The organism is uncultured Sphingomonas sp., from assembly GCF_964237155.1.
Taxonomy (GTDB): domain Bacteria; phylum Pseudomonadota; class Alphaproteobacteria; order Sphingomonadales; family Sphingomonadaceae; genus Sphingomonas.
The window spans coordinates 1-44,722 of record NZ_CAXSHH010000018.1; the positions used below are offsets into that span (position 1 = coordinate 1).

Annotated in this window: 43 protein-coding genes and 1 pseudogene; 30 read left to right on the plus strand and 14 right to left on the minus strand. The window is 69.8% G+C overall.

Annotated features, from left to right (window positions below; translation table 11 throughout):
* Nucleotides 1–338: 338 nt before the first annotated feature.
* From ACFE71_RS06150 to ACFE71_RS06175, 6 genes are all read left to right on the plus strand, one after another.
* Nucleotides 339–806, plus strand: a complete 468-nt coding sequence (locus ACFE71_RS06150; protein WP_375427929.1) for a Uma2 family endonuclease — start codon at nt 339–341, stop codon at nt 804–806.
* Nucleotides 807–956: 150 nt separating this feature from the next.
* Nucleotides 957–1,541, plus strand: a complete 585-nt coding sequence (locus tag ACFE71_RS06155) for a glutathione binding-like protein (RefSeq protein WP_375427930.1) — start codon at nt 957–959, stop codon at nt 1,539–1,541.
* A 67-nt stretch (nt 1,542–1,608) separates the two neighbouring features.
* Nucleotides 1,609–1,980: a DUF6311 domain-containing protein gene (locus ACFE71_RS06160; RefSeq protein WP_375427931.1), complete on the plus strand. Its 372-nt coding sequence runs from the start codon at nt 1,609–1,611 to the stop codon at nt 1,978–1,980.
* A 9-nt stretch (nt 1,981–1,989) separates the two neighbouring features.
* Nucleotides 1,990–2,313, plus strand: a complete 324-nt coding sequence (locus ACFE71_RS06165) for a hypothetical protein (protein WP_375427932.1) — start codon at nt 1,990–1,992, stop codon at nt 2,311–2,313.
* A 2-nt stretch (nt 2,314–2,315) separates the two neighbouring features.
* Nucleotides 2,316–2,603, plus strand: a complete 288-nt coding sequence (locus ACFE71_RS06170; RefSeq protein ID WP_375427933.1) for a hypothetical protein — start codon at nt 2,316–2,318, stop codon at nt 2,601–2,603.
* Nucleotides 2,600–2,941 (plus strand): hypothetical protein, encoded by a 342-nt coding sequence (locus ACFE71_RS06175; RefSeq protein WP_375427934.1) that lies wholly within the window; start codon nt 2,600–2,602, stop codon nt 2,939–2,941. The genes ACFE71_RS06170 and ACFE71_RS06175 overlap by 4 nt, the downstream gene beginning before the upstream one ends.
* A gap of 20 nt (nt 2,942–2,961) precedes the next feature.
* On the opposite strand, the gene ACFE71_RS06180 is transcribed toward ACFE71_RS06175, so the two are convergent.
* Complete coding sequence (locus ACFE71_RS06180; RefSeq protein ID WP_375427969.1) at nt 2,962–4,008, minus strand: mannose-1-phosphate guanylyltransferase/mannose-6-phosphate isomerase; 1,047 nt, start codon at nt 4,006–4,008, stop codon at nt 2,962–2,964.
* Nucleotides 4,009–4,161: 153 nt separating this feature from the next.
* Between ACFE71_RS06180 and ACFE71_RS06185 the strand changes: the two genes are divergently transcribed.
* From ACFE71_RS06185 to prsR, 3 genes are read left to right on the plus strand one after another with little or no spacing between them, the layout of a single operon-like run.
* A complete protein-coding gene (locus ACFE71_RS06185) occupies nt 4,162–4,482 on the plus strand; it encodes a sugar transferase (protein WP_375427935.1) in 321 nt (106 codons plus the stop codon).
* A complete protein-coding gene (gene prsK, locus ACFE71_RS06190) occupies nt 4,479–6,473 on the plus strand; it encodes an XrtA/PEP-CTERM system histidine kinase PrsK (protein ID WP_375427936.1) in 1,995 nt (664 codons plus the stop codon). The genes ACFE71_RS06185 and prsK overlap by 4 nt, the downstream gene beginning before the upstream one ends.
* Nucleotides 6,470–7,822 carry a PEP-CTERM-box response regulator transcription factor gene (prsR, locus tag ACFE71_RS06195; RefSeq protein ID WP_375427937.1) on the plus strand — a complete coding sequence of 451 codons (1,353 nt, stop codon included), beginning with the start codon at nt 6,470–6,472 and terminating at the stop codon, nt 7,820–7,822. The genes prsK and prsR overlap by 4 nt, the downstream gene beginning before the upstream one ends.
* Nucleotides 7,823–7,875: 53 nt before the next feature.
* Here prsR and ACFE71_RS06200 read toward each other — a convergent pair whose 3' ends face one another.
* Entirely contained in the window at nt 7,876–9,654 is a 1,779-nt protein-coding gene (locus tag ACFE71_RS06200) for an ABC-F family ATP-binding cassette domain-containing protein (protein WP_375427938.1), read from the minus strand.
* Between the two features lie 99 nt (nt 9,655–9,753).
* On the opposite strand from ACFE71_RS06200, the gene ACFE71_RS06205 reads away from it, so the two are divergent.
* The 3 genes from ACFE71_RS06205 to ACFE71_RS06215 all read left to right on the plus strand — a co-directional run bounded on the left by ACFE71_RS06205 (nt 9,754) and on the right by ACFE71_RS06215 (nt 12,270).
* Nucleotides 9,754–10,053: a hypothetical protein gene (locus ACFE71_RS06205; protein WP_375427939.1), complete on the plus strand. Its 300-nt coding sequence runs from the start codon at nt 9,754–9,756 to the stop codon at nt 10,051–10,053.
* Between the two features lie 15 nt (nt 10,054–10,068).
* Nucleotides 10,069–10,731, plus strand: a complete 663-nt coding sequence (locus tag ACFE71_RS06210) for a response regulator transcription factor (RefSeq protein ID WP_375427940.1) — start codon at nt 10,069–10,071, stop codon at nt 10,729–10,731.
* 156 nt (nt 10,732–10,887) lie between these two features.
* Nucleotides 10,888–12,270 (plus strand): ATP-binding protein, encoded by a 1,383-nt coding sequence (locus tag ACFE71_RS06215; RefSeq protein ID WP_375427941.1) that lies wholly within the window; start codon nt 10,888–10,890, stop codon nt 12,268–12,270.
* Between the two features lie 150 nt (nt 12,271–12,420).
* On the opposite strand, the gene ACFE71_RS06220 is transcribed toward ACFE71_RS06215, so the two are convergent.
* Nucleotides 12,421–13,419, minus strand: coding sequence for an LLM class flavin-dependent oxidoreductase (locus tag ACFE71_RS06220; protein WP_375427942.1), 999 nt, complete (start codon nt 13,417–13,419; stop codon nt 12,421–12,423).
* 24 nt (nt 13,420–13,443) lie between these two features.
* A complete protein-coding gene (locus tag ACFE71_RS06225; protein ID WP_375427943.1) occupies nt 13,444–15,792 on the minus strand; it encodes a S8 family serine peptidase in 2,349 nt (782 codons plus the stop codon).
* A gap of 118 nt (nt 15,793–15,910) precedes the next feature.
* On the opposite strand from ACFE71_RS06225, the gene ACFE71_RS06230 reads away from it, so the two are divergent.
* Together ACFE71_RS06230 and dapD are read left to right on the plus strand one after the other, a co-directional pair.
* Nucleotides 15,911–16,576 carry a pyrimidine 5'-nucleotidase gene (locus ACFE71_RS06230; protein ID WP_375427944.1) on the plus strand — a complete coding sequence of 222 codons (666 nt, stop codon included), beginning with the start codon at nt 15,911–15,913 and terminating at the stop codon, nt 16,574–16,576.
* Nucleotides 16,573–17,388, plus strand: a complete 816-nt coding sequence (gene dapD, locus ACFE71_RS06235) for a 2,3,4,5-tetrahydropyridine-2,6-dicarboxylate N-succinyltransferase (RefSeq protein ID WP_375427945.1) — start codon at nt 16,573–16,575, stop codon at nt 17,386–17,388. The genes ACFE71_RS06230 and dapD overlap by 4 nt, the downstream gene beginning before the upstream one ends.
* 21 nt (nt 17,389–17,409) lie before the next feature.
* Here dapD and ACFE71_RS06240 read toward each other — a convergent pair whose 3' ends face one another.
* Nucleotides 17,410–18,135 (minus strand): Crp/Fnr family transcriptional regulator, encoded by a 726-nt coding sequence (locus ACFE71_RS06240; RefSeq protein ID WP_375427946.1) that lies wholly within the window; start codon nt 18,133–18,135, stop codon nt 17,410–17,412.
* Between the two features lie 62 nt (nt 18,136–18,197).
* A complete protein-coding gene (locus ACFE71_RS06245) occupies nt 18,198–18,362 on the minus strand; it encodes a hypothetical protein (protein ID WP_375427947.1) in 165 nt (54 codons plus the stop codon).
* A 731-nt stretch (nt 18,363–19,093) separates the two neighbouring features.
* Here ACFE71_RS06245 and ACFE71_RS06250 point away from each other — a divergent pair.
* From ACFE71_RS06250 to ACFE71_RS06265, 4 genes and pseudogenes are all read left to right on the plus strand, one after another.
* Nucleotides 19,094–19,363: pseudogene (locus ACFE71_RS06250) on the plus strand (Crp/Fnr family transcriptional regulator); the annotation flags it as partial.
* A 993-nt stretch (nt 19,364–20,356) separates the two neighbouring features.
* Nucleotides 20,357–21,331 (plus strand): class II fructose-bisphosphatase, encoded by a 975-nt coding sequence (glpX, locus tag ACFE71_RS06255; RefSeq protein ID WP_375427970.1) that lies wholly within the window; start codon nt 20,357–20,359, stop codon nt 21,329–21,331.
* Nucleotides 21,331–22,047: a CPBP family intramembrane glutamic endopeptidase gene (locus tag ACFE71_RS06260; RefSeq protein ID WP_375427948.1), complete on the plus strand. Its 717-nt coding sequence runs from the start codon at nt 21,331–21,333 to the stop codon at nt 22,045–22,047. Before glpX ends, ACFE71_RS06260 begins: the two co-directional genes overlap by 1 nt.
* A gap of 54 nt (nt 22,048–22,101) precedes the next feature.
* Complete coding sequence (locus ACFE71_RS06265; RefSeq protein ID WP_375427949.1) at nt 22,102–24,006, plus strand: CocE/NonD family hydrolase; 1,905 nt, start codon at nt 22,102–22,104, stop codon at nt 24,004–24,006.
* Here the strand turns inward: ACFE71_RS06265 and ACFE71_RS06270 are convergent.
* The 5 genes from ACFE71_RS06270 to ACFE71_RS06290 all read right to left on the minus strand — a co-directional run bounded on the left by ACFE71_RS06270 (nt 23,918) and on the right by ACFE71_RS06290 (nt 30,828).
* Nucleotides 23,918–24,682: an ABC transporter permease gene (locus tag ACFE71_RS06270; RefSeq protein ID WP_375427950.1), complete on the minus strand. Its 765-nt coding sequence runs from the start codon at nt 24,680–24,682 to the stop codon at nt 23,918–23,920. The genes ACFE71_RS06265 and ACFE71_RS06270 overlap by 89 nt on opposite strands.
* A 127-nt stretch (nt 24,683–24,809) precedes the next feature.
* Nucleotides 24,810–25,751, minus strand: a complete 942-nt coding sequence (locus ACFE71_RS06275; RefSeq protein WP_375427951.1) for an ABC transporter ATP-binding protein — start codon at nt 25,749–25,751, stop codon at nt 24,810–24,812.
* A complete protein-coding gene (locus ACFE71_RS06280; RefSeq protein WP_375427952.1) occupies nt 25,748–26,449 on the minus strand; it encodes a DsbA family protein in 702 nt (233 codons plus the stop codon). The genes ACFE71_RS06275 and ACFE71_RS06280 overlap by 4 nt, the downstream gene beginning before the upstream one ends.
* Nucleotides 26,446–27,807 carry a M48 family metalloprotease gene (locus tag ACFE71_RS06285; protein ID WP_375427953.1) on the minus strand — a complete coding sequence of 454 codons (1,362 nt, stop codon included), beginning with the start codon at nt 27,805–27,807 and terminating at the stop codon, nt 26,446–26,448. The genes ACFE71_RS06280 and ACFE71_RS06285 overlap by 4 nt, the downstream gene beginning before the upstream one ends.
* Nucleotides 27,808–27,966: 159 nt before the next feature.
* Nucleotides 27,967–30,828, minus strand: a complete 2,862-nt coding sequence (locus tag ACFE71_RS06290; protein ID WP_375427954.1) for a ribonuclease E/G — start codon at nt 30,826–30,828, stop codon at nt 27,967–27,969.
* A 458-nt stretch (nt 30,829–31,286) separates the two neighbouring features.
* Between ACFE71_RS06290 and ACFE71_RS06295 the strand changes: the two genes are divergently transcribed.
* The 4 genes from ACFE71_RS06295 (at nt 31,287) to ACFE71_RS06310 (ending at nt 36,805) form a co-directional block, all read left to right on the plus strand.
* Entirely contained in the window at nt 31,287–32,114 is an 828-nt protein-coding gene (locus ACFE71_RS06295) for an N-acetylmuramoyl-L-alanine amidase (protein ID WP_375427955.1), read from the plus strand.
* Between the two features lie 80 nt (nt 32,115–32,194).
* Entirely contained in the window at nt 32,195–34,711 is a 2,517-nt protein-coding gene (locus tag ACFE71_RS06300) for a penicillin-binding protein 1A (protein WP_375427956.1), read from the plus strand.
* A 127-nt stretch (nt 34,712–34,838) separates the two neighbouring features.
* Nucleotides 34,839–35,966: a peptide chain release factor 2 gene (gene prfB, locus ACFE71_RS06305; protein ID WP_375427957.1), complete on the plus strand. Its 1,128-nt coding sequence runs from the start codon at nt 34,839–34,841 to the stop codon at nt 35,964–35,966.
* Between the two features lie 140 nt (nt 35,967–36,106).
* Nucleotides 36,107–36,805, plus strand: coding sequence for a class I SAM-dependent methyltransferase (locus tag ACFE71_RS06310; RefSeq protein ID WP_375427958.1), 699 nt, complete (start codon nt 36,107–36,109; stop codon nt 36,803–36,805).
* Here ACFE71_RS06310 and ACFE71_RS06315 read toward each other — a convergent pair.
* Entirely contained in the window at nt 36,780–37,133 is a 354-nt protein-coding gene (locus tag ACFE71_RS06315) for a GIY-YIG nuclease family protein (protein WP_375427959.1), read from the minus strand. The genes ACFE71_RS06310 and ACFE71_RS06315 overlap by 26 nt on opposite strands.
* Before the next feature lie 228 nt (nt 37,134–37,361).
* Between ACFE71_RS06315 and argB the strand changes: the two genes are divergently transcribed.
* Genes argB through ACFE71_RS06335 form a run of 4 tightly spaced genes read left to right on the plus strand, consistent with a single transcriptional unit; the run spans nt 37,362 to nt 40,128 of the window.
* Nucleotides 37,362–38,279 (plus strand): acetylglutamate kinase, encoded by a 918-nt coding sequence (gene argB / locus ACFE71_RS06320; RefSeq protein ID WP_375427960.1) that lies wholly within the window; start codon nt 37,362–37,364, stop codon nt 38,277–38,279.
* Nucleotides 38,280–38,323: 44 nt separating this feature from the next.
* Nucleotides 38,324–38,626 carry a YggT family protein gene (locus ACFE71_RS06325; protein ID WP_375427961.1) on the plus strand — a complete coding sequence of 101 codons (303 nt, stop codon included), beginning with the start codon at nt 38,324–38,326 and terminating at the stop codon, nt 38,624–38,626.
* Between the two features lies 1 nt (nt 38,627).
* The gene (folD, locus tag ACFE71_RS06330) at nt 38,628–39,503 is read left to right on the plus strand and encodes a bifunctional methylenetetrahydrofolate dehydrogenase/methenyltetrahydrofolate cyclohydrolase FolD (protein WP_375427962.1); all 876 of its coding nucleotides are present in this window, start codon (nt 38,628–38,630) and stop codon (nt 39,501–39,503) included.
* Nucleotides 39,504–39,510: 7 nt separating this feature from the next.
* A complete protein-coding gene (locus ACFE71_RS06335) occupies nt 39,511–40,128 on the plus strand; it encodes a MarC family protein (protein ID WP_375427963.1) in 618 nt (205 codons plus the stop codon).
* Here the strand turns inward: ACFE71_RS06335 and ACFE71_RS06340 are convergent.
* Nucleotides 40,125–41,891, minus strand: coding sequence for an AcrB/AcrD/AcrF family protein (locus ACFE71_RS06340; protein WP_375427971.1), 1,767 nt, complete (start codon nt 41,889–41,891; stop codon nt 40,125–40,127). The two genes, ACFE71_RS06335 and ACFE71_RS06340, sit on opposite strands and share 4 nt — an antisense overlap.
* 91 nt (nt 41,892–41,982) lie before the next feature.
* On the opposite strand from ACFE71_RS06340, the gene ACFE71_RS06345 reads away from it, so the two are divergent.
* Nucleotides 41,983–42,402, plus strand: a complete 420-nt coding sequence (locus tag ACFE71_RS06345; protein WP_375427964.1) for a GtrA family protein — start codon at nt 41,983–41,985, stop codon at nt 42,400–42,402.
* Nucleotides 42,403–42,413: 11 nt separating this feature from the next.
* Nucleotides 42,414–43,157, plus strand: a complete 744-nt coding sequence (locus tag ACFE71_RS06350; RefSeq protein ID WP_375427965.1) for a class I SAM-dependent methyltransferase — start codon at nt 42,414–42,416, stop codon at nt 43,155–43,157.
* On the opposite strand, the gene ACFE71_RS06355 is transcribed toward ACFE71_RS06350, so the two are convergent.
* A complete protein-coding gene (locus tag ACFE71_RS06355; RefSeq protein ID WP_375427966.1) occupies nt 43,076–44,113 on the minus strand; it encodes a glycosyltransferase family 2 protein in 1,038 nt (345 codons plus the stop codon). The genes ACFE71_RS06350 and ACFE71_RS06355 overlap by 82 nt on opposite strands.
* A 60-nt stretch (nt 44,114–44,173) precedes the next feature.
* Between ACFE71_RS06355 and ACFE71_RS06360 the strand changes: the two genes are divergently transcribed.
* Nucleotides 44,174–44,419: a type II toxin-antitoxin system Phd/YefM family antitoxin gene (locus tag ACFE71_RS06360; protein ID WP_375427967.1), complete on the plus strand. Its 246-nt coding sequence runs from the start codon at nt 44,174–44,176 to the stop codon at nt 44,417–44,419.
* Nucleotides 44,420–44,423: 4 nt separating this feature from the next.
* On the plus strand, nt 44,424–44,722 hold a 299-nt coding region (locus ACFE71_RS06365; protein WP_375427968.1), incomplete at its 3' end, for a type II toxin-antitoxin system VapC family toxin.

Consider the following 44,722-nt stretch of genomic DNA (forward strand, 5'->3'; position numbering starts at 1 on the left):
TCGTCCGCACCGCGCTCCAGGACGCGGCCTCGGTCGCGGGCCTGCTCATCACCACGGAAGCGGCGGTGTCCGAGCTTCCCGAGGACAAACCGGCGATGCCCATGGGCGGCGGCGGCATGGGCGGCGGCATGGGCGGCATGGACTTCTGATTTTCGACCGGGGCGGCGTCGCCGCCCCGGACAAAAATCAGAACGGCCGGCGTGCCAGAGGCTACGCCTCCGGACACATCCGACGAAAGCGCGGGCTTTGCCCGCGCCTACCTAGTGACCCTGAGAAGAAGGGCCGGAGCACCCGCTTCGGCCCTTCTTTCGTTGCCGGGATAATGGTACGACCCACCCATGGCCGCCCGCGCTCGAGACCGCCTGCTCAACGCGGACCAGTTCCTTCAAATCGAGTTCGGCCCGGACTTGAAGGCCGAACTCGACTGCGGCGTAATCCGCATGATGGCCGGCGGCACCTTCACTCATTCGCGGGTTCAGATAAACCTGTGGAGCTTCCTACGCGCGGCTCTGCGCGGGTCGGGATGCCGGCCCCACGGCTCCGACATGGCGATCCGCGTCAACGACGAGTCGGTCCGTTATCCCGACCTGACGATCGATTGCGCGAACAGCTCGGCCGAGCCGAAGGACCGGGTGCTCCGCGACCCTCGCGTCGTCATCGAGGTGCTCTCGCCCTCGACCCGCGACCTGGACCTCGGGGTCAAGTTGTCCGAATATCGCGTCCTGGCCGGTATCGTCGCGATCGGCTTCATCGATCCCGACGAGGAGGTGATCGCCGTCACCCACCGGACGAGCGGGGGCGGCTAGACCGATGTCGCTTTCACCCGCGACGACCTGGCCCTGCCTTCGCTGGACATTATCATCTCCCGCGATGAGCTGTTCGCGCGAGATTAATGGGCAACCCGTGCGCCCGGAGGGCGTTCTCGATGACTGTGCCATGCCAACGGAGCCCTGCTCATGAAACTCTACTACGCACCCGGCGCCTGCAGCCTCGCCGACCATATCGCGCTTCATGAAGCCGGGCTCGAATTCGGGCATGAGCGCGTGGACCTGAAGACCAAAAAGACCGAGCACGGCCAGGATTTCACCGAGGTGACGCCCAAGAGCTACGTTCCCGTGCTGGTCCTCGACTCGGGCGAGACCCTGACCGAGAACGTCGCGATCCTCGACTGGATCTCCGACCAGTCGGCGGAGCTCAAGCCCACCGGACCGCTCGGCCGCGCGCGCCAGCTTGAGGCGCTCACCTACGTTTCCAGCGAGGTCCACAAGAGCTTCGCCCCGTTGTTCAAGGGCGGCACCGACGAGGAGAAGGGCAGCGCCAAGCAGGCCGTCGCCAAGCATTTCACGCATCTCGCAGGAACGATGAAGGGTGACTATCTCCTGGGCGACAAGCCGAGCGTCGCCGATTTCTACCTGTTCGTGATGCTGACCTGGGCGACCAAGTTCGGGATCGACATGCCGGACACGCTGATCGCTTTCCGCAACCGTCTGATGACGCGCCCGTCGGTTGCCAAGGCGATGGCGCATGAGGGGCTGCACTGACGCGCTCGATCCTTTCGGCGCGTCAATCAATTGGATGCCGGGGAGCGGACGGGCATAGCTTCAGGCGGTGCGCCGCCGGCCCGCGATCCTCCGGACCCGTCCGGGTCCACGCTTCGCGGCATTCATCTCGATCCTGGTGGTCGCGGCCGTGCTGTTCACCGGTTGGCTGCGTCCGCACGCATCCGACGATGTCGCCGCCGCGCTGGGTACGCTGCTCCTGGCCGCCGCACCGGTGCTGATCAACCGCGTCGGACACCCCAATCTCTGCGCGCACTGGCCAATCCTGTGGACGTTGTGGATTTATGTCGATCCGGTGCGGGCGCGCCGCCCCGTGCCCTCGGGGGCGGTGGTCGGACTCGCGGCGCTGGTCCGCAGCTATCCATTGCTCATGACGGCGGCGATCTGGGCCACCGCGATACTGCGCGCGGCCGTCGGCTAACCCGACCGGGTGCGCCTGCTCGGCGGCGCGGCGCTGGTCATGGGGATCACCGCGGCGCTGCTGTCGCTGCACGGCCTGTCCGGCGAGCGGTTCGAATCGACCGGCACCTTCGGCCAGTTCGCGATGACGCTCGATAGATGGTGGAATCCGTCGAACGGTAATTTCGAGGGGCTGCAATATCTGGGCGCGGGGGTGCTGACGCTTTGCATGGTGGCGGCGTTGGCGGCATGGCGCGACCTGACCGACCCCGATGCGCGCTCGATGCTCGGCCGGCTCGCTTGGCTGCTGCCCGCCTTCGCAGTGCTCGGCCTACTCGCGCTCGGGAACGAATAGGTGTGGCGGGGCGGGTGGTCGCGTCAGTTCCGCTGCCGCGAGGCCTGATCGACGCACTCAACCCCATCCGCGCGGCCGGCCGCCTTTTCTGGCCCGCCACCCATGCGCTGAGCTACGTCGCGATCGCGCTGATGCTTCGGCTGCCGCGCGCTCGCTTCCTGCTGGCGGCGGCATGCGCGATCCAGCTCGCGAACCTCGCCCCATTCATCGCGACCGTCCGTGCGGGCACCGCCGGGGCCGCGGACCCGCGCGGCTTCCGCCGCACCGCCGACCCGCGCTGGCGTCGATGATCGCCCGCGCCGGATCGGTCGGCTTCCACCCGGCCCGACCGTACTTGGATCTGGCGCTCGTCGAGGAGGTGCAATGGCGCGCGATCGTCGCCTACCGTCCGACCGCAACGACCGCAACGACCGCAACGACCGACACCGCCCGCCGCGCCAAGGCGACGAGCGACTGCCTCGCGCGTGAGAAGAGCGCCTTCCGGGAGGGACGGATCGACCAGACACGCCTGTATGCCTTGCTGGATCCCGGTCCCGCTTGGGCGCGGGCGCGCGTCCGTACGCTGGACGGCGTGCGCTTCGTCCCGCCAACCCGTCCCGCACCGCCGCCGCGCTGCGCGCCAGCCTAGCCGCCCCGCTGAACGCGACTCTAGCCGCTCCGCCTCATCGCCTCCGTTAGTTTCTTGACCTCCTGGCTGCGGCCGCGCGGCAAGATCAGCACGTCGTTCCCGCTCGCCACCACGATCAGGTCCTCCACCCCGACCAGCGCGACGCGCACGCCGTCGGTGCGCACCAGGCAGCCCCGCGTGTCGATCGCCGACACGTCGCCTTGATGCGCGTTTCCGTCCGCGTCGACATCGCTGATCGCATGCAGCGCGTCCCAGCTGCCCAAGTCGCTCCAGTCCATCGACACGGGTACGACCGCGACCCGGTCGGCGTGCTCCATGACGGCGTAATCGATCGATTCGGAAGGCGAGGTCGCGAACGCCGCCTCGCCCGGGTGGATGCGCCCGCCCTCGGCATGGGCGGCGACCATCGCGTCCTGGGCCGCGACCAATATGCCCGGCGCATGCGCGGCCAAGGCCGCGAGATAGGCGTCCGCGCGGAACAGGAAGATGCCGCCGTTCCACACATGGTCGCCCGCCGCCAGCATCGCCTCGGCCTGCTCGCGCGGCGGCTTCTCGAAGAAGCGCGCGACGCGGTGGACGCCCGGGCCGATCTCGTCGCCGACCTGCATCCAGCCGTAACCCTCCTCGGGCTTGTCGGGAGTGATCCCGAAGGTGACGAGCCACCCCCGGTCCACGAACGGTGCCGCGGCCTCGATCGCCCGGTGGAACGCGTCGACATCGCCGATCACATGGTCTGACGGCATCACCAGCAGGGCCTTCGCGCCCCCCCCCGCCGCCAGCGCGGCGAGCGCGATCGCGGGTGCGGTGTTGCGCGCCACCGGCTCCAGGATCACCGCTCCGGGCGATGCTCCCACCGCCGCCAGCTGTTCGTCGACCATGTCGGCGTGAGCGGCGTTGGCCACCACGATCGGGGGTCCGTACCGGTCACCACCCGTCCGCTTGACGGTCAGCTGAAGCATCGTCTCCTCGGCGGTCAGCGCCAATAGCTGTTTGGGCCGCTCGGGTCGCGACATCGGCCAAAGCCGCGTTCCCGATCCCCCCGACAGGATCACCGGAATGATGGCGATGCTCACGGGTATTCTTCTCCTTTTTCATCCGGGTCCGGCCTTACCGGGCGCGCGCGCTGAAAGCGATTGATTCACCATTCGTTAGCCGGACGATGCCAGGACAAAATGCGAGGTGTCGGGATCGCTTACACGCGACCTGTCGGAGGTGCGGGCGTGATCAGGCCGTTCAAGCATTATGTACCGCATGCGACGATGCTCCCGGAGCTTGTCGGCGCGGTGTGTTTAATGCTCGCGTGCGGATCGGGATGGGTGGCACGCTCCCGGCGGATCGGCATCGACGCCGGGTCGATCGCCGCGCGTGTGACCCGCATTGGGCGCTTCATCCGGCGCGTCCAGATCAACGAACCGCTCCGGACCCGGACCGTGCCGAAGGGTGGGATGAGCTTCCTCAGCCCCCGGCCGGACGCGCGGAGTGCCCTGCTGACCCTTTTCCGGACGCGGCGCGTCAGGCTGTGGCCTGAGGACGTCCGTTGACGCTCACCTTGATCCTGTGGGCGCATGCGCTCGCCAGCCTAATCTTTGCTATGCTGGCGTTTTACCATCGGCGGCGCGGCGCGGTACGGGGTGTGGTGGCGGCGCTCGCGCTCACCGCGCTCTGGGCGCTGACGGTCGCGGGCATCGGGGTGGGTGACGTCGCGGCATTGCTGACGGAGGCGGCGCGCGACCTCGCTTGGCTCTGGGTCGCGGCGGTGCTTGGACGACGCGGCGACACCCTCGGCATGGCCCGGAGCGCGGCGTTCGCGGCGGCTACCTGCCTGCCGATCGCGCTGGCGGCGGTCGTGCTGGCGCGCGCGGTTGACGCCGCCGCGCAAGCCCCGTCGATCGCGTTCTCCATCTGGTCGCTACGCCTGCTGATCGCGCTGGCGGGGCTGATCCTGCTGTTCGGCGCGACCCCTGCCCAGGGTCCCGCGCGGATCGCGGCGGCGCTGGCGATGCTTTGGGGCGTTGACCTGTTCGTCCTCGCCGCCGCGCCCGCCGCGGGCTCACCGGACACGCTGATCCTGGCGCGCGGCGTCGGCACGGTCGCGGCCGGCGCGGCTTTTGCGTTAGCCAACGCGCCGCGCGCCGACCGCGGCTTCCGCGTTTCGCCCGCGCTCCGCCTCCGCATGCTCGCGGGCGGGGCGCTCCTCGCCTATCTCGCGGCGGTCGTCGCGGCGACCGACCTCGCCGACGCATTCGTGGGCGCGCACGCCCGCGCCGTCCAGACCGCGATCGTCGTCGTCGCCGCCGCGACGCTGGCGATGCTCGCATTCACTTCTTGGCTGCGCGCCTGGACGCGCGTGGTGGTGGAGAAGCACCTGTTCCGCCATCGCTACGATTATCGCACCGCCTGGCGGCGCTTCACCGACACGCTCAGGCGTCCCGGCGAGGACAGGCCGCTTGGCAGCCGGATCGTTCAGGCGACCGCCGACCTAGTCGATGCGCCCGCAGGACTGCTCCTTGCCACCGACGACCACCGGTTGCTCGCCGCAGAGGAGTGGCGCTGGCACGGCGACATCGGCGACGCGAGTGAGACGCTCGCGCGCCACCTCGCCGCGACCGGCCGCATCATCGAGCTCGACCGGGTGCGCGACGGGTCCGCACCCGAATGCGACCGGGCAGGCGTTCCGGCGTGGATGATCGACGATTCGCGCAGCTGGGCGCTGGTGCCGCTGGTCCATGTCGGCTCGCTCGTGGGCGCGATCCTGCTCGCGCGACCGCCCGTCGCGCGCTCGCTCGATTGGGAGGACATCGACCTGCTCCGCGTGTGCGGCGCGCAGGCGGCGAGCTACCTGGCCGAGGAGCGCGCGCATGCCGCGCTGGCCGACGCCGAACGCTTCGACGAGTTCAACCGCCGGTTCGCCTTCATCCTCCACGATATCAAGAACCTGGGAAGCCAGCTGACCCTGGTCGCGCGCAACGCCGAGCGGCATGCGGATAACCCCGCTTTTCGCGTCGACATGGTCGCCACGCTCACCGAATCCGCCGACCGCATGACTGCGCTCATCGCCCGCCTATTGTGTGATCCCGCACCGGCCGAGCGGGGCGCCCTTGTCGATCTTGCGGTGCTTGCCGCGCGCGCGGTCGAACAGGGCCGGGGAGGGCATGCGGTCGAAGTCGCGACCGACGGCCCGGTCCTCGCTATGGCGGATGCGGCTGGCCTCCTCCAGGCGCTCGCCCATCTCGTGCGCAACGCGGTCGAGGCCGGCCCCGCCGACGCGCCGGTGCTCGTGTCGGTCGCGAGCGCCGGCAACGACGCGGTGATCGAGGTCGCCGACCGGGGTTGCGGCATGTCGCCGGGCTTCGTGCGCGATCACCTGTTCCGCCCCTTTAGCTCGTCGAAGCCTCGCGGCTTCGGCCTCGGCGCGCATGAGGCGCGCCGGCTGGTGCGCGCGATGGGCGGGATGCTCGACGTCGACAGCCGCGAAGGCGCAGGCACGCGTTTTCGCATTACGCTTCCCGCCGCCCTGGAGCGCGCCGCATGACCGACAAGCCCGTGCTCCTCGTCGTCGAGGACGATCCCGGCCTCGTTCGCCAGCTCCGATGGGCCTACGAGGGCTACGAGGTGGTCGTCGTCCCCGACCGCCGGACCGCGATCGATGCGGTGCGCTTGCACGAACCCGCCGTGGTCACGCTCGATCTGGGTCTCCCGCCTGATCCCGACGGCACCGCCGAGGGCTTCGCCTGCCTGGCCGAGATCCTGGCCGCCAAGCCCGACGCCAAGGTGATCGTCGTGACCGGCCACGGCGCGCGCGAGAGCGCGGTCCGCGCGATCGCCGACGGGGCATGGGACTATTACGGCAAGCCAATTGATATCGACCGGCTCGGGTTGATCGTCGCGCGCGCGTTCCACGTCCATGCGCTGGAGGCGGAGAACCGCCAGCTCGCCACGCGCGGTGGCGGTGACGGGTTCGGCGGGCTCGTCTATGCCTCGCCCGAGATGGCCGCGGTCACACGCACCCTCGAACGCGTCGCGCCCGCTGACGTGTCGGTGATGCTATTGGGCGCGAGCGGGACGGGCAAGGAGCTGCTCGCGCGTGGTGTCCACGACGCCTCGTCCAGGCGGGGCGGCGCATTCGTCGCGATCAACTGCGCAGCCATCCCCGAGACGCTGTTGGAGGCGGAGTTGTTTGGGCATGAGAGGGGGGCGTTTACCGGCGCCATCCGGGCGGTGGAGGGCAAGATCGAGCAGGCGGCCGGAGGCACGTTGTTCCTCGACGAGATCGGCGACGTGCCGTTGGCGGTGCAGGTGAAGCTGCTGCGCTTCCTCCAGGAGCGTGTGATCGAGCGGGTGGGCGGTCGCAAGGCGATACCGGTCGACACGCGGGTGGTCTGCGCGACGCACCAGGACGTCGATGCGATGGTCGCCGCCGGGCGTTTTCGCGACGACCTGTATTACCGCCTGGCCGAGATCGTGGTGCGGATCCCGCCGTTGCGCGAGCGATCGGGTGATGCGGCGCTGCTCGCGCGGCACTTCATCGCTCGTCACGCCGGGTCCCCGCGCGTGGGCGTGACCGGCCTGTCCGCCGCCGCCGCCGCCGCGATCGACGCGCATCCCTGGCCGGGCAACGTCCGCGAGCTGGAGAACCGGATCAAGCGCGCGGTGATCATGGCGGAGGGCAAGCGCGTCACCGCCGCGGACCTGGACCTTGGTCAGGGCCGGACCGACGATGCGCCCCTCAACCTGCGCGCCGTGCGCGAGGGGGCGGACCGCCGCGCGATCGCGCGCGCTCTGGCCCGTGCCGAAGGCAACATCTCCGCTGCGTCGCGGCTGCTCGGGATCAGCCGACCGACCTTGTACGATCTCCTGAAGAGCTACGGCCTTCAGGGCTGACGCCGTCCATCCGCTCCTCCGGCGGCGCCGCCGCCGCTTCACGATGCCATGCGTCAGCCCAGCGCCTCGACCCGCTCCGCGAGTTCGAGCCAGCGGACCTCGGCGGCCTCCTTTTCGGCGCGGGCCTGGGCGATCGCGGCTATGACCCGGTCGAACCCGGCGGGGTCGCGGACATAGAGGCCGGGGTCGGCGAGCTTGCGCTCGTCGCGAGCGACCGCGGCGTCGATCTCCTCGATGCGCTTGGGAAGCAGCTCGTAGTCGCGCTGATCCTTGAAGGTCAGCTTGCGCGCGGATGTTGGCGAAGGTGCCGCCGTTCGTGCCTTCGAAGCGGCCGGGCGGGAGGGGGCGCGATCGTTACGCTTGCGTATCCAATCCTCGTATCCGCCCGCGACGACGTCGACCGTCCCCGACCCGTCGAGACCCAGCGTGACCGTCACCGTCCGGTCGAGGAAGTCGCGGTCGTGGCTGACGATCAGCACCGTGCCGTCATAATCGGCGATCACCTCCTGCAGCAGGTCGAGCGTTTCGAGATCGAGGTCGTTCGTGGGCTCGTCGAGCACGAGGAGGTTCGACGGCCGCGCGAACTCGCGCGCCAGCAGTAGGCGCGACCGCTCGCCGCCCGATAGCGAACCGACCTTGGCGTCGATCATGTTCGGGTCGAACAGGAACTCCTTCAGGTAGCCGTGGACGTGCTTCCTGACTCCTTGCGCCTCGATCCAGTCGCCGCCGTCCGCCAGCACGTCGCGCACCGTCTTTTCGGGCGCCATGAGCGAGCGTTGCTGGTCGATGACGATGCCGTCGAGCGTCTTGGCGAGCTTCACCTCGCCCGTGTCGGGCTGGAGCTCGCCCGTCAGCAGCTTCAGGAGCGTCGTCTTGCCCGCGCCGTTACGGCCGACGATGCCGATCCGGTCGCCGCGCGTGACCCGTAAATTCAAGTCGCGGATGATCGGGCGGTCGCCGTACGCCTTGGTCGCGGCACGCGCGTCGATCACCACCTTGGTGCGCACGTCGTCCGAGCCGATGGAGAGCGACGCCGTGCCTTGCGGCCCCATCATCGCGGCGCGTTCGGCGCGCATGTCGTGGAGCTTGGAAAGCCGCCCCTGGTTGCGCCGCCGTCGCCCGGTGACGCCGCGCTGGAGCCAATGCTCCTCCAGCTTCAGCCGCGCGTCGAGCCGCTCGGCCTGGCGCGCCTCGTCGGCATAGACGGTCTCCGTCCACGCCTCGAACCCGCCGAAGCCCAGCTCGGCTCGGCGCAGGCCGCCCCGGTCGAGCCACAGCGTCTGTTTGGTCAGGCGCGTCAGGAACGTGCGGTCGTGGCTGATCACGACGAACGCGCCGCGAAAGCGTTGCAGCCAATCCTCCAGCCATTCGATCGCGCCGACATCGAGATGATTGGTTGGCTCGTCCAGCAACAGCACGTCGGGTTCCCGCGCCAGCGCGCGGACGATCGCGGCGCGGCGGCGCTCTCCACCGCTCGCCGAGGCGGCGTCGCGGTCCAAATCGATGCCGAGCTGGTCGGCGATCGCCGCCGCCGCATGCGGCTCGGGCGCGTCCGCCCCGGAGGATACGTAATCCTGGAGCGTCGCGTGCCCGCGCAGGTCGGGCTCCTGCTCCAGCAGCACGACGCGCGTGCCCGGCACGATCGTCCGCCGCCCCTCGTCGCTGTCGATCGCGTTCCCGATCAGCTTCAGGAGCGTCGTCTTCCCCGCGCCGTTGCGCCCGATCAGCGCCAGCCGGTCACGCGCGCCGATATAAAGGTCGAGATGGCGGAACAGCCATCCCGATCCCTGGACAAGTCCCAAACCCTCGTACGACAATATCGGTGCGGCCATGCGCGTGCAGCTAAGGGCCACGGGCCCTAGCGGCAAGTTGCGGGTTGCTGCATGGGCCATTCACAACATGTTCAAAGCGTTGCGTCCAAATCACACCCCATGATCAAGTCCGTCATCCTGCTTGCGATCATATCGGCCGCCGCCCCGACGGCGACCGTGCCAGCGCAGCACCATAGCGATCAGAAGCGCGCGTTCGAGGCGCGGCGCGAGGGGCGCGTCCTGCCCGTGCGCGAGATCGAACGGCGCGTGGTGCCGATCATGCCCGGCGCGCGGTATCTGGGCTTCGACTTCGATGACGGCCCCGCGGTTTACACGTTGAAGTTCCTGCGCGATGGACAGGTGATCTGGGTCGAGGTCGACGGCCGCACGGGCAATGTGCTCGGCCGCACCGGCCACTGAGAGGGGGTTACCGCTTTGCGCGTATTGATCGTCGAGGACGAGCCCACGCTGGGCACGCAACTCAAGAACACGTTGGAGGGAGCGGGCTACGCCGTCGACCTCGCCACCGACGGCGAGGAAGGGCACTTCCTGGGCTCGACCGAGAATTACGACGCGATCGTGCTCGATCTGGGGCTGCCGGAGATCGACGGGCTGACCGTGCTCGATCGGTGGCGCAAGGAGGGGCGGGTCGTCCCCGTGCTGGTGCTCACCGCGCGCGACAGCTGGTCGGACAAGGTCGCGGGGCTCGATGCGGGCGCGGACGATTACGTCGCCAAGCCGTTCCAGACCGAGGAGCTGATCGCCCGCCTGCGCGCGCTGATCCGCCGCGCGTCGGGCAACGCGTCTTCCGAGCTGAATGCGGGCGACATCCGCCTCGACACGCGCAGCGGCAAGGTGACGCGCGCGGGCGAGCCGATCAAATTGACGGCGCAGGAATACAAGTTGCTGTCCTACCTGCTCCATCACAAGGGCAAGGTGGTCAGCCGAACCGAGCTGATCGAGCATATATACGACCAGGATTTCGACCGTGATTCGAACACGATCGAGGTGTTCGTGACACGGATCCGCAAGAAGCTGGGGCAGGACGTGATCACCACGATCCGCGGGCTGGGATACAGCCTCGAGGAGCCTGCGTGAGGGCGGGGCCGGTCATATCCTCGTCACCCCGGACTTGATCCGGGGGGGTCCCGCTTCCTCGGTGGGCGTGGTGCGGCGGCAAGAAAAAGCGGGACCCCGGGTCGAACCCGGGGTGACGGGTGGGGGTAGTTCTGATCCTCGCCGAGGTGACGGATGATGGTTGACGTTCCAATCGGCGCGAAGCCCTCCCCAACCACCGGCTCGCTATCCCGCCGGATGATCTTCACCGCGGCGGCGTGGATCGCGCTGCTGCTGATCGGGGGCGGGTTCGCGCTCGACCGGGTGCTGACGACCGCGATCACGCAGAATTTCGACGACCAGCTCGAATATGTCCTCCAGTCGCTCCTCCTCACCTCGGAGGTCGCGTCGGGCGACGAGGTGGTGTTCAACCGCGAGCCCGCCGATCAGCGTTTCCTGGAGCCCGGGTCGGGCGCGTATTGGCAGGTGTCCGCGCGTGGGCGCGATGTGTTCCCGTCGCGGTCGTTGTGGGACCGCCAGCTCGCCTATGGCCGGGTCCATGACGATCGCGACGTTCACGTCTACGACAGCGCGCAATTCGCCGAGGAGAAGCTGCGCATCGCCGAGCGCGACGTGATGCTGCCAGGCTCTCCGACCAAATGGCGGTTCCAGGTGGCGCAGAGCCGCGAGGCGCTGGACGAGCAGATCGCGGTGCTCAGGCGAACGCTGATGCGTTCGTTCGCGTTGCTCGCGCTGGGACTGATCATCCTGTCCGCGATCCAGACGCTCTATGGGCTGTGGCCGCTTCGGAAGGTGCGCGACGAGATCGCCCGGATGCGTGCCGGCACGTCGAACCGCATCGGATCGGCGATGCCCGACGAGGTCGCGCCGATGGTCGACGAGCTGAACGCGCTGATCGAGCATAACGAGCGCCAGGCGGAGGAGGCGAGGCGGCATGCCGGCAACCTGGCGCATGCGTTGAAGACGCCGCTGACGGTCATCATGAACGCCGCGACCGCCGACGCGGACGATCTGGCGGAGACCGTGGTGCGCGAGGCCAGGACGATGCGCCGTCAGGTCGATCACCACCTCGCCCGCGCCCGCGCGGTCGGCCGGCGGGGTTCCGCGCACAGCCGGGCGGATGTGTGGCCGTCGCTCGAATCGGTCGAGCGCGCGGTCGGGCGGCTCTACCGCCATGTCCGCATCGACGTGGACGGGCCCAGGAAAGGAACTTCCGGCGACCTGCAGGTGCATGTCGAGCGGCAGGACCTGGACGAGATGCTCGGCAACCTGATCGAGAACGCGGCCAAGTACGGCGGCGGCAGCGTGTTCACGACGGTCGGCGCGCAGGCGGGGTTCGTCGAGTTCCTGGTCGAGGATGACGGCCCGGGAATACCCGCGGAGGAGCGCGGGCGCATCTTCGACCGGGGCGTCAGGCTGGATACGGGGAAGCCGGGGACGGGGCTGGGGCTGGCGATCGTGCGCGACGTGGCGGAGATATACGGGGGGACGGTGGCGCTGGAGGAGAGCGAGGACCTGGGCGGGTTGCTGGTGCGGTTGCGGCTGCCGGCGGCGAATTGAGACCTCTAACCCTCTCCCGCTTTTGCGGGAGAGGGACAGGCGCGAAGCGCCAGGGTGAGGGCCGGACCTTACCCGCAGAGGTCCGGCCCTCACCCTCGCCGCGGCTTCGCCACGTCTTTCCCTCTCCCGCGAAAGCGGGAGAGGGTTGGGTCAGGCGGCTTGGGCCATTTCGCCCATCACCCCCGCCGTGATCGCCAGGCTGCGCTTCCTCGCCTCGTGATCGAACATCGCGCTGGCGACGAGCACCTCGTCCGCCCCGGTTCGCGCCGTGAACGCCGCGATCCCGCGCGCCACCGTCGCGAGTGAGCCCACGGCCGAGCATTGCAGCACATGGCCCAGCATCGCCGCGCCCTGCTCGCCCAGGGTCTCGCGGTATCCCTCGACCGGCGGCGGCAGTTTGCCGGGGGTTCCGGTGCGGAGCGCCACGAACGCCTGCTGCTGCGAGCTGGCGAGATACTCGCCTTCCGCGTCGGTATCGGCCGCGAACACGTTGATCGCCGCCATCGCGTAGGGCCGCGCCATCGTCGGCGAAGGGCGGAAATCGCGGCGATAGATGGCCATCGCCATGTCGAGCGAGTCCGGCGCGAAATGCGACGCGAAGGCGAAGGGCAGGCCGAGCGCGGCGGCGAGCTGCGCGCCGAAGGTGCTCGAGCCGAGGATCCACAGGTCCGGCCGCGCGCCCGCGCCGGGCGTGGCGCGGATGCCGGTTTGGCCGTCGTCCGCAAGATAACCCTGCAGTTCGATAACATCGCGCGGGAAGTCGTTCGCGTCGCTGGCCAGCGTCCGCCGCATCGCGCGCGCCACGCGCTGGTCGGAGCCAGGAGCGCGGCCGAGCCCGAGGTCGATGCGGCCGGGGAACAGCGCGTCGAGCGTCCCGAACTGCTCCGCGATGACGAGCGGGGCGTGGTTGGGCAGCATGATCCCGCCCGCCCCGACCCGGATCGAGCGCGTCGCGCCCGCGACATGCGCGACGACGACCGAGGTCGCGGCCGACGCGATCCCCTCCATCCCGTGATGCTCCGCCACCCAATATCGGTGGAAGCCCAGCGCCTCGGCGTGACGCGCGAGGTCGGCGGCGTTCGCCAGCGCGCCGGCGACGGTGCCGCCCTGGGTGACGGGGACGAGATCGAGGAATGAATATGGGGTCATACGATCCGACATGGGCGCTCCGTTCTAGAATGCGAACCCGTACCGCACCGCCATGCCGCGATCGTCCGGTCCGCGCGAGATGTGCCCCGGATCGCGCCGCCAGAACAGGTTCCCCTCCAGCGTCCCGGCCCCGAGCGGGAAGGCGTAGCGGGCCTCGACATCGAGCTCGCGGCCGGTCGGGGCGAGGCCGAGCGATTGCCGCGTCCAGGCATCGACGCGCCGCTCGGCGTAGCTCCAGTTCGTGGGGAGCAGGAGGTCGAGCCCGCCGGTCGCGACGCGGAGCGGCTGCGCGATGCGTAGACCCGCGCCGTCGCCCGCCAGCCACAGCCCCGTCGCGCCGATGTCCGCCGACCACGCCGCCGATCGCAGCAGCCCGCCGCCCTCCAGCCCGCTCAACCGCGCGGTGGTCCAGCCCCGGCGGTAGCCGCCGCCCAGCGTCCAGCCCTCGCCCAGGTCGACCCGCGCGCCCGCGTCGGCGAACCAGCTTGTCCCAGCCGGGCTCCCGAGCGCCGCGCCTATCCGCGCGCCGAGCAGCGTGCTCCGCTCGGCCAATCGGCTCCCGGTCAGCGTCGCCGCGACCGCGCCGATCCGTCGGTCGAGCGTCAGCGCGACCCGGTCGTAGCCCGAGCGCCGCCAGAGGCCGCCGCGCTCGTCCTCATCACGGCGCGAGGAGACGCGGCCCGACTCCGCCGCGACCGTCAGCCCCAAGCTCCCGAACCGGTGCCGGATCGCCGCCGCGCCGTCCGGGCCCGCGTCGAAGCCGTGACCGCCCGCGCCCGCGATCAGGAAGGCGGGCTCCGTGCTCCCGCCCAGGCGCGCGCCGAGCGCCTGGCCGCCCGTGCCGAAGCCGAAGGCGAAGCTCGCGCGCGAACCCAGCCGCCGCGTCACCAATCCCGCGACCAGGCGGGCCGCCTCGGCGTCGCCGGGGGCGAGCTCGGTGCGGCGGAGCAGGACGCCTTGGGGCCCGACCGGCGCGAGCGTCATCGCCACGCCGGTCGTGTCGTCCGCCATCCCGACGCTCCGCACCCGTCCGCCGCCGAGCGCGCGCCCGAGCGCCCGGGTCGGCGCGTCGTGGCGGAGTCCATCCGCCAGATCGATCGCGAAGGCGCGCGAGAAGCCGTCCAGGATCACCGCGCCCGCCCCGCTCGCGCGCGCGTCGCCCATCGGCGCGGACAGCGTCCCGTTCGCGCCGAGCGAGACCGCCGCGCCGGAGCCCGCGACCGAGACGACGCCCACGGGCTGGAACGCGCGCGACAGGTCGAGCACGCCGCGCCCGTACACCGGGTCGATGCCCGGCGCGCCCACGTCGCGCGCGGTGGTGAGCAGCAATTCGACGATCCGCGCGCCCGACAGGTTGGGGAAGGCCTGCGCCAGCAGCGCCGCCGCGCCCGAGATCTGCGGCGCGGCGAAGGACGTGCCCGACCACAGGAACGGCGTCCCCGCCTCGTCGGGCGCGCGCACCCGCTCGCCCACCGCCGACAGGAAGGCCTGCGCGCCCGACCCCGCCCGGTCGCTGAAGTCGGAGATGCCGTCGCCCGCGCCGACCGATCCGGCGATGATCACCTGGCCCCGCGCGACGCCCGCGTCCGTCGCGACCAGCGAGAACGGGTCGGGATCGGCGGTCGCCTCGTTCCCCGCCGCGATCACGATCACCAGCCCCGCCGCGGTGGCGCGCGATATCGCGTCGCGCAGGGGCGGCGGCATCGGATCGCCCCCGCCGAGCGAGATGTTGACCACGCGCGCGCCCGCCAGCCGCGCCGCGTCCACCCCGCGCGCGATCGCGTCCGTTCCGAAGCGGCAGCCGGTCTCGTCGTCGTCGACCACCTCGGTGGCGCAGGAGCCCGGCCGGTCCGCGCGCAATGCGATCAGCGTGGATTCGTACGCGACGCCGTGCGTGCCCGCGCCGTTGCGTCGTCCAGCGACCGTGAAGGCGACGGCGGTGCCGTGCCCGCTCTGGTCGTCGGCGTCCGCGTTCCCCGCCACGTCGCGTGACGCGGCCGACACCCTTCCGGTGAACTCCTCCGATTGGAGGTCGACGCCCGTGTCGATCACCGCGACGCCGATGCCCGCGCCGGTCGCGCCACGCGTGTAGGCGGCGAGCGCGTTCATCGACACCGCCCCCACCGTCGCGCGGTATTCGGGCGTGTCCGCGCCGGTCGCGGGCGGGGTGGGGGTAGGTGTCGGAGGAGGGGGAGGAGGCGTCGGGGTCGGAGCGGGCGGGGTCGGAGCGGGCGGCGTCGGAGCGGGCGGGGGCTCGGGCGTCGCCGTGGGCGGGGGAGGGGTGGACGCATTCCCGCCGCCTCCCCCGCCGCTGCATGCGCCAAGCGTCAGGGCCGCGCCGGTGACGATGCGCCATCTCCATCCCACCGCCATCACGTCCACTCCCGCCGAGTTTCCACGCCCTTGGATTGGACGCCGTTTATCACGACTTGATGACCGGGCGTCCATCGGTCTTGCCGCCCTCCGCCCCGCCCCCTAGACGCGAGCTCCGATGGTCCCGGAACTCGCCCATATCGATTGCTGGATCTTCGATCTCGACAACACGCTCTACCCGGCGCGATCGAACCTGTTCGAGCGGATCGACGCGCGCATGACCGCCTATGTGGCGCGGCTGCTGGGGGTCGACCCGGTCGAGGCGCGGCGGGTGCAGAAGCTGTATTTCCACGGCCACGGCACCACGCTCGCCGGGCTGATGGCGGAGCACGATGTCGACCCGCACGACTTCCTGGCCGACGTTCACGATATCGAGATGGACGTGCTGGAGCACGACGCCCCGCTCGCCGCGGCGTTGGCGCGGCTGCCGGGGCGGAAGCTGGTCTTCACCAACGGCGACCGGCCCTATGCGCTCAAGGTGCTCGACCGACTGGGGCTAGGCGGGAGCTTCGAGGGCGTCCACGACATCGTGGCGATGGAACTACGGCCCAAGCCCGAGGCGAGCGCGTACCGGGGACTGTGCGACGCGTTCGCGGTCGACCCGACACGGGCGCTGTTCGTCGAGGACATGGCGCGCAACCTGCCGCCCGCCAAGGCGATCGGCATGGCGACCGTGTGGGTCGATAACGGGTCGGAGCAGGGGCCGGGCACGACGCCCGAGGGCATCGACTACCGCATCGCCGAGCTCGGCCCCTGGCTGAATCAGATATTGGAACAAGCATGAGCACCGACCTGTCCGCCGTCATCGACGCCGCCTGGGAGGCGCGGGGCGAGCTGACCTTCGCGACCGCGGGCGAGACGCGCGACGCGGTGGAGACGGCGCTCGGGATGCTCGACCGGGGCGAGGCGCGGGTGGCGGAGCCGGACGGCACGGGCGGCTGGCGCGTCAACCAGTGGCTGAAGAAGGCGGTGCTGCTGTCCTTCCGCCTGAACGACAACCAGCTGATGCCGGGCTCCGGCGATGGCGCATGGTTCGACAAGGTGCCCTCCAAATTCGCCGGGTGGGACGAGACGGCGTTCCGCGACGCGGGCTTCCGCGCGGTGCCGGGCGCGATCGTCCGGAGGGGCGCGTTCGTCGGCAAGGGCGCGATCCTGATGCCCAGCTTCGTCAATATCGGCGCGCATGTGGGCGAGGGGACGATGATCGACGCATGGGCCACCGTCGGATCGTGCGCGCAGATCGGGCGGAACGTCCATCTGTCGGGCGGCGCCGGGATCGGCGGGGTGCTGGAGCCGCTCCAGGCCGATCCCGTCGTGATCGAGGACGGCGCGTTCATCGGCGCGCGGTCGGAAGTGGCGGAGGGCGTGCGCGTCGGCGAGGGCGCGGTGCTGTCGATGGGCGTGTATCTGGGCGCGTCCACCAAGATCATCGACCGCGCGACTGGGGAAGTCCACCGCGGGTACGTCCCGCCCTATTCGGTGGTCGTCCCCGGATCGTCCGGCGGGAATCTCGGCCTCTATTGCGCGGTGATCGTCAAGCGTGTGGACGCCCAGACGCGCGGCAAGACGAGCATCAACGAGCTGCTGCGCGACTGAGCGGCCACGCGAGCGGGCCCGTCACGCCTGGGCCGCCTGGACCGCCGCCGGCGCATCCAGATGGAGGTAGCGCGGATCGAACCCGGCGATCTCGCGCAGGCGCGCCACGCACGGCACCGTCATGGTCCGGCTCGCGGTCCTGATCGCGCCCTCCGCGCGCAGCTGCTGCATCATGCGATTGACGTGGACGGGGGTAAGGCCGAGCGCGTCGGCGACATGATACTGCGTCAGCGGGTAGGGAAAGCTGCTCCGGTCCTCGACCTCGCGACCCATCCGCGCGCTCAGCTCGCACAATAGATGCGCCACCCGCTCCCTCGCCGGCCGGCGACCCAGCGACAGCGTCCATTTGCTCAAGGCGACGTTCTCGATCAGCGCCAGCCAGGTGAACGACCGGGCGAGGCCGGGACGCTCCGCGCAAAGCGCCAGCACACGGTCGCGCGGCATCGCCGTGATCGTCGACTCCGTCAACGTCCTGACGTCGTAATCGAGCCGTTCGAGCAGCAGCGTGTCCAGATTGCCGATATCGCCCGGCACCAGCACCGCCGGGGACTGGCGGTCGCCCTTCCTCGTCGCGGTCGACCGGCACGCCCAGCCCCTGGCCATTATGAGGAGTTCGTCCGGACGGTCCCCTTCGCGGATCAGGTCGACGCCCGACCGGAACGATCGCGGGGGCGACATGATCTGCTCCAACGCACACAGGTCGTCGGCCGAAAGGAAGGGCGAGGTGGCCAGACGCGTGCCCGCCAACGGCGCCGACGGGCGCGGGAGCGCGCGGCCGGCGGAGCTGCCGTTAGACGAGGCCGCATCCATCATGCGGTTCCCGCTCCGGTCGAAGGAACGACGGCGAGCTTGCCAAGATAAGCCTGCGCGAGCTGGTCGTGCACCCGCGCCACCCTGGCCTCGGTCGCCTCCCGGGCGCGCTGGGCCTCGATCTCGGCCCGATGCTCGAAATAGGTTCGATCGTTCCCAGGCATGCCACGTCCTTCCTCATGTCGGAGTTATGATCCGTGTATATCCGATCCCGATGTTGGTGATAGACGCGCGAATTCTACTGTGGGTTATCCCACATTCGCCGCCATTTTTCCTAGAGCTATTAAGTCGCTCATAGCAACAATTTACATTACTAAATAACCAATACTATAGATACTTATCTTTCGTTAGCCCGACGAAACGGCTCGCGATTGAGCAAGCGGTCCAGACCGCGCGACGGTACACCAAACTCACATTGATTAAGTATGGGTGATGTGTATACTGATGCAATCGCTTTCCATTTCCAGGGCGCGAGCGGCTGAAAGAGCCTCGCGCTTTCGCACCGAAAAAGGGGCGATCCATGTCGCGACCAAGCAAGTTCTACACCGCCAATATCCTGCTCAACGCGCTGCTCGACGACGACCTCGCGCTGCTGGAGCCGCATCTCATCCAAATCGACCTGCCGCGCGACATGGCGCTCGTCACGGCGGGCGCACCGGTCGAGCACGTCTATTTTCCCGAATCCGGCGTCGTCTCGATCGTGTCGTCGATCGGGTCGAGCGGCAAGACCGAGGTCGGCATCTTCGGGCGTGAAGGCGTGTCGGCCACGTGCCTGCTGCTCGGCACTGACCGGTCCCCGCACGACACCTTCGTGCAGGTCGCCGGGCTGTCCGTGCTCCGCGTCGATGTCGAGCCCTATCTCGACGCGATTGGGCGGAGCGACACGCTCAGGACGATGCTGTTGCGTTATGTACAGACGAGCTTCGTCCAGAGCGCGCAGAGCACCGCCAACCTTGCGCATCACCGCATCGAGGCGCGGCTCGCGCGCTGGCTGCTCATGTGCCACGACCGCGGCGACGGCGACGAGATCGCGCTGACCCACGAGTTCATGGGGATGATGATCGCCGCCGAGCGTAGCGGCGTCACCGTGACGCTCCACATACTAAAGGGCGCGGGGATGATCCGGTCCAAGCGCGGGCGCGTCATCATCCTCGACCGCGAGAAGCTGGAGGACTTGGCGGGCGACGCTTACGGCGTGCCCGAAGCGGAATATCGTCGGCTGATCGGCCCGCTCGGGCGGGAACCGGTCATGTCGCTAGACGGGGGGGGACTCGCGCATCGCCGCCGACTAGCCAGCGGTTGCCACGCGTTCTTCCGTCCCCGACACCATAAGAGGCGCGTGACCTCGCGACCCCGCATCCTGTTCGGCGAACATAGCACCCAGCGCCCCGCGATCGAGCGGCTGATCGACCATGCCAGGTTCGAGGTGGGCTTCGGGGCGTTCGAGGGGGCGGACTTCTCGCACATCGACCTGGTCGTGCCGCTCCGCCTGGAGGAGTTCGCGGCCGCGAAGGAGGCGAATGTCGACCGTCGCCGCGCGGTGCTGCCGGACGCGGCGCTGGTCGATCTGTGCGACGACAAGCTGCTGTTCAACCGGCGGCTGATCGGACTCGGCTTCGGCGACGCGGTCCCGGCGCTGCTCCCGGACGACACGGACCGGTACCCTTTCGTCCGCAAGGCCAGGCGCGGTGATTTCGGGGCGGGCATCCGCATGGTGCGCGGCCCCGCCGACGATGTGGCCATGCCCGACAGCTTCGCGCAGGTCGCGGTGGCGGGGGCGGACGAGTACGTCCTCCATCTGCTGCGCGTCGACGGCGCGGTCCGCTATTCGCTCTGCTATCGTTACGACATGGGCGACCCGCTCGCGATCCGGGGCGGCGCGGCGGCGGCACGGGGGATCCACCCGGCCGACCCGAAGCCGGCCTGGGCCGTCTGCGCGGCCATGCTCGACGCGCTCGGTTTCGAGGGGACGTGCTGCTTCAACTACAAGCTCGAGGACGGTTGGCCGCGCATCCTGGAGCTGAACCCGCGTTTCGGCGGCTCGCTCGTCGGTGACGTCACCGCCTATGTCGCGGCGCATCTGGAGGCGATCGGACAGGGCGCGCTCTTGCCCCTGTCACATCCCGCGCATATCGCCCGCGGGAACAGGGAGAGACCGATGCCGACCGAAACCGAAAAGAACGTCCTCGACCGCGTGCTGGTGCTGGAGATGGTGCGCGTGACGGAGGCCGCCGCGATCGCCGCCGCGACTTTGGTCGGGCGGGGCGACGAGAAGGCCGCCGACGCCGCCGCCGTGGAGGCGATGCGCGAGGCGCTGAACGAGCTGCCGATCGACGGCACGGTGGTGATCGGCGAGGGCGAGCGCGACGAGGCGCCGATGCTCTTCATCGGCGAGAAGGTCGGCTCCGCGCAAGGCATTGGCCCCCGCATCGACATCGCGCTCGACCCGCTGGAGGGGACCACCATCTGCGCCACCGCGGGCCCCAACGCGCTGGCGGTGCTCGCGATCGCGGAGAAGGGCGGGCTATTGAACGCGCCCGACGTGTATATGGACAAGATCGCGGTCGGTCCGGGCTATCCGGCGGGGGTCATCGACCTCGACCGATCGGCCACCGAGAACGTCCGCGCGGTCGCCGCGGCCAAGGGCGTCGAGCCCCGCGACATCATCGCCTGCGTCCTCGACCGCCCGCGCCACGAGGCGCTGATCGCCGAGCTGCGCACGATCGGTTGCGGCATCATGCTGATCGGCGACGGTGACGTGGCGGGCGTGATCGCGACCACCAATCCCGAGACCACCGTCGACATCTACATGGGATCGGGCGGCGCGCCGGAGGGCGTGTTGGCGGCCGCGGCGCTCCGGTGCATCGGCGGGCAGTTCAAGGGGCGGCTGCTGTTCCGCAACGACGACGAGCGCGGGCGCGCGGCGAAATGGGGGGTGACCGACCTCGACAAGCAATACGACCTTACCGAGCTGGCGCGCGGCGACTGCATCTTCGCGGCGACGGGCGTCACCGACGGATCGCTGCTCGACGGCGTCAAGCGGCGGGGGGGGACGATGACCACCGAGTCCGTCGTCATGCGCGCCTCGTCGGGCACGGTGCGCTGGGTCAAGGGCGAGCACCGCATCGGCTGATGCTCGCGGCCCCGCTGCTCGCGCTGGCGGCGGTGCAGATCGCCGCGCGGGTGCTCGGCCGGTCGACGCTCTCGGCGCGACTGTTGCCCACGATGCGGGGTGGCGCGCCCTATCTGGTCTGGGCGCTCCGGCTCTGGCCCGCCTTCGGCTTGCCCGCGCTGGCGGCGCTTCTGCTGCTCGGGCGCGGCGGCGCGGTGGGGAGCATGCCGCCCGAATTCGGTCCCGCCGCGGCGTGGGTGCGCGCGTTCGCGGTCGTGGAGCCCGGGCCGGTGCTGCTCGGCCTCTCGCTCGGCGCGGGGCTGGGGGCGCTGATCGCTTGGTGGCGGTCGCGGCGGGGAGGACGGGTCGCGCATCTCGGCCGTCCGCCGCGCCTGCCGCGCGCGGGCCGGGAACTACCCGCCGCAGCGCTGTTGGCGCTGTCGGCCGGGGTGGCGGAGGAGCTGTATTTCCGCCTCGCGCTCCCGCTCCTGATCGCGCTCGTGTCCGGGTCGGCAACGCTGGGCTTCGGGCTCGCGGCGGCGGCGTTCGGGGCGGTCCACCGTTATCAGGGCCCGGTGGGCGTCGCCGCCACCGGCGCGGTCGCGCTGCTGCTGAGCGTGGTATATCTGGGGAGCGGGTCGTTGTGGCTCGCGGTGCTGTGCCACGCGGCGATCGACCTGAACGCGCTGGTGATCCGCCCCGCGATCGTCCTCGCCATGGGGCGTGGCCGGGCCTAAGCTCGGTCGACGGTTCGTGTCGGGACGCGTCCGGCATGGAATTAGGAGAGCGCAATGCGACTGGGTTGGCTGCCGATTGGCCTGGCGTTGCTGTCACCCGCGGTCGCGCCGGCGCAGGCACCCGCCTTGGCGACCGCGCCGTCCCCCTTCACCGTCCGCGAGGCGATGGTGCCGATGCGCGACGGCGCGCGGCTGCACACCGTCATCCTGACGCCCCGGGACGCGCGCGGGCCGCTGCCCATCCTGTTCAGCCGCACCCCGTATGGCGTCCGCACCGCCGCGCCCGCACGGATGCCCGGTTCGTGGGCGGCGCTGGCGCGCGACGGTTACATCTTCGTCGAGCAGTCGATGCGCGGGCGGTTCAAGTCGGACGGAGCGTTCACCCTGTCTACGGCGGTGGGGCGGGGGCCGACCGACGAGGCCACCGACGCGTACGACTCGGTCGACTGGCTGGTGAGGAACGTCACCGGCAATTCGGGCAAGGTCGGCATGTGGGGGATCAGCTATCCCGGCTTCACCGCAGCCGTCGCGCTAACCAACCCGCATCCCGCGCTCAAGGCCGTCAGCCCGCAGGCGGCGTGGACCGATTACTGGTTGAACGACGACCTGCACCGCAACGGCGCGCTCCGGCTCAGCTACGCGACCGAATGGCTGTACCTGCTCCAGCATGACAAGAACGCCAACGCCGAATTCGCGTATGGCGAGGCGGACGGGTACGACTGGTACCTGAAGGCCGGGCCCGTCGCGACGATCGATCGCCGCGACTTCAAGGGCCAGGTGCCGATGTTCACCAGCCTGCTCGACCACCCCAACCATGACGATTTCTACACGCGCCAGGACTGGTCGCGCGCGCTGGGTCGGACGCGGGTGCCGACGCTGAACGTCGCGGGCTATTGGGACCAGGAGGATCCCTGGGGCAGCTGGCAAATCTACCGCAAGCAGGAGGCGAACGACCCCGATCGCCTGAGCGTCATGGTCGCGGGCCCCTGGTATCACGGCCAGTGGAGCCGGCCGGACGCGAACAGCCTGGGCCGCATCGCCTATGGGGTGCCGAGCGCGGCGCAGTTCCTGGACGAGGTGCAGGCGCCCTTCTTCGCCTGGTGGCTCCACGGGCGCGGCAAGCGGCCCGGCTATGAGGTGAAGAGCTTCCAGAGCGGGTCCTGGACGTGGCGCGACTATCCGCGCTGGCCGGTGCCGGGCACGACCCCGCGCGACCTGTTCCTACGCGCGGACGGCACGCTCGATTTCGGAGGCCCGGGTAAGAAGGATGGGGGGACGGGGTGCCGCTCCTACGTCTCCGATCCGGCCGACCCCGTCCCCTACCGCCCGCGCCCGATCGCGGCGGGCTTCGGCCCGGAATGGCGGACCTGGGAGTCCGAGGACCAGCGTTTCCTGGGCAACCGGCGCGACGTGCTGACCTACGCCGGCGCGCCGCTGACCGAGGACCTGACCGTCACGGGCGAGGTGCTGGCGCGGTTGCGGGCGTCGACCAGCGGCACGGACGGGGACTTCGTGGTCAAGCTGATCGACGTGTTCTCCGACGACTATGTCGCGGCGGACGGCGCGAAGCTCGGCGGCTACCGGTTGCCCGTGGCGATGGAGGTCCGGCGCGGCAAGTTCCTGGGCGGCGGCGCGAACCCCAAGCCCCTCGTCCCGAACCGCGTCATCGCCTGGGACATGTCGCTCCGCGACCACGATCACGTGTTCAAGCGCGGCCACCGGCTGATGGTGCAGGTGCAATCGAGCTGGTTCCCGGTGATCGACCGCAACCCGCAGACCTTCGTCCCCAACATCGCCCGCGCCGCCCCCGGCGATTTCGTGAAGGCGACGCAGCGCGTCTGCGCGGGATCGCGGATCGTGCTGCCGGTGGTCAGTTCTTCAAACGCCAACCCGTCCGGAATATCCACGCGACCGCGCCCAGGCACAGCAGCAGGAACAGGGCGGTCGCGGCCAGGCTGATCTCGACCGCCACGTCGCCCTGGCCGAAGAAGCTCCAGCGGAAGCCGGAGACGAGGTACACGACCGGGTTGAACAGGCTGACCGTGCGCCACGGCTCGGCGAGCATGTCGATCGAATAAAACGCGCCGCCCAGGAAGGTCAGCGGCGTGACGAGCAAGGCGGGGACGATCTGGAGCTGTTCGAACCCGTTCGCCCAGATGCCGATGATGAAGCCGAAGAGGCTGAAGGTGACGGAGGTGAGCAGCAGGAAGCCGATCATCGCCACCGGATGCTCGATGCGGAGTGGCACGAACAGCGCGGCGGTGGCGAGGATGATGAGCCCGAGCGCGACCGACTTGGTCGCCGCCGCGCCGACGTAACCGAGCACCAGCTCGAATGGCGACACGGGGGCGGACAGCAGCTCGTAGATCGTACCGCTGAATTTGGGAAAGTAGATGCCGAACGACGCGTTGGCGATCGACTGGGTCAAGAGCGACAGCATGATCAGCCCGGGGACGATGAAGCTACCGTAATCGACGCCGTCGACCGACTGCATCCGGCTCCCGATCGCGCCGCCGAACACGATGAAATAGAGCGAGGTGGTGAGCACGGGGGTGACGAGGCTCTGCCATAGCGTGCGGAGCGCGCGCGCCATTTCGAACCGGTAGATCGCCCACACGCCGTGCCAGTTGGTCATGATCCCATCGCCTCGACATCCCTCGTCACCCCGGACTTGATCCGGGGTCCCGCTTCTTCTCCCGGGTGCGACAAGAAGAAGCGGGATGCCGGATCAAGTCCGGCATGACGGGGAAGGATGGAGCGGTTCACGCCCGCTCGTCCTCTTTCGTACCCACCAGGTCGACGAAGATGTCCTCCAGGCTCGATTTCGATGTCTCCAGGTCCTTGAACCCGATGCCGAGGTCGGCCAGTTCGCGCAGCAGCGACGGGATGCCCGTGCGCTCGGCCTTGGCGTCGAAGGTGTAGCGGAGCCGGTGGCCCTCGTCGGTGAGCGCGAGATCCCACTCCGCGAGCTCGCCCGGGATCGCCGCCATCGGCTCGGCGAGGGTCAGGTCGAGTTCGCGCTTGCCGAGCTTGGCCATCAGCGCGGCCTTGTCGTCGACCAGCAACAGCTCGCCGCGGTCGATCACGCCCACGCGGTCGGCCATCTCCTCGGCCTCCTCGATATAATGCGTGGTGAGGATCACGGTGGTGCCGCCCTCGCGCAGCCGGTGGACGAGACGCCACATGTCGCGGCGGAGCGCGACATCGACCCCGGCGGTGGGCTCGTCGAGGAAGAGGATGTCGGGCTCGTGGCTCAGCGCCTTGGCGATCAGTACGCGCCGCTTCATGCCGCCCGACAGCTCCATGATGCGGCTGTCGCGCTTGTCCCAGAGCGACAGGTCGCGGAGCACCTGCTCGATATAGCTGTCATGCCCCGACCGCCCGAACAGCCGCCGGGAAAAGGTGACGGTGGCGAGCACCGTCTCGAACGCGTCGGTGGACAGCTCCTGCGGCACGAGCCCGATGCGGCGGCGCACGGCCTTGTAGTCGCGCAGCGCGTCGTGGCCCTCGACGGTAACGGTCCCGGTAGTGGGCGTGACGATGCCGCAGATGATGGAAATGAGCGTGGTCTTGCCCGCGCCGTTGGGGCCGAGCAGCGCAAAGATCTCGCCGCGCCTGATCTCCAGGTCGACGGGCTTGAGCGCGACGACGCCGCTCTTGTAGGTCTTGGAGACGCCCGTGACGGTCAGGATCGCGTCTCTCACCCTTTTCGCCTGGCTTGGGCGATCGCGGCCTGGAGCGTGGCCACCGGCTGCCCGCCGATCAGCAGCTGATCGCCGACCACCCAACTCGGCACGCCCGTGACGCCGAGCTTGCCGGCGGCGTCGAGGTTGCGCGCGATTTCCGCATCCGCCGGACCGTCCGCGGCGGGCACCTGTATGCCGGCCGTCCGCGCGGCGGCGGCGATGGTGGCGGGGGTCACGCGGCCCCCGCCGAACAGCGCGTTGTGGAACGGCGCGAAGCGGTTCCGCTTGGCGGCGGCGAGGCTCGCGCGCGCGGCGTCGCGGCTGGAGGGAGCGAGGATCGGCAACTCGCGGAACACGACCTTCAGGTTCGGGTCGCGGCGGATCAGCTCGCGCACGGCGGGCAAGCTGGCGCGGCAGATGCCGCAATTATAGTCGTAATACTCGACCAGCGTCACGTCGCCCTTGGGATTGCCCATGAACGCGCCCGCATAAGGGCGGGTGACCGCGTCGCCCGCCGCCGCCACCGCACGTCCCTGCTCGCGCGCCTGCAGCCGTCCCATCGCCTCCGGGATGATCTCCGGGTTGCTGAGGACATATTCGCGCACCACGCGCTCGATCCGCGCGCGCTCGGTCGGGGGACCATTCACCGCCCACATCGCGCCCGCGCCCGCGCCAGCCCCGACCAGCGCGACCACCGGTATAAGCCAGCGGTTCACCGGCTCTTCTTGCGCTGCTCGACGGCCGCGTCGGCGGAGGTCATGGCGATGTCCTGCGCCCTGATCCAGTCGGCGGAGTTCGCGGGGATGTTCGCCATCGCATAGCGCGCCGAGGCGACGGCGGTGCGCGCGTCGCCCGTCATGCTCGCCCGCTCGGCGGTGGCCAGCGCGGCGCGCGCGGTATCGCCCGACAATTCGTACACCGTGCCCAGCTGGTACCAGGCGAACGGGTTGCGGTCGTCGCGCCCGATCGCGCCGCGCAGCACGCGCACGGCCTCGGGATAGTTGCCCTTGTCCTCCGTCGCGATCAGCGCATGGCCGAGCGTGGTGGTGATCAGCGGGTTGTCGCGTGATCCCTCGGCGGCGACGCGCAGCGGCCCCAGCGCCTCGCGTGGGCGGCCGGATTCGAGGAGGATCTGACCCTTCACCTCCAGGAAATAGGGATCGGTCGGCTTGGCCGCCACCAGCGCGTCGGCTTCCGCGTTCGCCTTGTCGGGGTAGCCCGCCTTGTGCCAGGCGTAAGCACGGGCATAGCGGGCGTAGATCGTCTTGTCGGTCTCGGGATAGGCCTGGAGCGTGGCGTCGGGCTTGTTGGTGTAGCCCGCCAGCTTGGCCTTGACCCGCTTGAACCGCTCCTCGAGTCCCACGTTGAGCGGCGCTCCCCAGGCTGGCGAGCTCTTGAGCGTGTCGGTGAGGTTGGCCACGCGCTCGCTCGACACCGGATGGTCGAGCATGAAGCTCACCTTGCGCGTGATGCCGTAGCGATATTCGAGCTGCTGGAGCTTGCCGAAGAAGGACAGGTAGCCGCGGCCCGACACGCCCGCCGCGGTCAGGTACTTGGCCCCGGCGGCGTCGGTCGACGCCTCCTGCTGGCGCGAGAAGGCGAGGTAGTTGCCCATCGCCGCCTGCTGCCCCGCCGCCAGGATGCCCGCGCCCGCCTCGCCGCCACCCGCCGCGATCGCGGCGAGCCCGAGCACCATGGTCAGGAGCGAGATGCCCGTCGCGCCCTTCATCATGCGGTCGCCCAACGGCACGTGCCCGCCGGTGATATGCCCGATCTCATGCGCGATCACGCCCTGAACCTCGTTCGCGGTGTCGGCGTTCTGAAGCGTGCCCGAATGGACGTAGACGACCTGCCCGCCCGCGACGAAGGCGTTGATCGACTCGTCGTTGATCAGCACCACCTTGACGTCGCGCGGGTTGAGCCCCGCCGCCTTGATCAGCGGCGCGGACATCTCGGCGAACAACGCCTCGGTCTCGGCGTCGCGCAGGATCGACTGCGCGGCGAGCGGCTGAACGACCAAGGCCTGGGCGAGCAACGATGTCGCGACGGCGACGGCGGTGACTGGACGCTTCATGCGACACCCCGAATAGGACGGCTGGACCCCGCGTCCATAGCCTACGCTGGTTTAAGAACTCCAGGGCCGGCCGCCCGCGCGGGCCGGGCTCCATCGCCGAGGCCGCGTGAACTCGACGTGAAGCCCGGTGGTCACGCGCCGCCCCTCATGTGCCGCCCCTCATGCGCCGAACGTCCGCTGCCACCAGCCGCGGCGCGGCGGGCCGGCGTCCTCGGCCGCAGGTGCCTCGGCGGGGTCGACCGCGCCATCGTCACCCACTTCCAACGCGGCCCTCTCGACATCGTTCGCCGGGGCCGGAGCGGATGCGGTCGCCGGGGCCGGAGTCGGGGCGGTCGCGGGCGGGTCGCCCGCGTCGCCTGCCGCCCTGCGGCGCGGCGCGCGGCGCTTGGGCTTCTCGGCCTCCATGTCCGCTTCCGCGACCGGCATTTCCGGCGACGCTTCCGGCGGCGTCGCGGCGGGCGCGCCCTCGGTGGTCGTCTTGCGACGCGAGCGCTTCGGCTTGGGGGCGGGCTCTTCCACCTCCGTTGGCGCTTCCGGCTCGACGGCGGCCTCCCCGGCCACCGGCTCGACCTCGGTCGTCACGTCGACCGCGCGCTTGCGGGCGCGGGGGCGGCGCTTGGGGCCGGGCTCCGCGTCGGCCTGCGACGCGGCCAGGGCTTGGGCGTCGACCTCCGCCAGGATCAACGGGCTGACGATGTGGCCCGCATCCGCCGCCTCGATCGGTTCCGCCGCCGGACCGATATCGGCCGCGTCGTCCCGCTCGGCACCGGTCGCGACCGCATCCAGTTCGTCGGTCGCACCGTCGCCCGCATCCTGGCCGGACGGCGCGCCCATCGCGTCGCCGCCCCCGATCTCTCCGCCCTCGCTACGCCGGCGACGACCGCCACGCCGTCCACGCCGACGACGACCCTCTCCCGTCTCCGCGACGGGCGCTTCCGCGACCTCGGCGACGCTCTCGGGCACGTCGGCGGTGTCGAGCGGCTCGCCCTCGAACGCCTCGTCCTCAACATCGCCGACGATCGCATCCTGGTCGCCCGGCTTGGGCTCGTCGCGCTCGTCGGGGCCCCGGCCGCGCCGACCACGCCGCCGACGGCGCTTGCCGCGACCTTCTCCGCCCTCCTCGCGGTCGCGCCGGGGCTGACGCACCTGGCGCTCTTCGCTACGGGCCTCGACCACCTCATCCTCGACCTCGGGCTCGATCTCGTCGATCTCCTCGGGCAAATCGTCGTCCAGTTCCTGGATCGGCGCCTCGAAGCGCGGGGCGTGCGCGGGCGGCGGGCCGGACGCCTCCACCGACATGCGCGCGCCCTCCTCCTCGCGGTCGGGGAAGATCTCGACGGATACGCCGTAGCGGTCCTCGATCTCCGCGATGTCGGCCCGCTTCCGGTTCAGCACGTAGATCGCGGCCTCCTGGCTCGCGCGCAGCGTCAGCAGCGAGCCGCGCCCGCGCGCGGCCTCGTCCTCGATCAGGCGCAGCGCGGACAGCCCGGCCGACGAGGCAGTGCGGACGAGCCCGGTGCCCTCGCAATGCGGGCAGCCGCGCGACGATGCTTCCAGCACGCCCGTGCGCAGCCGTTGGCGGCTCATTTCCAGGAGGCCAAAGCTCGAGATACGGCCGACCTGGATGCGCGCGCGGTCGTTCTTCAATGCGTCCTTCATCGCCTTCTCGACTTTCCGGACGTTGGACCCGTTATCCATGTCGATGAAGTCGATGACGACGAGCCCGGCCATGTCGCGCAGGCGCAGCTGGCGCGCGATCTCGGCGGCCGCCTCCAGGTTGGTCGCTGTCGCGGTCTGCTCGATATTGTGCTCGCGCGTCGATCGGCCGGAATTGATGTCGATCGACACCAGCGCCTCGGTCGGGTTGATGACGAGGTACCCGCCCGATTTCAACTGCACCACCGGGTGGTACATGGCCGCCAGCTGGTCCTCGACATGCGCGCGCTGGAAGAGCGGGATCGGGTCCGAGTAGTGCTGGATGCGCCGCGCGTGACTGGGCATCAGCATCTTCATGAACTCGCGCGCCTGGGCGTAGCCTTCCGCGCCCTCGACCACGATCTCCTCGATATCGCGGTTGTAGATGTCGCGGATCGCGCGCTTGATCAGGTCCGAGTCGCCATAGACGAGCGCGGGCGCGGCGGATTCGAGCGTCTTCTCGCGAATGCCGTCCCACAGCCGCGCCAGATAGTCGAAGTCGCGCTTGATCTCGACCTTGGTCCGCTGGAGCCCGGCGGTGCGGACGATGCAGCCCATCGAGGGCGGCAGCTGCAACTCGGCCATGATCGACTTCAGGCGCTTGCGGTCGGCGGCGTTCGAGATTTTCCGGCTGATGCCGCCGCCATGCGACGTATTGGGCATCAGCACGCAATAGCGGCCCGCCAGCGACAGATAGGTGGTCAGCGCCGCGCCCTTGTTGCCGCGCTCCTCCTTGACGATCTGGACGAGCAGCACCTGGCGGCGGCGGATGACGTCCTGGATCTTGTAACGCTGGCGAAGGCTCGAGCGACGCTCGCGAAGCGCCTCGACCTGCGGATCACTCTTCGACTTGCCGCGTCGCTTGCGCCGACCGCCCTCGGGCTGTTCGCCTTCGCCGTCGGCATCTTCGCCCGGTACGTCCTCCGCATCGTCCTCGTCGTCGCCATCGAGATCGTCGTCGCTCGCGGCTTCGATCGATTCGGCGTCCTCATCCTCGTCATCGTCGAGGTCCGCCAGGAGCGCGGCCTCCTCGGCGGCGTGCTCGGCCTCCTCGCGGAGCAGTGCCTCGCGGTCCTCCTTGGGGATCTGGTAATAATCCGGATGGATCTCCGAAAAGGCGAGGAAGCCGTGCCGGTTGCCGCCGTAATCGACGAAGGCCGCCTGCAGCGACGGTTCGACGCGGGTCACCTTGGCAAGGTAGATGTTACCCTTGAGCTGCTTGCGCTCGGCGGACTCGAAGTCGAACTCCTCGATCCGGTTCCCTTGGACGACGGCGACGCGGGTCTCTTCCCGGTGGCGTGCGTCGATCAGCATACGCGTGGTCATTGATGGATCTCCACGCGCGCAGGCCGCTTGCCGTTCCGGGTGGAGCCGGGGGCCGCGCGCGATGTGGGGCGGCGGGCAGGGGCCCGGCCGCTGGGTTGGACGATGCGTTCGCCCCCGACGCACGGCGGAGCCTGGGGCTCCGCTGCTCCCCGACCGCGCGCCCGCCGGCCGGAGCCGGGCGGGGGTGCGAAAGGGGATGATGCGTCATGTGGGCGAAAACCTGAATGGCGGGACGTGTAGGCACGCCCGCGCCGCAAACGACCGGCGGAGGTTGTCGCGGGCGAATGCCGCGCGTAACGCACTGGTCGACATGTTCCGCTAGCACCGCAGACGCCGCATCGCAACTGGTGGAAGGTCGCCGCTCGGTCGCTACGAGCCTGCCGCGTCGGAAACCGCGCGAAGAGGCTCCTACGTTATTTCGCTGGACCGACGGAGGGGACCCGTTTCACTGTCGCCCCGTGCCGCTGCCCATACTCCTGCTGGCCTGGTTCCCGCCCAGTCTGATCCCCGCGGCGGCGCGCGTGCCCAGGTACAAGGTCACACAGGCCGTTCCAGCCGCCAAGCGCGTGGCACTTCCCGAGGTGCGCGGCGACGACGACCGCCCGTTAGTGGTGATCGATGCGGGGCATGGCGGCGTCGATCCCGGCGCGGTCGGGCCGGATGGGCTGCGCGAAAAGGAGCTGACTCTCCGCATCGCCCGGGAGATCCGCGACGGGTTGCTGGCGGGCGGACGCGTCCGCGTGGCGTTGACGCGCGACGACGATCGCTTCCTGGTTCTGCGCGAACGGTACGGCGTCGCCCGGCGGCTTAAGGCGAACCTGTTCATCTCGGTTCACTGTGACGCGGCGGCCGCGTCGACCGCGACCGGCGCGTCGGCCTACACCTTGTCCGAGGTCGCCTCCGACAAGGAGGCCGCCCGCCTCGCCGCGCGCGAGAACAAGGGAGACGTGATCGCGGGCATGAACCTTGGCCAAGCGCGCGGCGACGTGTCGTCGATCCTGATCGACCTGGCCCAGCGCGAGACGATGAACCTGTCCGCGAGCTTCGCGCGGTTGCTCGGCCGCGAGGCCACGCCGCTGATGCCCGTCAAGGCGAATTTCCACCGCATGGCGTCGCTGATGGTGCTGAAGGCGCCCGACATGCCGAGCGTGCTGTTCGAAACGGGCTATATCTCGAACCCCGTCGACGCCGCGTTCCTGGCGAGCGACGATGGCCGCGACCGCGTCGCCCGGAGCGTCCGCCGCGCGGTGGAGGCGTACTTCGCCAGGCGTATGGCCGCGCGGTGACCTCTTTCCCTGTCCGGGGCAGAGAGGAGGACGCCACTTCCCCGCCCCGCCGAACCTGCTAGATAGCGTCGCTTGTAACCATGGCGTCCCGAACTCCCCCCATCGCCCGCCCGCCGCTGACCCGTTTCCTCGACGGGGCGGCGGTTTTCCTGCGCGCCGCCTGGAGCCGTCCCTGGGTCCGCTGGCTGACCTACCTCGCCGCGCTCGGCCTCGTTTCCCTGGTCGCGCTCGTGATCGCGGTCGGGCGGGGCCTGCCCTCGGTCGATACGCTGCGCACCTACGAACAGCCGCTCCCCACCAACGTGCGCGGCGGCGACGGCGCGCCCGTCCATTCCTACGCCCGCGAGCGTCGGGTCGAGCTGTCCTACGCCGAGTTCCCGCCGCTCCTGGTGAACGCCTTCCTGGCGGCGGAGGACCGGACCTTCTTCGAGCATGGCGGCGTCGATTATCCCGGCATCGTCTCCGCGCTGATCAGCAACCTGCGCAGCGACGGGCGCCCGATCGGCGCGTCGACGATCACGCAGCAGGTCGCCAAGAACCTGCTCCTCACCAACGAGGTGAGCTACATCCGGAAGGCCCGCGAGGCCATCCTCGCCTACCGGATCGAGGACGCGCTCTCCAAGGAGCAGATCCTGGAGCTGTACCTGAACGGCATTCCGCTTGGCCGGCGCACCTTCGGCGTCCAGGCGGCGGCGCGCGCCTATTTCGGCAAGGACGTGAAGCAGCTGGACGTGCAGGAGGCGGCGTTCCTCGCCATCCTGCCCAAGGCGCCGGAGACCTACGGACGCGCGCGCAACGCCGAGCGGGCGATCGGACGTCGCAACTTCGTGTTGTCGGAAATGGCGCGCAACGGCTTCATCACGCCCGCGCAGGCGAGTGTCGCCAAAGCCGAGCCGCTCGGGCTGCTCGCCCCGCAGCAGGCCCGGCTCGACCCTGTCGGGGGGTATTTCGTGGAGGAGGTGCGTCGCCAGTTGATCGGCAAGTTCGGCGAGAATTCCGAGAGCGGGCCGCACAGCGTCTATGCGGGCGGGTTGTGGGTGCGCACCTCGCTCGATCCCAGGCTCCAGGGCTATGCGCAGGAGGCGCTGCGCGACGGCCTTCTCCGTTACGCGCGCGGGCGCGGGTGGTCGGGGCCGATCCGGAACGTGGAGGTCACGCGCGACGACTGGCTCCAGCCGTTCGTGGGCACCAACATCGCGCTCGATCACAAGGATTGGCGCGCGGCCGTCGCCATCCAACGCGAGGGGAACGCCTGGGCGATCGGCTTCGCGAACGGCGCGACCGGGACGCTTCCCGCCGAAGCCGCGAGCATGCCGCCCGTCGGTAAGGGCGGGACCGCGTTCGCCGCCATCAAGCCCGGCGACATCCTGGCCGTCGCGCCCGAGGGGGGCGCTTTTTCGCTCCGGTCGGTGCCCCGCGTGTCGGGCGGCTTCGTCGTCGAGGAGCCCGCGACGGGCCGCATCCTGGCGATGCAGGGCGGGTTCGACAGCCGGCTGCAATCCTTCAACCGCGCCACCCAGGCGCTCCGCCAGCCGGGCTCGACGATCAAGCCGATCGTCTATTCCGCCGCGCTGGAGCGGGGCATGACGCCGTCCACCATCATCGTCGACGGGCCGTTCTGCGTCTATCAGGGCGCGCGGCTGGGGCAGAAATGCTTCCGCAATTTCGACGGCGGCGGCTCCGGCCCCCACACGATGCGGTGGGGCATCGAGCAGTCGCGCAACCTGATGACGGTCCGCACCGCCTCGCAGGTCGGGATGCCGCATGTCGTCGCCACGATGAAGCGCATGGGGCTGGGCACCTATTCCCCGTTCCTCGCCAACGCGCTCGGCGCGGGCGAGACCACCGTCGCGCGCATCGTCAACGCGTACGCGATCCTGGCGAACCACGGGCGCGGCGCCGAGCCGACCGTGATCGATTTCGTCCAGGACCGGCGCGGCAAGGTGATCCTGCCCGAGCGGTGGCGGCCGTGCGACGGCTGCGACGCGCGCGACTGGAACGGCCGCGCCATGCCGCGCCCGCCCTCGAACCAGCGCCAGGTGATCGACGCGCAGACCGCGTTCCAGATGGTCCACATCACCGAGGGCGTGATCCAGCGCGGCACCGCCACCACGCTTCGCGACCTCGACCGCCCGATCTTCGGCAAGACCGGGACGACTTCGGGTCCGACCGACGTGTGGTTCATCGGCGGCACGCCGCAATTCGTGGGCGGTCTGTATGTCGGCTACGACCAGCCGACGAACCTGGGCGGCGTTCAGGGCGGCACCTTCGCCGCGCCGATCTTCAAGCAGTTCGCGGTCAAGGCGTATGAGGGCCTGGAGAAGAAGGTGTTCCGCGCGCCCGCCGGCATCCGCATGGTCCGCGTCGATCGCGGATCGGGCCGCCCCGTCTATGGCGCCTGGCCGACGGGCGCCGATCCGAAGCCCGCCGTGATCTGGGAAGCGTTCAAGCCCCAGGCCGAGGAACGCCGCGCCCGCCGCCGCACCGGCCCAGCGACGATCGCCGCGCCCGCCGCCACCCGTCCCACCACCGGGCCCAGGCGCGCCGAGCGGCGAGAGGACAGCGACTTCTTGCAAAGAGAGGGCGGAATCTACTAGCGCCCTTATATGCAACCCGTCACCCCGGCCTTGAGCCAGGGTCCCGCTTCTTCCTGCGGCGGGAAGGGCAAAAGCGGGACCCCGGATTAAGTCCGGGGTGACGAGGATTTCGAGAGGTTCCCCTTCCATGCGCGCCGAAGCGCAGGCCCATATCGACCAGATCGACGACGCGTTGGCGTTGCTCCGCCGCTTCCTGAACTGGGACCAGGCGTTACGCCGCCTCGACGAACTCAACGCGCGCGTCGAGGACCAGGCGCTGTGGAGCGACCCGAAGGCCGCGCAGGCGGTCATGCGCGAGCGCCGCCGCCTGGACGAGGCGATCACCGCCACCCGCACGATCGAGCGCGAGCTGTCCGACACCGCCGAGCTGATCGAGATGGCCGACGCCGAGGGCGACGTCGCGATGGCCGACGAGGGCGTGGCCGTCCTGGCGGAGCTCGCCGAGCGGGCGCAGCGCGACAAGGTCCAGGCGCTGCTCGCGGGCGAGGCCGACGGGAACGACACCTATATCGAGGTAAATGCCGGCGCGGGGGGCACCGAGAGCCAGGATTGGGCAGGGATGCTCAGCCGCATGTATTCGCGCTGGGGAGAGCGCCACGGGCTGAAGGTCGAACTGGTCGACCAGCATTCGGGCGAGCAGGCCGGGATCAAGTCGGCGACCCTGCTGCTGAAGGGCGAGAACGCCTATGGCTACGCCAAGACCGAGAGCGGGGTCCACCGCCTCGTCCGCATCAGCCCCTACGATTCGGCGGCCAGGCGGCACACATCGTTCGCCAGCGTCTGGGTGTATCCCGTCGTCGACGAGAATATCGAGGTCGAGTACAACGAATCCGACCTGCGCATCGACACCTACCGCGCGAGCGGAGCCGGCGGGCAGCACATCAACACGACCGACTCGGCGGTGCGCATCACGCACATGCCGACCGGCATCGTCGTCCAGTGCCAGAACCAGCGATCGCAACACAAGAACAAGGCCGAGGCCTACAACCAGCTCCGCGCGCGCCTGTACGAGCGCGAGCTGGCGATTCGCGAGCAGGCGGCGAGCGCGGAGAATGCGGCCAAGACCGACATCGGCTGGGGTCACCAGATCCGGTCCTACGTCCTTCAGCCGTACCAGATGGTGAAGGACCTGCGCACCGGCGCGATCTCGACCAGCCCTAGCGACGTACTCGACGGCGATCTCGACAAGTTCATGGCCGCCGCCCTGTCGCAGCGCGTGACGGGCGAGAAGGTCGAGGTGGAGGACGTGGATTGAGGCGCGCCGCGTCACCCCTGTTCCGTCATGCCGGACTTGTTCCGGCACCCATCGTCGCGCGTACCCGGCAAATGGTGCGTTGGGACAACGATGGACCCCGGAACAAGTCCGGGGTGACGGAAGGTAGGAAGACCCGACCAATGCTCGCTTTGCTGCTCGCGCTCGCGGCCTGCGATGGCTCCGCGCCCCTCATCGAACGCAAGGCCAAGACCCCCGCCTTTCCCGCCGCCGATCGCCCCGTCGCCAGCATCGTCTCGTCGCGCTGGTCGACCGAGGAAGCGCGCGACCGGGTGAACGAGGCGGGGCGCGTGACCAAGCTCGCCGACATCAAGCCCGGCATGACCGTCGCCGACATCGGCGCGGGCGAGGGTTACTATACCGTCCGCCTCGCGCGCGCGGTGGGCAAGGAGGGCCGCGTCGTCGGTCAGGACATCATGCCCGCCGTCCGCGACCAGCTCGCCGAGCGCGTCGCGCGCGAGCGGCTGGCCAATGTCAGCGTGCGGCTGGGCGAGCCCGCCGACCCCAAGCTGCCCGCCAACAGCTTCGATCGCGTGATGATGGTCCACATGTATCACGAGATCGCGCAACCTTACGAATTCCTGTGGCGGCTGCGCCCGTCGCTGAAGCCCGGCGGGCTGGTGGTGGTCGTCGACGCCGACCGCGCCACGCAGAATCACGGCACCCCGCCCGCGCTCCTTCGCTGCGAGTTCGCCGCGACCGGCTACGAGCAGGCCGGCTTCACGCCGATGCCGGGCGCGGGCGGCTATGTCGCCACGTTCCGCGCGGTGGGTGCGCGGCCGGAGCCGGGCGCGATCAGGGCGTGTCGAGTGCAGGGGTAGGAGCAGCGGCCTCACTCCCCTCCGTTCGCCCTGAGCTTGTCGAAGGGTCGTTCTTCTTTCTGGCGAGCCCTGAAATCCGGCTCCAGTCGTTTCGGATCAATGCCATCTTCTTGGCCCGGCTCCAGCCCTTGATCCGGCGTTCGGCCTCTAGGGCCTCAAGGCGCGTCGGGAACTCTTGGCACCAGACGAGCGTGACGGGAAACCGGTCGCGCGTGAAGCCTGGGGTAGCGCCGCTCTGGTGGGAGCCGACCCGCGCCTCCAGATTGTCGGTTTGCCCGGTGTAGAACTGCCCGCCGCGGCAGTGGAGCATGTAGGCCCAGAATGTCATCGGGCCGGAGGGTAGAAGGAAAGACGACCCTTCGACAAGCTCAGGGCGAACGGGGAATTGGTGAGCCAATGGTCTCAAAATCCCGTTCGTGCTGAACTTGTCGAAGCATCGTCCTCCTTGCCGTTGGTTCGAACCAGGACGATCTTTCGGTATGGCCGTCATGGCCGCCTGTTCAGGGCCGACGCGAGAGGGCTGTCATCGCGGGCATCTCCCGCTAAGCCCCCGCCCATGACCGACCACGCTCCCGATCCCGCGCTGCTCGCCAAGGCGGAGACGTTGACCGAGGCGCTGCCGTATCTACAGCGTTACGCGGGCAAGACCTTCGTCGTGAAATACGGCGGCCACGCGATGGGCGATCCCGAACGGCAGCGCGACTTCGCCGAGGACATGGTCCTCCTGAAGGCGGTGGGCGTGAACCCCGTCGTCGTCCATGGCGGCGGACCGCAGATCGGGTCGATGCTGAAACGCCTGGGCGTCGAATCGCGCTTCGTCGACGGCCTGCGCGTGACCGACGCGGAGACCGCGCGGATCGCGGAAATGGTCCTGGCGGGGTCGATCAACAAGGAGATCGTTGGCTGGATCGGTGGCGCGGGCGGCCGCGCGGTCGGCATTTCGGGCAAGGACGCGAACCTCGTCACCGCGCGGAAGGTCGGCGCGCGCGAGCCCGACCGCCTTCAGGGGATCGAGCGTCATGTCGATCTGGGCTTCGTCGGCGAGCCGGTCGCGGTCGACCGGCGCATCCTCGACTCGCTGATCGCCGACGGCATCATCCCCGTCATCGCGCCGATCGCGACCGGGCGCGACGGCCACACCTACAACATCAACGCCGACACCATGGCGGGGGCGATCGCGGGCGCGATCGGCGCGGCGCGGTTCTTCCTGCTGACGGACGTGGCGGGCGTGCTGGACAAGGACGGCGAGCTCCTGACCGACCTCGATCCGGCGGCGATCGCGGCCCTGCGCGCCGACGGCACGATCACCGGCGGGATGATCCCCAAGCTCGACACCTGCGTCGCCGCGGTCGAGGCGGGGGTGGATGCCGCCGTCATCCTCGACGGCCGCGTGCCGCACGGGATGCTGCTGGAGATTTTCACCCGGCGGGGCGCGGGAACGCTGGTGCGTGCCGGGCAAGGGGTGGTCGGTTAGGCGTATCGTCCCTATAGGACACCCGACACCCCGGAGCCCCACACTTGATCTACCTTCTGCAAATCGTCCAGTTCGTGCTAACCGTCGTCTGGTGGATCATCATCGTCCAGGCGATCCTGTCGTGGCTGATCGCGTTCAACGTCATCAACACCTCGAACAACGCGGTGCGCCAGATCTGGATGGCGCTCGAAAAGATGACCGATCCCATCTATCGCCCGATCCGCCGGGTGCTCCCCGATTTCGGCGCGCTCGACCTGTCGCCATTGGTGGTGCTCCTGCTCGTCGGGCTGCTCGACCGGTTGGTCACCACCGCGATCATCGGACAAGTCTCCGTCGGCGCGATCTGACGTGACCGCCGCGCTGATCGACGGCCGCGCGCGGGCCGCTTCCTTGCGCGCGGCCGTCGCCGACCAGGTCGCGGGGTTCACCGCGCGGGCCGGACGCGCGCCCGGCTTGGCGGTGGTGCTCGTCGGCGAGGACCCGGCCTCGTCCGTCTATGTCCGCGCCAAGGGCAAGGCGACCGCCGAGGCCGGGATGCGCGGTCTCGAGCATCGCCTGCCCGCCGACACGCCCGAGGCCGATCTCCTCGCGCTCGTCGATCGCCTCAACGCCGATCCGTCGGTCGACGGCATCCTCGTCCAGCTGCCCCTTCCGCCGCACATCGACGCCAGCCGCGTCACCACCCGCATCGACCCGGACAAGGACGTGGACGGCTTTCACCCCGTCAATGCCGGGCGGTTGGCGACGGGGCTTCCCGGCTTCGTCCCCTGCACCCCGCTCGGCTGCCTGATGCTCCTGCGCGGGGTGAGGGGACACCTGAGCGGCCTGGAGGCGGTCGTGGTCGGCCGTTCGAGCATCGTCGGCAAGCCCATGGCGCAGCTCCTCATCGCCGAAAGCTGCACCGTCACCGTCGCGCACAGCCGCACCCGCGACCTCGCGGACCATCTTCGCCGCGCCGACATCGTCGTCGCCGCCGTGGGCCGCCCGAACATGATCCGGGGCGAGTGGCTGAAACCCGGCGCGACCGTGATCGATGTCGGCATCAACCGCACCGGGACCGGGCTGGTCGGCGACGTCGACTTCGCGAGCGCCGCCCAAGTCGCGGGCGCCATCACCCCCGTCCCCGGCGGCGTCGGCCCGATGACGATCGCCTGCCTGCTCCGCAACACGCTGATGTCCGCCGCCCGGCGCGAGGGCGTCGCGATCGACCTGTCATTGTCCTGATCCGCCGATGATCGAGCTGTTCGTCTCCGCGTTCCTCACCTTCTTCGTGGTGATCGATCCGCCCGGCTGCGCGCCGATCTATGCCGGGTTGACCAAGGGCGTGGCGGCCGGGCACCGCCGTTCGATGGCGGTTCGCGCGGTGTTCTACGCCGCCTGCATCCTGCTCGTCTTCGCGTTGTTCGGCGAGGACCTGCTGCGCGGCCTCGGCATCGAGCTTGCCTCGTTCCGGATCGCGGGCGGGATCATGCTGTTCCTGATCGCGCTCGAGATGGTGTTCGAGCGCCGCACCCAACGCCGCGAGGACCGCGCCGCCCAGGTGGCCGCCGACCATGTCGAGGACGTGTCGGTCTTCCCCATGGCCATGCCGATGATCGCCGGGCCGGGATCGATCGCCAGCGTCATGCTGCTGATGGCCCGGAACGAGGGGCTCGATCGGTCGCTCGTGATCCTCGCCGCGCTCGCCTCGATCCTGCTCCTCACGCTCGCGGCGCTGCTGGCGGCGGGGCCGATCATGCGGCTGCTCGGCGCGCGGATCGAGGCGGTGATCACCCGGCTGCTCGGCGTGCTCCTGGCCGCGCTCGCGGTGCAGTTCGTGATCGACGGGTTGCAGGACGGCCTTCGCTAGCCGATCCGGAACAGCCGGAACGGCGAGCCGCGCGGTAGTGGTAGCGGCTGAAGCCACCCGAACCGCTCCCCCTTCGCCAGCCGATCATAGAACCCGCCCGAAGCCCGCGCGCGATAGACGGTCGATTCGGGCATGTTGGGGCACACCAGCAGCATCGTCGCCCCGTGCCGCCGCATGATCGCGCGCGCCTCGGCCGGGGAGCGCCGGAAGGCGTGATGCACGTCGAGGATCGCGTCGCCGTTGCGGTGATACGGCCCCGCCACCGCGCTATGGTGCGTCGTGGCGATCAGCCGCGGCCCCAGATCGACGAAGGTGAACATCACCTGCGCCGGATAACGGTTCAGCTTCTCGAGCTGCGGCAGCGCGTTGCACCGCCCGCTCGATCGGTTGACCACCCGCGCGTTCGGCGAGGGCCGATCGACCGGCAGATACTTGATCACCAGCCCCGCGAACAATCCCGAGACGCCCAGGAACGCCCCCACCGTCCCGAACACCCGCACCGGCAGCAGCGGATGCCGCAGGCACCAGGGCAATATGATCCAGGCGAGCGCGGTGACGCCGGGCAGCGCCAGCAGCTGAGCCGCCGGCCCCGCGCGCGCCTGCCACAGCATCATCGCGCACGCGAACGCGGTGAACAGCGCGACCGCGGCCCAGCCCACGGCCCGCGGCCCGCGCCTTGCCCGCCAAGCCGCGAACAGGGCACCCGCAAGCCCGATCAGCGGCAATGTCACGATCGGGAACGCCGTGCGGAACGGATGGCGAAAAATCGGCTTGGCCTCGCGCACGTTGTTCAGCCAGACGCGCGCGAGTTCGTCGGACACCTGCTCCGGCCGCGTCAAGCATTGCGGGAACAGCAGCGCGAAGCCGACCGCGATCACGGCCCCCGCCGCGACCGCGAGGCCCAGCCGGACCGCCCGCGACGCCGGGTCCGCCCGCGCGAGCAGGAACAGCAGCGCCCCCGCGACCACCACCGCGCTCAGCCATACGGGCGTGAGCGCGTCGCAGCGGAGCACCCGGTTCGCTTCCGACGCGAACAGCGCGAAGCCGATCGCCGCGCCCCCGCCCAGCGTCAGCGCGTACCCTTGCAGCCGCACCGCCTCCGCCCGGTCCCAAACCCAGCGGAGCGCGATGATCGCGCCCGCCATGGCGGCATAAGGCAGCAGCTCGAGCCCGATCGTCAGCGATAGCGCGCTCGCGCCGCCGACAAGCAAGCCGCCGCGCGCCTGCCGGGGATCGCACAATCCCGCCACCGTGACGCCCAAGCAGGCGAGCTGCCACCCGTGATGATCGATCCGCATCGGCATGAACATCAGCATCGTCGCCGCCGCGCCCGGCAGCAGCACCAGCGCCAGCGGCCATGCCCCCGGCGCGACCAGTCGCCTGACCGTCGCCACCAGCGCGACCATCACCACCGCCAGCGGCAGCAGCGGCGCGATCCCGCACGCCCAGCGCTCGGCGATGGGACGGGTCGTGAACTGGTCGAGCAACAGGATCAGCCCCGCCAGCGGCAGGTCGACGACGCGGCTCCAATGGATGTCGAAGCCGCCCGGCGGGTTCAGCCGATATTGCCGCAGGTCGAACCAGCCTTGCCCGTCCAGCAGCGCGCGGACCTGCATCAGGCGCATGTTGTCGTCGGTGTCGCCCAGCGCCAGCCAGCGTATCTGCCCCGACCGGTCCCACAGGTACCACAGCGACGACAGGCCCCACACGACCAGCGTCATGCGTAACCAGGAGCGATCGACCAACGCCGCCCATTCGGCCATGCCGCTCCCGTGACCCGCCGAACCCGCTTCCTTCACACCACCACCCGCCATATGACGCCCCGCTCTATAGCGGGGCGCGGGTGAGGCAAGGGTGGCGACGACGGACAAGCGCATGGGTGAGTGGCGGCGGTCGGAGGTGGTCGGGCAGCTGATCCGCTACGCGCTGACCGGGCTCGCCGTGACCGCGCTCTATTCCGCGATCTACTGGCCGCTCGCTACCTATGCCATGAACCCGAACGTCGCGGTCGCGATCGCGTTCGTCCTCGCGACGCTCGTCGGCCGGGTCGCGCACGGCCGCGTCAGCTTCCGCGGCCACGGATCGCGCGGGGAGGGGACCGCCTACCGATTCTTCGTCGTCTCCGCGCTCGGCTTCGTGCTCAATCAGCTCTTCACCTGGGCGCTCGTCACCGGGCCGTTCCTCAACGGCCCGACCTGGTGGCCGCTAGTCCCCGCGCTGTTCGTGACGCCGCTCGCGACCTTCGCGCTCAGCCGTCTTTGGGTCTTCAGATAAGGATCACCCGCATGGACCGCGTCGTCTATGATCGCATGGCCGCGCACGACTCCACCCATTGGTGGTACCGGGCCCGCCGCGACATCCTCCACGACTATCTGCGCCGCTATGGCGACCTGCCAGGCGACGCGCGCATATTGGAGATCGGATGCGGCACCGGGCACAACCTGCCCATGCTCGCCCGCTTCGGCCGGGTGGACGCGATCGAGATCGATCCCGCCGCGGGGAAGATCGCCGGCGAGCGGCTGGGCCGCCCGGTCGGCGACGCGCCGCTGCCCGAACTTCCCGGCATCCCGCCCGGCAGCTACGACCTGATCGCCGTGCTCGATGTGGTCGAACACATCGCCGACGATGTGGCCGCGCTCCGCGCGATGGGCGAGCGGCTGAGGCCCGGCGGCAAGATCCTGATCGCGGTGCCCGCGCATCAGTGGCTGTGGAGCGCGCACGACGTCGTCAACCACCACCATCGTCGCTACGGCAAGCGCACGCTGACCGCCGCGATCGAGCACGCCGGGCTGAAGCCGGTGCGAATGCGCTGGTTCAACTCCATCCTGTTCCCGCTCGCCGCCGCCGCGCGCATCGCGGGCAAGCTGACAGGCCGCGACGACAGCGACGACTCGCCGCCGCCCCGGCCGCTCAACAAGCTGTTCGAGACGATCTTCCGCCTCGAGCGTCACCTGGTCGGCAGGGTGCCGATGACGCCGGGGGTGTCGATCGTCACCCTCGCGGTGCCGTCCGGCTCTTCGGCCAAATAGCCGAGCGTCGCGGTCCCTCGCACCGACCCCGCGACGTCGGCCACCAGATAGAGCGGTCGCCGTTTCGATTCGACATATAGCCGCCCCAGATACTCGCCGATCATCCCAAGCACGAACATCTGCACCGCGCCCAGCAGCACCACGACCAGCATCGTCGACGTCCAGCCCTGGACCGCGCTGCCGGTCAGGAAACCGATCGCGATATAGATGAGCAGCAGCAGCGACGCCGCCGTCAGCGCCAGCCCGACATGGCTCGCGAACCGCAAGGGCGCGGTCGAGAAGCCGGTCACCGCGTCGAAAGCGAGCCGGATCATCCTGCCTAGCGGATAGTTCGTCTCCCCCGCGTGCCTGCTCGCCCGGTCATAGGGCAGCGGCACCTGCCGGAACCCGATCCACGCGACCATGCCGCGAATGAACCGCGCCTGTTCCGGCATCGCCAGGAACGCGTCGAGCGCGCGCCTGCTCATCAACCGGAAGTCGCCCGTGTCCAGCGGGATGGGCGTGTCGGTCACCCGGTCGAGCAACCGATAGAACAAGGCGGCGGTCGCCCGCTTGAACACCGTCTCCCCCTCGCGCCGTCGCCGCACGGCGTACACCACGTCGGCTTCCCGCTCCGTCATCACCCGCCGCATCTCGCCCAGCAGCTCGGGTGGATCCTGCAGGTCGGCGTCGATGATCAGCACCTGCGCGCCCGAACACAGATCGAGCCCGGCGGTCAGCGCCAGCTGGTGCCCGTGGTTGCGCGATAGATTGATCGCCACCAACCGCGGATCGCGCGTGGCCAACCGCCGCATCACCGCCCAGCTGTCGTCGCGCGACCCGTCGTTGATCAGCAGGATCTCGTGATCCTCCCCCACCGCCGCCCGTGCCGCCGCCGACACGCGGGCGTGGAGCATCTCCAGGCACGCCGCCTCGTTATAGCAGGGGATCACGACGGACAGGGCGGGACGGTGCATGGCGCGTCCGTCTAGCCCCGCCCGCCGCCATGCGCTACCTTGCGGGCGAGGAGTTGGCCGATGGCGACCGTGATCAATAAGGAGGAGGCCTATGCGCATCTGGTCGACGTGGTCGACCGGGCGATGGGCGGTGAGGAGATCGTCATTGCACATGCCGGCGAAGCAAAGCTCCGGCTTGTGCCTGTCGACTCGGTTCCTGACGCGATCGGCATTCGTCAATCCGGCCGTTATGCGGGACAATTCCAGATTCCGGACGAGGCGTTCGCCTCGCTGACGGATAAAGAGCTGAAAGACTGGGGCTATTAAGCGATTGCTGCTCGACACGCATGCGCTCGTCTGGTGGTACCTGAAACCTGACCGCCTAGGCGACGAGGTCAGGCGTGAGATCGCCGACAATGCTAATGCCGTCTCGATCAGCGCGGTGAGCGGTTTCGAGATCGCGCTCAAGCACTGGCTCGGCAAGATGCCGGAAGCTGGCCCGTTGATCGCCAACTTCCGACCTTGGGCGTCTCGCGAAAGGTTCAGCCTGCTCAATATCACATTGGAGCACGCCTTGGCTGCAGCGCGACAATCAGGATGCGAGCGCAGCGACAATCAAGATGAGAATCG

Bases quoted from the DNA above. Each gene is read 5' to 3' on its own strand.
- prfB (WP_375427957.1), top strand. From the start codon at position 34,839: ATGCGCGCCGAAGCGCAGGCCCATATCGACCAGATCGACGACGCGTTG.
- ACFE71_RS06200 (WP_375427938.1), bottom strand. From the start codon at position 9,654: ATGGCCGCACCGATATTGTCGTACGAGGGTTTGGGACTTGTCCAGGGA.
- prsR (WP_375427937.1), top strand. From the start codon at position 6,470: ATGACCGACAAGCCCGTGCTCCTCGTCGTCGAGGACGATCCCGGCCTC.
- ACFE71_RS06265 (WP_375427949.1), top strand. From the start codon at position 22,102: ATGCGACTGGGTTGGCTGCCGATTGGCCTGGCGTTGCTGTCACCCGCG.
- ACFE71_RS06285 (WP_375427953.1), bottom strand. From the start codon at position 27,807: ATGAAGCGTCCAGTCACCGCCGTCGCCGTCGCGACATCGTTGCTCGCC.
- ACFE71_RS06205 (WP_375427939.1), top strand. From the start codon at position 9,754: ATGATCAAGTCCGTCATCCTGCTTGCGATCATATCGGCCGCCGCCCCG.
- ACFE71_RS06355 (WP_375427966.1), bottom strand. From the start codon at position 44,113: ATGCACCGTCCCGCCCTGTCCGTCGTGATCCCCTGCTATAACGAGGCG.
- ACFE71_RS06230 (WP_375427944.1), top strand. From the start codon at position 15,911: ATGGTCCCGGAACTCGCCCATATCGATTGCTGGATCTTCGATCTCGAC.
- ACFE71_RS06225 (WP_375427943.1), bottom strand. From the start codon at position 15,792: ATGGCGGTGGGATGGAGATGGCGCATCGTCACCGGCGCGGCCCTGACG.
- dapD (WP_375427945.1), top strand. From the start codon at position 16,573: ATGAGCACCGACCTGTCCGCCGTCATCGACGCCGCCTGGGAGGCGCGG.
- ACFE71_RS06360 (WP_375427967.1), top strand. From the start codon at position 44,174: ATGGCGACCGTGATCAATAAGGAGGAGGCCTATGCGCATCTGGTCGAC.
- ACFE71_RS06315 (WP_375427959.1), bottom strand. From the start codon at position 37,133: ATGACATTCTGGGCCTACATGCTCCACTGCCGCGGCGGGCAGTTCTAC.
- ACFE71_RS06245 (WP_375427947.1), bottom strand. From the start codon at position 18,362: ATGCCTGGGAACGATCGAACCTATTTCGAGCATCGGGCCGAGATCGAG.
- ACFE71_RS06150 (WP_375427929.1), top strand. From the start codon at position 339: ATGGCCGCCCGCGCTCGAGACCGCCTGCTCAACGCGGACCAGTTCCTT.
- ACFE71_RS06270 (WP_375427950.1), bottom strand. From the start codon at position 24,682: ATGACCAACTGGCACGGCGTGTGGGCGATCTACCGGTTCGAAATGGCG.
- ACFE71_RS06350 (WP_375427965.1), top strand. From the start codon at position 42,414: ATGGACCGCGTCGTCTATGATCGCATGGCCGCGCACGACTCCACCCAT.
- ACFE71_RS06335 (WP_375427963.1), top strand. From the start codon at position 39,511: ATGATCGAGCTGTTCGTCTCCGCGTTCCTCACCTTCTTCGTGGTGATC.
- ACFE71_RS06260 (WP_375427948.1), top strand. From the start codon at position 21,331: ATGCTCGCGGCCCCGCTGCTCGCGCTGGCGGCGGTGCAGATCGCCGCG.
- ACFE71_RS06215 (WP_375427941.1), top strand. From the start codon at position 10,888: ATGGTTGACGTTCCAATCGGCGCGAAGCCCTCCCCAACCACCGGCTCG.
- ACFE71_RS06220 (WP_375427942.1), bottom strand. From the start codon at position 13,419: ATGACCCCATATTCATTCCTCGATCTCGTCCCCGTCACCCAGGGCGGC.
- ACFE71_RS06310 (WP_375427958.1), top strand. From the start codon at position 36,107: ATGCTCGCTTTGCTGCTCGCGCTCGCGGCCTGCGATGGCTCCGCGCCC.
- ACFE71_RS06175 (WP_375427934.1), top strand. From the start codon at position 2,600: ATGATCGCCCGCGCCGGATCGGTCGGCTTCCACCCGGCCCGACCGTAC.
- ACFE71_RS06155 (WP_375427930.1), top strand. From the start codon at position 957: ATGAAACTCTACTACGCACCCGGCGCCTGCAGCCTCGCCGACCATATC.
- ACFE71_RS06340 (WP_375427971.1), bottom strand. From the start codon at position 41,891: ATGGCCGAATGGGCGGCGTTGGTCGATCGCTCCTGGTTACGCATGACG.
- ACFE71_RS06300 (WP_375427956.1), top strand. From the start codon at position 32,195: ATGGCGTCCCGAACTCCCCCCATCGCCCGCCCGCCGCTGACCCGTTTC.
- argB (WP_375427960.1), top strand. From the start codon at position 37,362: ATGACCGACCACGCTCCCGATCCCGCGCTGCTCGCCAAGGCGGAGACG.
- glpX (WP_375427970.1), top strand. From the start codon at position 20,357: ATGCCGACCGAAACCGAAAAGAACGTCCTCGACCGCGTGCTGGTGCTG.
- ACFE71_RS06290 (WP_375427954.1), bottom strand. From the start codon at position 30,828: ATGACCACGCGTATGCTGATCGACGCACGCCACCGGGAAGAGACCCGC.